At 49.6% G+C, this 57671-nt stretch carries 50 protein-coding genes, 2 tRNA genes, 1 other RNA gene and 2 pseudogenes (1 of these 55 only partly in view); 25 read left to right on the plus strand and 30 right to left on the minus strand.

Annotated elements, in window-relative coordinates; genetic code table 11:
• Positions 1–179: 179 nt before the first annotated feature.
• A complete protein-coding gene (locus tag IG82_RS0102715) occupies positions 180–992 on the minus strand; it encodes a hypothetical protein (RefSeq protein ID WP_031934097.1) in 813 nt (270 codons plus the stop codon).
• A 1-nt stretch (position 993) separates the two neighbouring features.
• On the minus strand, positions 994–3105 hold the full coding sequence (locus tag IG82_RS07240) for a hypothetical protein (RefSeq protein ID WP_216476132.1): 2112 nt from the start codon (positions 3103–3105) through the stop codon (positions 994–996).
• A 289-nt stretch (positions 3106–3394) separates the two neighbouring features.
• Here IG82_RS07240 and trpS point away from each other — a divergent pair, with 289 nt between their 5' ends.
• The gene (gene trpS / locus IG82_RS0102730; protein WP_031934099.1) at positions 3395–4405 is read left to right on the plus strand and encodes a tryptophan--tRNA ligase; all 1011 of its coding nucleotides are present in this window, start codon (positions 3395–3397) and stop codon (positions 4403–4405) included.
• A 176-nt stretch (positions 4406–4581) separates the two neighbouring features.
• Here trpS and IG82_RS0102735 read toward each other — a convergent pair whose 3' ends face one another.
• The 3 genes from IG82_RS0102735 to gatA all read right to left on the minus strand — a co-directional run bounded on the left by IG82_RS0102735 (position 4582) and on the right by gatA (position 8105).
• Positions 4582–5058 (minus strand): outer membrane lipoprotein, encoded by a 477-nt coding sequence (locus IG82_RS0102735; RefSeq protein WP_031934100.1) that lies wholly within the window; start codon positions 5056–5058, stop codon positions 4582–4584.
• 99 nt (positions 5059–5157) lie between these two features.
• On the minus strand, positions 5158–6642 hold the full coding sequence (gatB, locus tag IG82_RS0102740) for an Asp-tRNA(Asn)/Glu-tRNA(Gln) amidotransferase subunit GatB (RefSeq protein ID WP_031934101.1): 1485 nt from the start codon (positions 6640–6642) through the stop codon (positions 5158–5160).
• Positions 6639–8105 carry an Asp-tRNA(Asn)/Glu-tRNA(Gln) amidotransferase subunit GatA gene (gene gatA / locus IG82_RS0102745; RefSeq protein WP_031934102.1) on the minus strand — a complete coding sequence of 489 codons (1467 nt, stop codon included), beginning with the start codon at positions 8103–8105 and terminating at the stop codon, positions 6639–6641. The genes gatB and gatA overlap by 4 nt, the downstream gene beginning before the upstream one ends.
• Positions 8106–8318: 213 nt before the next feature.
• Between gatA and IG82_RS0102755 the strand changes: the two genes are divergently transcribed.
• Positions 8319–8870, plus strand: a complete 552-nt coding sequence (locus tag IG82_RS0102755) for a NifU family protein (RefSeq protein ID WP_031934103.1) — start codon at positions 8319–8321, stop codon at positions 8868–8870.
• A 30-nt stretch (positions 8871–8900) separates the two neighbouring features.
• The gene (locus IG82_RS06915; RefSeq protein WP_052545626.1) at positions 8901–9686 is read left to right on the plus strand and encodes a M23 family metallopeptidase; all 786 of its coding nucleotides are present in this window, start codon (positions 8901–8903) and stop codon (positions 9684–9686) included.
• A gap of 27 nt (positions 9687–9713) precedes the next feature.
• Here IG82_RS06915 and IG82_RS0102765 read toward each other — a convergent pair whose 3' ends face one another.
• On the minus strand, positions 9714–10679 hold the full coding sequence (locus IG82_RS0102765; RefSeq protein WP_156095330.1) for a flagellin family protein: 966 nt from the start codon (positions 10677–10679) through the stop codon (positions 9714–9716).
• Between the two features lie 11 nt (positions 10680–10690).
• Positions 10691–12586: a FlgK family flagellar hook-associated protein gene (locus IG82_RS0102770; RefSeq protein WP_156095331.1), complete on the minus strand. Its 1896-nt coding sequence runs from the start codon at positions 12584–12586 to the stop codon at positions 10691–10693.
• Positions 12587–12645: 59 nt separating this feature from the next.
• Between IG82_RS0102770 and murC the strand changes: the two genes are divergently transcribed.
• The 6 genes from murC to IG82_RS0102800 all read left to right on the plus strand — a co-directional run bounded on the left by murC (position 12646) and on the right by IG82_RS0102800 (position 18536).
• Positions 12646–14112 carry a UDP-N-acetylmuramate--L-alanine ligase gene (murC, locus tag IG82_RS0102775; protein ID WP_216476133.1) on the plus strand — a complete coding sequence of 489 codons (1467 nt, stop codon included), beginning with the start codon at positions 12646–12648 and terminating at the stop codon, positions 14110–14112.
• A 106-nt stretch (positions 14113–14218) separates the two neighbouring features.
• Entirely contained in the window at positions 14219–14665 is a 447-nt protein-coding gene (locus tag IG82_RS0102780; RefSeq protein ID WP_031934108.1) for a DUF1284 domain-containing protein, read from the plus strand.
• Between the two features lie 229 nt (positions 14666–14894).
• Positions 14895–14987, plus strand: a tRNA-Ser gene (locus IG82_RS0102785).
• Positions 14988–15070: 83 nt separating this feature from the next.
• Positions 15071–16312: a glycosyltransferase gene (locus IG82_RS06920; RefSeq protein WP_052545628.1), complete on the plus strand. Its 1242-nt coding sequence runs from the start codon at positions 15071–15073 to the stop codon at positions 16310–16312.
• Positions 16313–16354: 42 nt separating this feature from the next.
• Positions 16355–17359, plus strand: a complete 1005-nt coding sequence (galE, locus tag IG82_RS0102795) for a UDP-glucose 4-epimerase GalE (RefSeq protein WP_031934110.1) — start codon at positions 16355–16357, stop codon at positions 17357–17359.
• Positions 17343–18536, plus strand: a complete 1194-nt coding sequence (locus IG82_RS0102800) for a glycosyltransferase family 4 protein (protein ID WP_052545629.1) — start codon at positions 17343–17345, stop codon at positions 18534–18536. Before galE ends, IG82_RS0102800 begins: the two co-directional genes overlap by 17 nt.
• A gap of 60 nt (positions 18537–18596) precedes the next feature.
• Here IG82_RS0102800 and ssrS read toward each other — a convergent pair.
• A non-coding RNA gene (ssrS, locus tag IG82_RS07065) (6S RNA) lies at positions 18597–18755 on the minus strand.
• A gap of 312 nt (positions 18756–19067) precedes the next feature.
• On the opposite strand from ssrS, the gene uvrA reads away from it, so the two are divergent.
• Positions 19068–21902 carry an excinuclease ABC subunit UvrA gene (gene uvrA / locus IG82_RS0102810; RefSeq protein ID WP_031934113.1) on the plus strand — a complete coding sequence of 945 codons (2835 nt, stop codon included), beginning with the start codon at positions 19068–19070 and terminating at the stop codon, positions 21900–21902.
• A gap of 509 nt (positions 21903–22411) precedes the next feature.
• Positions 22412–22750, plus strand: a complete 339-nt coding sequence (locus IG82_RS0102820; protein ID WP_135958184.1) for a hypothetical protein — start codon at positions 22412–22414, stop codon at positions 22748–22750.
• 293 nt (positions 22751–23043) lie between these two features.
• On the opposite strand, the gene rho is transcribed toward IG82_RS0102820, so the two are convergent.
• From rho to ykgO, 3 genes are all read right to left on the minus strand, one after another.
• Positions 23044–24321, minus strand: coding sequence for a transcription termination factor Rho (gene rho / locus IG82_RS0102825; RefSeq protein WP_031934116.1), 1278 nt, complete (start codon positions 24319–24321; stop codon positions 23044–23046).
• A 93-nt stretch (positions 24322–24414) separates the two neighbouring features.
• On the minus strand, positions 24415–24729 hold the full coding sequence (gene rpoZ / locus IG82_RS06925; protein ID WP_052545630.1) for a DNA-directed RNA polymerase subunit omega: 315 nt from the start codon (positions 24727–24729) through the stop codon (positions 24415–24417).
• Positions 24730–24741: 12 nt separating this feature from the next.
• A complete protein-coding gene (ykgO, locus tag IG82_RS07070; RefSeq protein WP_082192018.1) occupies positions 24742–24873 on the minus strand; it encodes a type B 50S ribosomal protein L36 in 132 nt (43 codons plus the stop codon).
• Between the two features lie 158 nt (positions 24874–25031).
• On the opposite strand from ykgO, the gene hemF reads away from it, so the two are divergent.
• Positions 25032–25898 (plus strand): oxygen-dependent coproporphyrinogen oxidase, encoded by an 867-nt coding sequence (hemF, locus tag IG82_RS0102835; protein ID WP_052545631.1) that lies wholly within the window; start codon positions 25032–25034, stop codon positions 25896–25898.
• A gap of 2 nt (positions 25899–25900) precedes the next feature.
• On the opposite strand, the gene IG82_RS0102840 is transcribed toward hemF, so the two are convergent.
• The 7 genes and pseudogenes from IG82_RS0102840 to rpsT form a co-directional block, all read right to left on the minus strand.
• A complete protein-coding gene (locus tag IG82_RS0102840) occupies positions 25901–27133 on the minus strand; it encodes a CCA tRNA nucleotidyltransferase (protein ID WP_052545632.1) in 1233 nt (410 codons plus the stop codon).
• On the minus strand, positions 27130–28260 hold the full coding sequence (locus IG82_RS0102845; protein ID WP_052545633.1) for a class I SAM-dependent methyltransferase: 1131 nt from the start codon (positions 28258–28260) through the stop codon (positions 27130–27132). Before IG82_RS0102845 ends, IG82_RS0102840 begins: the two co-directional genes overlap by 4 nt.
• On the minus strand, positions 28236–29009 hold the full coding sequence (gene lgt, locus IG82_RS0102850) for a prolipoprotein diacylglyceryl transferase (protein WP_031934121.1): 774 nt from the start codon (positions 29007–29009) through the stop codon (positions 28236–28238). Before lgt ends, IG82_RS0102845 begins: the two co-directional genes overlap by 25 nt.
• 9 nt (positions 29010–29018) lie before the next feature.
• A complete protein-coding gene (gene dnaN, locus IG82_RS0102855) occupies positions 29019–30140 on the minus strand; it encodes a DNA polymerase III subunit beta (protein WP_031934122.1) in 1122 nt (373 codons plus the stop codon).
• 27 nt (positions 30141–30167) lie between these two features.
• Positions 30168–30553, minus strand: a 386-nt coding sequence (locus tag IG82_RS07315; protein WP_281172859.1) for a helix-turn-helix domain-containing protein, incomplete at its 5' end; no start/stop codon positions are given.
• Position 30554: 1 nt separating this feature from the next.
• Positions 30555–31463, minus strand: a pseudogene (gene dnaA / locus IG82_RS06620) (chromosomal replication initiator protein DnaA); the annotation flags it as partial.
• A gap of 36 nt (positions 31464–31499) precedes the next feature.
• On the minus strand, positions 31500–31754 hold the full coding sequence (rpsT, locus tag IG82_RS0102865; protein WP_031934123.1) for a 30S ribosomal protein S20: 255 nt from the start codon (positions 31752–31754) through the stop codon (positions 31500–31502).
• Positions 31755–31994: 240 nt separating this feature from the next.
• Between rpsT and IG82_RS0102875 the strand changes: the two genes are divergently transcribed.
• Together IG82_RS0102875 and IG82_RS0102885 are read left to right on the plus strand one after the other, a co-directional pair.
• The gene (locus IG82_RS0102875; RefSeq protein ID WP_052545635.1) at positions 31995–33653 is read left to right on the plus strand and encodes a PHA/PHB synthase family protein; all 1659 of its coding nucleotides are present in this window, start codon (positions 31995–31997) and stop codon (positions 33651–33653) included.
• 851 nt (positions 33654–34504) lie between these two features.
• A complete protein-coding gene (locus tag IG82_RS0102885) occupies positions 34505–34756 on the plus strand; it encodes a hypothetical protein (RefSeq protein ID WP_156095332.1) in 252 nt (83 codons plus the stop codon).
• A 436-nt stretch (positions 34757–35192) separates the two neighbouring features.
• Here IG82_RS0102885 and IG82_RS0102895 read toward each other — a convergent pair whose 3' ends face one another.
• The 3 genes from IG82_RS0102895 to IG82_RS0102910 all read right to left on the minus strand — a co-directional run bounded on the left by IG82_RS0102895 (position 35193) and on the right by IG82_RS0102910 (position 39682).
• Positions 35193–35666, minus strand: coding sequence for a DciA family protein (locus tag IG82_RS0102895; RefSeq protein ID WP_156095333.1), 474 nt, complete (start codon positions 35664–35666; stop codon positions 35193–35195).
• Positions 35667–35756: 90 nt separating this feature from the next.
• A complete protein-coding gene (locus IG82_RS0102900; protein ID WP_156095334.1) occupies positions 35757–37595 on the minus strand; it encodes a hypothetical protein in 1839 nt (612 codons plus the stop codon).
• A gap of 1154 nt (positions 37596–38749) precedes the next feature.
• Positions 38750–39682 carry a ribose-phosphate diphosphokinase gene (locus IG82_RS0102910; RefSeq protein ID WP_172642867.1) on the minus strand — a complete coding sequence of 311 codons (933 nt, stop codon included), beginning with the start codon at positions 39680–39682 and terminating at the stop codon, positions 38750–38752.
• 376 nt (positions 39683–40058) lie between these two features.
• Here IG82_RS0102910 and IG82_RS0102920 point away from each other — a divergent pair.
• Positions 40059–40132 (plus strand) — tRNA-Pro (locus tag IG82_RS0102920).
• A gap of 55 nt (positions 40133–40187) precedes the next feature.
• On the opposite strand, the gene miaA is transcribed toward IG82_RS0102920, so the two are convergent.
• Positions 40188–41207, minus strand: a complete 1020-nt coding sequence (gene miaA / locus IG82_RS0102925; protein WP_082192021.1) for a tRNA (adenosine(37)-N6)-dimethylallyltransferase MiaA — start codon at positions 41205–41207, stop codon at positions 40188–40190.
• A gap of 128 nt (positions 41208–41335) precedes the next feature.
• Between miaA and IG82_RS07390 the strand changes: the two genes are divergently transcribed.
• From IG82_RS07390 to IG82_RS0102950, 4 genes and pseudogenes are all read left to right on the plus strand, one after another.
• Positions 41336–41745: enoyl-ACP reductase FabI (locus IG82_RS07390; protein ID WP_408605313.1), on the plus strand; the 410-nt coding region annotated here is incomplete at its 3' end.
• 1 nt (position 41746) lies between these two features.
• A pseudogene (locus IG82_RS0102935) lies at positions 41747–42234 on the plus strand (SDR family oxidoreductase); the annotation flags it as partial.
• Between the two features lie 235 nt (positions 42235–42469).
• On the plus strand, positions 42470–42973 hold the full coding sequence (locus IG82_RS0102940) for a hypothetical protein (protein WP_031934133.1): 504 nt from the start codon (positions 42470–42472) through the stop codon (positions 42971–42973).
• Positions 42974–43345: 372 nt separating this feature from the next.
• On the plus strand, positions 43346–43657 hold the full coding sequence (locus IG82_RS0102950) for a hypothetical protein (protein WP_156095335.1): 312 nt from the start codon (positions 43346–43348) through the stop codon (positions 43655–43657).
• A 7-nt stretch (positions 43658–43664) separates the two neighbouring features.
• Here IG82_RS0102950 and IG82_RS0102955 read toward each other — a convergent pair whose 3' ends face one another.
• Together IG82_RS0102955 and dnaX are read right to left on the minus strand one after the other, a co-directional pair.
• Entirely contained in the window at positions 43665–43994 is a 330-nt protein-coding gene (locus IG82_RS0102955; RefSeq protein WP_031934136.1) for a YbaB/EbfC family nucleoid-associated protein, read from the minus strand.
• Between the two features lie 9 nt (positions 43995–44003).
• On the minus strand, positions 44004–45737 hold the full coding sequence (gene dnaX, locus IG82_RS0102960; RefSeq protein WP_052545639.1) for a DNA polymerase III subunit gamma/tau: 1734 nt from the start codon (positions 45735–45737) through the stop codon (positions 44004–44006).
• Between the two features lie 221 nt (positions 45738–45958).
• Between dnaX and trxB the strand changes: the two genes are divergently transcribed.
• The 6 genes from trxB to IG82_RS0103010 all read left to right on the plus strand — a co-directional run bounded on the left by trxB (position 45959) and on the right by IG82_RS0103010 (position 51718).
• Positions 45959–46900, plus strand: coding sequence for a thioredoxin-disulfide reductase (trxB, locus tag IG82_RS0102970; RefSeq protein ID WP_082192023.1), 942 nt, complete (start codon positions 45959–45961; stop codon positions 46898–46900).
• Entirely contained in the window at positions 46866–47378 is a 513-nt protein-coding gene (gene acpS / locus IG82_RS0102975) for a holo-ACP synthase (RefSeq protein WP_172642868.1), read from the plus strand. Before trxB ends, acpS begins: the two co-directional genes overlap by 35 nt.
• A complete protein-coding gene (gene lepB / locus IG82_RS0102980; RefSeq protein WP_052545641.1) occupies positions 47375–48166 on the plus strand; it encodes a signal peptidase I in 792 nt (263 codons plus the stop codon). The genes acpS and lepB overlap by 4 nt, the downstream gene beginning before the upstream one ends.
• Before the next feature lie 5 nt (positions 48167–48171).
• Positions 48172–48879, plus strand: a complete 708-nt coding sequence (gene rnc / locus IG82_RS0102985) for a ribonuclease III (RefSeq protein WP_031934142.1) — start codon at positions 48172–48174, stop codon at positions 48877–48879.
• Positions 48880–49071: 192 nt separating this feature from the next.
• Entirely contained in the window at positions 49072–49689 is a 618-nt protein-coding gene (locus IG82_RS0102990; RefSeq protein WP_031934143.1) for a 50S ribosomal protein L25/general stress protein Ctc, read from the plus strand.
• Between the two features lie 676 nt (positions 49690–50365).
• The gene (locus tag IG82_RS0103010; RefSeq protein ID WP_031934145.1) at positions 50366–51718 is read left to right on the plus strand and encodes a lipase family protein; all 1353 of its coding nucleotides are present in this window, start codon (positions 50366–50368) and stop codon (positions 51716–51718) included.
• A 46-nt stretch (positions 51719–51764) separates the two neighbouring features.
• Here the strand turns inward: IG82_RS0103010 and IG82_RS0103015 are convergent, their stop codons facing one another.
• The 6 genes from IG82_RS0103015 to IG82_RS0103040 form a co-directional block, all read right to left on the minus strand.
• A complete protein-coding gene (locus IG82_RS0103015; RefSeq protein ID WP_245591058.1) occupies positions 51765–52979 on the minus strand; it encodes an O-antigen ligase family protein in 1215 nt (404 codons plus the stop codon).
• Positions 52918–53835, minus strand: a complete 918-nt coding sequence (locus tag IG82_RS0103020; RefSeq protein ID WP_031934147.1) for a glycosyltransferase family 2 protein — start codon at positions 53833–53835, stop codon at positions 52918–52920. The genes IG82_RS0103015 and IG82_RS0103020 overlap by 62 nt, the downstream gene beginning before the upstream one ends.
• On the minus strand, positions 53828–54643 hold the full coding sequence (locus IG82_RS0103025; RefSeq protein WP_156095336.1) for a glycosyltransferase family 25 protein: 816 nt from the start codon (positions 54641–54643) through the stop codon (positions 53828–53830). Before IG82_RS0103025 ends, IG82_RS0103020 begins: the two co-directional genes overlap by 8 nt.
• Before the next feature lie 196 nt (positions 54644–54839).
• Positions 54840–55544 carry a M15 family metallopeptidase gene (locus IG82_RS0103030; protein ID WP_031934149.1) on the minus strand — a complete coding sequence of 235 codons (705 nt, stop codon included), beginning with the start codon at positions 55542–55544 and terminating at the stop codon, positions 54840–54842.
• Between the two features lie 29 nt (positions 55545–55573).
• Positions 55574–56854, minus strand: coding sequence for a serine hydroxymethyltransferase (gene glyA / locus IG82_RS0103035; protein ID WP_031934150.1), 1281 nt, complete (start codon positions 56852–56854; stop codon positions 55574–55576).
• Positions 56855–56874: 20 nt separating this feature from the next.
• Positions 56875–57671, minus strand: the 3' portion of a protein-coding gene (locus IG82_RS0103040) for a peptidylprolyl isomerase (RefSeq protein WP_031934151.1). The gene runs 235 nt beyond the window's last position; only the last 797 of its 1032 coding nucleotides appear in the window; its start codon lies off the right edge, out of view; it ends in the stop codon at positions 56875–56877.

Raw genomic sequence — 57671 nt, forward strand, 5'->3', positions numbered from 1 at the left:
CTTTGACTTGCCAGCACGTCTTCAAGGCTTACCCCCCCCCTACACACGGACACAGAAGAAAAAATACAAAATAAACCAGCCAACCAAAACATCGTAAAAAATAATAAAAAATAACAAAATTTATATCTGTAAAATATAAAAAGAAGGAAAAGTCAAGCACATCTTGTCTATTTCATTGTCTAAAAAGACATTATTCCTGAAAGCATCACCTTGTGTTGTGTGAGGGAACGTGTCTTTTGTGTGATGGTGAAATAATCAGGATACAGCGCATCAGGACGTGTGGATGTGAGAGAGGCGTAGACAGCAAAGTCATAGGCAAGACGTGCGCCCCACCGCCCCCACATTTTCTCTATCCCCAACGACGCAGCCAACCCAGGGAAGAGGCGGGTGTCAGAGACCTTAGCAATAATTCTGTCTGATTTTGTTTCCTGGCAAAAGCGCCCGAGCACAGCGCCTATTTTGGTAAACGGTGTACACCACGACAACACATAACCTGCCAGAAAACCAACCCCTACCAGCCCTTTTTGCGAAAGGGTTGATGTATAGACCGCACCGGGCAACACTTCTTTTTGCGCCTTGTGTGATGCCGTGCTCCAACCAAAGGTGCACTCCCCTCCCAGCAAAACGTCGTCTATGTACTGTCGATATCCCACAAGGCCTTCAATGACAAAACCATCGCCTGTAAAGGATTGCCCTTCCATGGCCACAAGCGGCACCAACCCTCTTTGCTTAGACGACACATCACGCGTTCCTGATAGGCGCATTCCCCCTAGACCAAGCCCCCCATAAAAGCCAGATGCACCCACAGATGTTGGATTCTTGACATGTAAGGCCCCGGGCTTTTTTTCTTTGATGTCAGTCAGCACCAGAGGTTCAAGATGTGTGGCTGGAAAGGGCTTGTTCCTGTCTTGAGGGTTTTCCTCTGCCAGACCTATGTGCACACCACATAACCATAGGGCCACCGAAAATGTTTTGTATCTCAGATTTTGCATATCATCCCTCTACGCTCACCCAGGAGGAAAGGCTTTGGTTATCTTGGTCTGACTGTTGGCTGATTGAATCTTGACTGGACCTAGACGGTTGACGAAAAGCACGACACCTCTCAGCTAAGGCAGTAAGAACAGTCCCTGACGCGCCTACATTCACACCTTCAAGCCTTCTGCGCAAATCTTCAAAGGGTGTCAAGGCTTTTGCCAATGCACGTTTTCTATCGTCGAAATCTGCACCATTATTGTGTCGCTCAAGGTGTGCCAGCTCTTGCTCAAGAAAGCTTTTGATACGCTGGCCATAGCGCGCCTTAAGATCGTTTTGCAGGACGCTATAATTGTTTTGTGCTTGCCCGAGATCTGGTTCTTGACTGAGGATTTTACTCAAGGTCAAATAATCGTCCACAATGCGATGAAGGGGGCGTGATGTGTGTGTTTCTTTCAACAGCCCTATTTTCTCACAAAGAAAACTTCCTCTTTCTACCGAGGTGCCTTGACTGGGGAAACGATCCAGCGCCAACGCTTGAGGACGATCTTGGGAAGCTGTTGCACCTTGACGACGCCTGATAGCCTCCAGCGTAGCATCCCTTGCACTGAGAACCCTTTCTGGGTTATGACCTGCCTCAACGTGTGTGAGAGTTCCATTAGTCAGGGCATGACGAAGCTCTTGACCAAAATTTTGTGCTGACGAGGCCGATCGAGCCACGGTGCCACTGGTGCCGGCATGTACCAAACCTTGTGCTCTTTGTGGCGTCGCAGCTGGTGGTGGCGGAGGAGGTGGTGGAGGTGGCGGAGGAGGCACAGGAATCGATACAACTTCAGATGGGGTTGGCGGGGGCGGAGGTGGATTGTGAGGCCGTTGCAACACAGGGGATCTTGTCTCCCCACCCTGACCTTGTGGCATATTGTTATTTTCTTGCAGCTGCCTGTGAGGCCTTGTCACTATGGATTCCTGATCAGGGACTGGTATGCCTCCGTCGTTTGATAGCAAAGAACTTGCCGTACCAATGCTGTCTACCGAACCTCTTCTGACGTTGGATACACCTGACATGACAGGTGTCGCAGAGATCACATGATTGGGTCCTGGTCTTTGTGCCACAGGCTCTTGACCCACGCGCGCTTGACCATCGGTAACATCGGCGACGATAATAGGACCGGGTGATAAGGCTCTGCCCCTGCTTTGCTGTTGAGGTGTGTGAGAGGAAGGTGTGGCCCTTTCTTCCTGATGTGTTTGTCCTCCGGAAGAAATCAACCTTCTGAAAGCCCTTCCCAAACGTGCCAAAGGAGAACGACGAGGCCGCGAGGAAGAGGAAGCCTGAGAAGTGGTCTGCGAAGCCTCTTGGGTCGTTTGCGTCTGATCTGTCCCCCCCGTGGAGGCATCTTGCACACTGCCAGACACACCTGGTGCTTGTGACGTCACGCCCCCAGATGCAGATGCTTGCCCCTGTGTCACAGCCGGCCTTGAGGAAGAAGAAAGGGCATGCACACCCTCCTCATCACGGTTTCTGTATCGAAGAAGCCTTGGTGGCCTCGTTGGTGCACCCTGATCCACGACATCACGAGAGGCCTCTTGCGACGCCACAGCCTGAGAAGGCGACGGCCTGTCGGGCACAAAAACGTCCTCATCACGCCTATAGCCTTCTCGGTGCCTCTGCTGTGCGCCAACAACATCATAAACCCCCTCACCGCCTTCTGATGAATCAACACTTGGGAAGGACAAAAGGCGCATATCAGGATGGGCTTCCTCATCTTCGTCTTCATCAGCCGTGTGCACCCATCTTTCAGGATGCAACGTCTCTTCTTCTAGAGAGAAAAGTTCACTCACACTTGAATGGCGCGACAGAGAAGGAGAAGGTGGTGGCGTCAGTTCCCTTGTGGGAAAAAAGTCTTCAAGCTCTTGCCTCGACCATTGTCCAGCCTCTTCCACCGTGTTTCTGGTGTCAGGATCCTTCATGAGTTCCCTCACATAAGACCAACTTTCAGGGTCAGCCTCTAAACACCTACTACCTTGCATTCTTAGTTGATAGGTCAAATCGTCTGACAGGTCGCGCGCCCATAACGAAACCACAAGACAACAAGAAGATAGGCATAAATATGCCAAACGACGTTTTGTGTTCACAACCATTCCATCCCGAATAAAATATCTTGTGAAACCATTCTCTTTTATTGATAAAAAATATCAATTTTTCAAAAATTAGATTTTGTTTTTCTGGATATTTTTTCTTGTTTATGTCCCATGCATCCATGATTTCCTTTTCTTACACGCAACCTGCAGGGATTTGTACGCTCTATGGACGAACGCGTGAAAACCAAGCGTCCCCCAAGGGATAAAAATATTTTTATGATGACACGGTGCCACGACGCCCTATATAAAAAAACAACGTTCACAAACATGATGATGGTTTTTCGTGTCTTTTCGCCTTCTCACAGGGATTAAACCCACGGGCACGCTTCATTTAGGCAACTATGTAGGCGCCATGAGGCCTTCGTTCTCGCTCATGCAAAACAATGAGGGGGAAGGCTTTCTTTTTATTGCTGATGGCCACGCGCTAACCTCTGTGCAAAAGGGTGACACCCTTCGTAAGCAAACCCTTGAGATTGCGGCGGCCTGGTTAGCCATGGGGCTGGATTTAGACCGTGTAGTTTTTTATCGACAGTCACAACTTCCCGCCGTTTTTGAGCTTTTCTGGATATTATCATGCCTCTGTCCCAAGGGGCTGATGAATCGCGCCCACGCCTATAAAGCCATGACACAATCTGTGACAAGCCAGAAGGCTCAAGAGATTGACCAACATGTGGGTATGGGCCTTTATAACTACCCCATTTTGATGGCGGCAGATATTTTGCTTTTTCGCGCAGACCGCGTACCTGTAGGTTCTGATCAAAAGCAACATGTGGAAATCGCCCGTGATTTGGCACAAAAAATGAACCAAACCTATGGTGACATATTGCGGGTTCCGTCCCCCTTCATTCAAGAGGACAGGCCGCCCCTGGCAGGGCTTGATGGCCGCAAAATGAGCAAAAGCTATGACAACATTATTCCCCTTTTCAGTGCGCCTGACGTTTTGCGCAAAGGGGTGTTTAAAATGAAAACCGATTCACGCAGGCCTGAAGAACCCAAGGATCCAGAAACGTGCTCGCTTTTTGCGCTGTTCCAGTCTTTTGCCTCTGCACCGGCTATCCAAGACATGAAAAAACGCTATGCCAACGGTATTGGGTGGGCCGATATGAAAGAGGCCACGTTTCAGGTCATCAACGAAACCCTCTCCCCCCTACGTGAGGCTTTTGACCATTGGATAGCCAACCCCCAAGCCATTGAACAAACACTGGCCCAAGGGGAAGCACGCGCCCAAGATGAGGCCAACGCTGTGATGAAAGATGTGCGTCACGCTGTGGGTTTTTTTAACTCAAACTCTTAAGACATAGCTGACGCTGGCGCATATAAAAAGACAGCCACAACATGCCGAGAAGGGCTCCTTTATAGCCACAGATAGTCTTCTATCCATTCATGTACAAAAAACCTTGGCACCCCTCAGAGAAAAACCCCTGCACACGTTGGCACAAGGGCTTTTCTTAGCAAATGTGTGAGCGCTGCTTAGGCCGGCACCACGCGTGAGCGTTGGCTGCCCAAAATGACGCGCACATTTTGATTGACGTAAAGTTTGGGCTCTTTGCCTTGGGCCACAGACACGGTCCGTCCATCTTTGAGGCGAATGCTATACTCAAACCCTTCTTGACGCTTGAGCTCTTTTTCAACCAAATGACCGGCCACACCGCCGGCAACGGCGCCTAACGCCCCTGCTGCCAAGGAACCATTGCCGCGACCCATAGTGCTGCCCGCAGCCACGCCGCCGACCACAGCGCCTGCTGCTGCACCAGCGCCAGGATTACCTTGGTTTTCGGGCCTATCATTAGAAATGGTAATGGGCCGCATCGAAAGAATCACCCCCTCATAGGTTTGACTCAAACGACCTGAATCTGACACCGAATAATCTTCTCCCCCAATCCGTGGCGTACAACCCGCAGCACATAAAGAAAGAGCAACACAGCACAACGCAGCAACCTTATACATAAAATATCCTTTATTACAACGATTAACCAATACAGATAAAATATACTTCAACGAATGTCAATTTATATCAAAATAAATCTTCTTAATCAATGGTTTATATTATGAAGACTTGCGACGATCCAGCTCTTTTTTGAGTAAAGCGTTTAAAAGTGCAGGGTTGGCGCGGCCTTTGGTTTTTTTCATCATCTGACCAATAAAATAACCAAACAGCTTTTCTTGACCCGCGATATAGGCCGCCACTTTGTCAGACTCTTCCGCAAGGCACGCCTGAATCACGGCCATAAGGGAAGCTTCATCTGACATTTGCGCCAGGTTTTTTTCTTCAATAATGACGCGGGGGTCTTTGTTGTCTTGCCAGGCTTCCTCAAACACACTTTTCGCCATCTTCCCCGACAAGGTGCCGTCAGCAATATATTCTAAGAGTGACACCAGACGTTGTGGCGTCATGGCATGCTGCGCAAGCGACACATCATCTCGTCGCACTGCGCCCAAAACCTCTGTTATTAACCAGTTGGCCAACAGTTTGGGCGTGGCTTTTTGCAAAAAGGCCACACTTTTCTCAAAAAAAGCAAGCACCTCAAGGTCATGAATCAACACATCCGCATCATAAAAAGGCAGTCCCAAATCACGCTGAAAACGGGCCAGCTTATCATCGGGCAATTCGGGCAACGCCTCGCGAATCTCTGACAGCCAAGCCTCTTCAAGCACCAAGGGTGGAAGATCGGGGTCTGGCGCATAGCGATATTGCTGAGCATCTTCTTTTGAACGCATGCGCAAGGTTTCTTTTTGATCAGGATCATAGAGCCGCGTTTCTTGTTCAATCACTTCCCCAGCCTCAAGCCCCTCAATTTGCCGCTCAGCTTCACAGATAATGGCCTGTTGCATAAAGCGTATGGAATTAAGGTTTTTAATCTCAACGCGCACCCCTAGCGGCTCGCCTGGCTGCGCCACTGAGACGTTCACATCCATGCGCAGGTTGCCCTCTTCCATGTTGCCGTCTGAGGTTCCTAAATAAACCAACAGGTTGCGCAGCTTACGCACATAGGCAGCCGCCTCTTCAGGTGAATGCAAGTCAGGCTCAGAAACAATTTCCATCAGCCCTGTGCCCGAGCGATTCAGATCAATACATGAGTGATGCGGATCAAGATCATGAAGGCTTTTACCCGCATCTTGCTCAATATGAAGGCGATTGATCCGGATGATCTTGTGCTCCCCTTGTTTATCAGCAATCTGCAGGGATCCTGCCTCCATAATGGGCACAAAAAATTGAGAGATTTGATACCCCTGAGGCAGGTCGGGATAAAAATAGTGTTTGCGATCAAACAGCGAGGTCATGTTGATGTGCCCCTTAAGGCCCAAACAGGTTTTGACCGCCTGCTCGACACAAAACATGTTCAGCACGGGCAGCATCCCTGGAAACCCTGCATCCACAAAAGAAACCTGGGCATTGGGCGCATGACCAAAACCTGCAGGCGCTGAGGAAAAGAGTTTCGATTGTGAAGCAATTTGCGCATGAACCTCCAGCCCGATGGTCACATAATAATCACCTTTGTGGCCTGACAGTGTAAAACGGGATGTGGTCATACACGCTCCTTCCAGCCAAAACGGGGGAATGCCACCTGTTTTTCCAAAACCCCAGCCAGCTTCAGCAGCGTTTCTTCTTCAAAAGGGCGCCCTGTAAGCTGAAGACTCATAGGCAATCCATCGCGGCTGAGCATGGCAGGCACAGAAATAGCCGGCAGCCCCGCCATGTTTTGCGGCACCGTAAAGACATCATTTAAATACATGGTGGTTGGATCATCCAATTTTTGGCCAATGGGAAACGCCCCTGTGGGCGTTGTGGGCGTTAACACCGCATCCACCTCATCAAAGGCTTTTTGAAAATCTTCAAAAATAAGGCGCCGCACCTTTTGCGCTCTCTGAAAATAGTCTTCATAGGAGTCTTGAGACATGGCGTAAGTGCCAATGAGGATGCGCCGTTTCACCTCAACGCCAAAGCCCACGTCCCGGGTTTTGGTATAAAGATCGTGCAGATCCTTTTCCTCAGCCCGCAGGCCATAACGAATGCCATCAAAACGGGCCAAATTCGATGACGCTTCCGCGCTACATATGATGGTGTAGGTCTGCAGGGCATAGCGAGCATGAGGAAGTCGAATGGGTTTGATCTCTGCGCCAGCCTCCTCAAACCATGCGCGCCCCTTTTCCCAAAGCACTTGGGCATCTTCATCCATCGTGGGCGCACAATATTCTTCGGGAATGCCCAAACGCAGCCCCCGAATCGATTGCCCCAACACATCACGATAGGCAGGCACAGGCACATCACACGATGTTGCATCTTGGGCGTCATGACCGGCTAAAAAAGCCATCAAAAACGCAGCATCTTCTACCGTTTGGGTCATAGGACCTACTTGATCCAGCGATGATGCTAGGGGCGCCACACCCCATCGTGAGCACCGCCCATAGGTGGGTTTAAGCCCCACAAGGCCGCAAAAAGAAGCCGGCTGACGAATGGATCCCGCCGTATCCGTCCCCAAAGCCGCCAAGGCCAGTTGACCCGCCACGGCCGCTGCCGATCCACCGGAAGACCCCCCAGGCACAAGGGGCACATCAGGCGCCGATAAACTGCGCCAAGGATTTTCGCACGCCCCAAAATAGCTGGTGGTTGTGGTAGAGCCCATGGCAAACTCATCTAAATTGGTTTTCCCCAAAGGATAGGCCCCTTGGTCCCACAGTTTCTGGGTCACCGTCGCCTCATAGGGCGGCACAAAAGGCGCTAAGATACGTGACGCTGCTGTCATGGGCAGGTCTCGCACGCAAATATTATCTTTCACCGCGATGGGGAGCCCTTCTAACGGGCGCGCTTCTTTGCGGGCCAGACGTGCATCGCTCTCACGGGCCGCAGACAACGCACGATCGGGATCAACAGAAATAAAGGCATTCAGATGACTGTTGTCGATGCGAGATAAAATATCCTGCGCCAACTCTGTGGCCGAAACAGTTCCCTCAAGCAACGCATCGCGTGCTTCGCATAACGTTAATGATTCCAAAAACGGCTCTCCTCTTCAAACGTGCACATCACCATTCTTCACAAGCTATTTCTTGCAAAAAAAGAGGGGCTGTGGCAAGACAAATCATTTCTTGTGTGAAAAAAGGGCCATATCTTAAGAAGGTACAAGCCTGACCTACACTCTCTGGTTTTTTTGTGTTACGGTATGTCATGATGCTTTCCTTTTTGACAAAAAAGTGTATGTTAGGGATCTATGGATATTCGCGTTGACAATACACCCAACCCTGAGACACTGAAGTTTCTGGCAGGCAGGCCCATTGCTCCTGACGAGCCCTTGGCTTTTTCCACCCCCGAAGAGGCGACCCGTGTGCCCCTTGTGCAGGCCCTTTTTGACGTGCCTGGGGTGGTGTCTGTGTTTTTAGGGGCCGATTTTATCAGCATCACTAAGGATGTCAAACAAGCTTGGTCTGGCTTGCGTCCCCAGATATTGACAGTATTGAAAGACTTTTTTGCAAAAGGTCTTGAGGTTTTGGCCAAAGCGCCTCCCACCAACCCAGAATCCTCTTCCCCTGCGCCAGACAGCCTTGAAAAGGACATCCAAGATCTTCTCAATGAACGCATTCGTCCCTTTGTGGCCCAAGATGGTGGGGATATTGTGTTCAAAAAATTTGAAGATGGCGTTGTCTACCTTGAAATGCGTGGCGCCTGTTCGGGATGCCCCAGCGCTGAGGCCACCCTTAAGCAAGGTGTGGAAAACCTGCTGCGCCATTATATTCCTGAAGTCGTGCGCGTCGAACCTGTTTAATTTTTTTCTTGTTCTAAGAGTCGTTGTTTTATGAAGAAAAAATCTCTCTCTCTGCCCACCATTATTTCTGCAAAGCTTTTTTTTCTGATGCTCTCGCTTATGGCTTTTTTTAAGCCAGGCCAGGATGTGGCCAAAATGGGGGGCTCTAAACCTCTCAAATCAGGCAAGAAAAAGGCAGGACGCAAAGGTAAGGGCCAAAACCACGATGCTGCCACACACGCAGCGTCATCCACAGCGTCATGGTCTGAAACGCCCCTTTCAACTGTCGACGCTGCCTCTGACCTTTTGGTGGAAACCTCCCTTGGCAGCAAGGCCAAAAGAAAAAAAGGCAAGGCATCCGTAAAAACAAGAACCAACGCAAAAACCAAAACATCAGCCAAACGGGAACGCACCGCACCTCCCAAGACACATCTGGCCTCTTTTTCTATCTATAAACCTGTCAAAAAAGCGCGTCTTAGCTCACACTTTGGCTATCGTCACCACCCCGTGTTGAAACAAAGAAAGCTGCATAAAGGCATGGATTTTGCCGCGCCCATCGGCACACCGGTGCATGCAGCTGCAGATGGCAAGATTGTGAAGGTCACGTATAATGGCGGTTATGGCCGCTATATCCGCATCCGTCACGCTAATGGCACCATGGAAACGGCCTATGCTCACCTCAGCCGTTATAAAAAAGGGATCCATATTGGCCAGAAGGTCCGCAAAGATGAGGTCATCGGCTATGTGGGCACCACAGGACGCTCCACTGGCCCACACCTGCACTTTGAGCTGATCAAAGACGGCAAGCACATCAATCCTAAAAACTTTCTGACCTAGTGCCCTCACACCTTCATGGCTGTGCTCTTACCGTTGAGGAGACATCATGGCAAGAAGCGATTGCTCAAACTGTTTGGAAATCAGGGTGAATTGCAAAAAGGCACTCAATTCGCTGCTGGTGTCATAAAAATATTGGGCCGAGGCCAGCGGATCTACATTAACTAAGTTATCCACCTGTGTGGCCCGGACATCTTGATCCACATGGGCTTCTTCGTTGATCCTATCAAACGTGTTTTGCAACGTAGAGGTATCCAGTATCGCTTGTTTCACAACATGCAACGTTCCATCAAAAGCACCCTGCAAATTGTGAATGCCTTCAGCGGCATTTTCAGGTGTAAGGCTTAATATGGATTCAAACACCGAAAACACAAACCGTACATCTTTAGCTTGTAAAGGAAGGGTGAGGGGTTGCGTGCTTTCCCCATCATAAAAAAGCGTCAGCGGTTGCTGGCGCTCACAAAAAGGGCCATCCACAACATAGGCGTCTACCGAACCAAGCGATAACTCCGCGCCTTCTTCCCGGCACAAATCCTCAATCAGCAAAGGATTGATGGGCCGCAAATCCGTTTGCGCACCCCCAAAAAGATAGCCGCTGCCTTCAAAATAGGTGTTCAAAAGAGTGACCGTGTTGTTCACACAGCTGCGCATCGCCTGCTGAAAGGCGGGAAAATCTTCTTCCGTGTTCCATGTGGTGGCGGCTTCTGTAAGATTTTGCGCCGATACAATCAACGTGTCTTGCAGGCTCAACAACCCCGCCTGAAAACGGCTGATAAAAGGTTTTTGCTCATCACAAAAGCTCGCCATACGATCAGCCGCGTTCTTGGCCACCACAGCGCCCAGCAGCGGCCATGTGCGCCCACCCATATCATGAAAATGCTCACATTGTTGACCGGTAACGTTTTGGGTGGCGGCTTGATTCACGTGATCTTGTAACCTGTCATACATAAAGGCATTAATGCCATGCCCAAAGGCCATGTTCGTGCTTTCGGTCATATCTATCTCCCTCATGCCATGGATGCAATGATTTGCTGCTTAAGATCGCGCGTCATACGCATCAGTGCCAACACGTTTTGCATATAGTCTGTCATGTTCACAACCTCAAGGTGATTGTTCTTCACATCCACGCCCTCTTCTTCTTGGCGCAGAGACTCCAGCTTTGACATAGTAGACTCTGTCAGCGACAACGAGCTTTTCGCATGACCCGTTTTTTGCGCCAGCGTTGTGGTAAAAAGGCGGCCCCAATCCGTGGGCGTCAGCTTTTTGTTCTGCCAATCGCCCGCAGCCTCAAACGTCCACACGGCATGTTTTTCTTGTGCCAGCTGGCTTAAGGTTATACCGTCCGCTTTTTGAACACCTGGGATCCCAATGCCTAGTGGAAACGCTTGGCTGAGCTTCGTGTGTGCAAACAGACGTGGGTTTTCTTGGATAGAAGGGTTCATACGCAGATCCAGCGCAAACCCTGGCGACACGTCAGACGTGTTGGGTTGATGACTTTCTTGAGACCAAAATAAATCATTCAGGCCCATCACTGTCATCAGGGTTTCTGTAGAGGCATCCAGCCCCACCAACGCCACACCCTGGGCTTTATGGGTGGCATCAGAAACACCCACCTTTATGTGGCCATCTTGCCACGACGCCCAAAAGCCCTCTTCATCGTTGATAAATGTCACCACATCATTCAAGGTGTGTGTGGGCTCAAGGGGAATGTCTTTCAAAGACACCACCATTCCTTCCGCATCAAGAGTGGCAATGCGGAGCTGCCCATTTTCTGTCACGGCCGGCTGAGCGGAATCAAGCACACGGCTGCTGATCATCTGGGCAGGTGCTGCATAAGCGCTGCCTTGTGTATGGATAGCATTCATGGTATCTGCCAAGGTGGCGGCGCCCCGGTCAAGCACAGCCTGCATGTCGGGCAAAATCTGATCACGCAGTTTCAACAGGGCCCCGATCTCTCCCGACGTTGTGTGCGCGGTGATATCAATCGCCAGTTTATCAAACTGCACCACCAATGTGCTGAGATCCCCCTTGTCACATGTGTTATCAGGGCTCATGGTGCCGGCCTCTTCAAACGACAAGGTGCTGGGCCGCATTTTTGTCACCAACGGCACCCCGCCTGGTCCCCACAAATAGCAAGGACCCAGCACATGGTCCACCGGAAAGCGATCGTGGGTTTGTGACACCGAAAAATAAGAAGACAACTGCTTTAAAAGCCCACTTTGCTTATCTTGCGCTGAGAAAAGCTCGGTGGTGCCTTCCTCGCTGCGCGCAATGATTTGATTGACGTCGTGATAATGAGACAACAGCTTTTGAACCTCCTCCACATCCCGCGCCACTTGGTGATCCGCCTCAGACCGCAGGTCTTGTATTTTTTGTGAGAAGGAAGAAAAAGCCTCTGCTAAGGCGCTGGCTTTCTCCACCACAGTGTTCAGGTAAGCATCTTGCTCCATGGTGAGGTTGGTGGCCTCAAGAGCCTGAAAAAAATCAGCAATACTGCCCGAAAGAAGATCGGCTTCTGCGCCCACAGATCCAGACATGCTCTCTAACACGCCATAAAAAGAAGCCAGCTGACGCCATGACTCCAGTGTTGTTTTGGTTTCACTCAGCCCCTTCAGGATGACAGGATTCGCACACCGATGAATGTCTGAGATCTGCACACTGCTTTCATAGGTGCCCACACTTTGCGTCATCATGTGCGTTTCAAGACGTGAAAAGTGAGGATCTTGGCGATTCACCTCATTTTGCGTCAGAATATTCAAGCGTTTTTGGCCTGCTTGAAAAGCACTTTCTAGGGTAAAGCCCACACCTGATGGCATAACAACGCCCTTCTTTTTCAGAAAACCTGGCTTGCCATAAGGCAAAAAAAATGCCAAATCTGAGATGTGCGTTTTATATATATTCATAGGTGCCAGCGCACAATGATGAGAGACACCCTTGTAGGATGGAAATGGTGACACCCCCCATGTCAAATTATGATTGGAAAACCCTTTTAGCCAAACCAGTGCGCACCCATATTCTCCACTTTGTGGGCATTGGCGGCGTCGGCATGAGCGCCTTAGCCCATCTTTTGTCGCATTTAGGTCACTGCGTGCAGGGAAGCGACACGTCCGCCCATAACCCCTACCTTGAGCGCCTTCAACAAAAAGGCGTGCGCCTGTTCTCCTCCCACCACAACCTCAATGTAGAACACGCCACACACCTGATCATCTCCTCCGCCATTGGTGAGGATAACCCTGAGTTAATCCATGCCCGCAAAAAAAACATCCCCATCATCAAACGGGGCGACCTCCTCGGTGCCCTCACGCAAACCAAAAAAACCATCGGCATCACAGGCAGTCACGGAAAAACCACCACCACAGCCCTTATGGCCAAAATGATGGTCACGGCGGGGCTTGACCCTTTGGTGTTAAATGGCGGCACCATGGCTGATTATGACAGCAATGTGTATTTAGGGTCGGGTGATTGGCTTGTCACCGAGCTTGATGAGTCTGATGGCACCCACAGCCTCGCTCACACCTATGTTGGCGTCATCACCAACATTGATGAAGAACATATGGAGTTTTATCAAAACAAAGAAACACTCTTCCGCTCGTTTGATGCCTTTCTCCATCATATCGATCCCGCCGGCATGCCGATGGTTTGCCTAGATGACCCCCTCACAAAAGAATATCTTCCCAAAATGGATCGACCCGTTTTTACCTATGGGTGTGACCCCTTGGCGTCTGTTTATGTGCACAACATCCAGGCCACCGCTTCAGGCATGCAGTTTGATGTGCGCTTTCCTGATCGCTCTGGCTATACGGGACTCGAGCTCTCTCTCTATGGTCATCACAATGTGCTGAATGCAGCTCCTGCCTTGGGAGTGGCCTTTCACTTAGGGCTGCCTGAAGCTGTGGTCCGTAAGGCCTTGCAAGAGTTCAAAGGCGTCAAAAGGCGTTTTAATCAAACAGGCCTTACAGGGCGTGTGCGCTTTATTGATGATTATGCGCATCATCCGGTGGAAATCAACGCCACCCTGAAAACAGCCCGCGCCTTATGTAAAGGTCGCCTTTATGCCGTTTGCCAACCCCACCGCTATACCCGGCTGAGAGGTTTATTTGATGATTTTCAAACATGCTTTGCGGCAGCCGATGAAACGATCCTTATCCCCGTGCACAGTGCGGGCGAAGCCCCCATCCGGCGCATCTCATCAGAGAGTTTGGCCAAAGCCATGAAAGACCAAGGGCAATCTGTGCGCTTTATTGAAACCTTTGCTGAGGTTGCCTCCTATTTAAAAACAAAACTACATCGCGATGACATGGTGGTCTGCATGGGCGCTGGCACCATTACGCATCTAGCCCACCAGCTGCCACAGGCCGTGCACGACGCCCAAAGCACCCCCCATGATAACCCTGCCATGAACCTTTCCATGACATCGGCAGACTTATAATCCCACCTGTATGGCCTGCACCTGGATGCGCCATAGGCTGATTTCGGCCTGCTCTTATGATAGTCTGTGCACAAACCTTAGGCACACTGTTTTGTGAAGACGCGCCATGACACACACCCCTCTTACATTCAGACCGCATCACGTGCTATGCACCTTAGGGTTTGAAGGCAAGGGATACAGCCCCGCTTTTGTGGCCAACTATGCCAGCATAAAAACAGCCCTCACGCCCACCACCCCCATCCAGATCCGCGATGGGCTGGATCACATCTGCCAAGCCTGTCCCCATCAAAGAGGCAATACGTGCACGAAAGAGTCGTTGATCCAGGCCTTAGATGCGCGTCACAGGCACGCGCTTCAGCTTCAAAACATCTGCTATCCATGGCAAACCCTTGTGAACAAAGTGGCAGCGCATATTCAACCGCATCACTTAGATCAGCTGTGTCACGGCTGCACATGGCTGGCTTTGGGGGTCTGTAAGGTCGCTGTCCAACGCTTAAAGGATCAACGTTTACAGGATCAAAAAAATCACCCCAAGCATCAACAATTCGCCTGAGATAATAAAAACAGGCCTCAAGGGGATCACACAACGCACTAACACACCATGATTACAAACGTTTCACCCCCTCTACAAAACGCATAAAACGCCCCTCCTGCTACAAGGCATCCCCACCTGTGCATGAGCTTGGTACATTTCTGCTCTTCACGACGCCCCCTTACTTACGCTAGGTTATCACCATGGGGTGTATATCTTCAGGCGCGATCTTGATGGTATGCCCCTTGATGGAGGGATGGCCGAGTGGTTGAAGGCGGCGGTCTCGAAAACCGTTATGCGGGCTTTCCCCGTATCGAGGGTTCGAATCCCTCTCCCTCCGCCATACTCGTGCCCCGCAAAAACCACTGCGCGTTTTGGACAAGGCGTGATATACTGGGCGCTAATCTTTTGTCTTACCACCCTTTTATGGCCACTGCCCAGAACACCGCCTCTCTCACCCGCAAGCCAACAGCGCCATCCACTACGCGACCCCTCAAGATCATGGTTGTCATTGGCTCGCTGGATGTGGGGGGGGCAGAAATGGACATTGTGCGCAACTTCCCAGTCCTTCAGGAAAGCCCTGATTTTGAAATTGTATTAGCGCTTTACACCCACAAAGGCACCCTTTATCCACGCGCAGCAAAGGCAGGAATCAAGATTCTTTCTTTGCACAGCACCATCCATCCCCATCACGGGGTGTGGGCAAAGTGGAAAGAACACGTCCGCAGGTTCGCCTTTATCCGCCGCGCTCTTGCGGAAGAAAAACCTGACATTGTGCACCCCTTTCTCCCGGGGGCCTATTTTTACGCCTGCATGGCCAATCTTCTAACAAGAGGGGCGCGCAGTTTGGTGATGTCGCGTTTGAGTCTTAATTTTTATGCACAAAAGCGTCCCCTGCTGGCCTTTGTGGAGCAAAGGCTTTGCCATCGCTTCGGCCCGTGCAGGGTGGTGGGCAATGCCAAAGCGGTGCTGGATGATCTGCAAAAAGAAGGGTTGCCCCCACACAAACTGACACTGATCTATAACGGCATTGAAACAGATGTGTTTACCGCCCACAAAACCCTTGCTTTTTACACGCAGGCGCCTTGTTTTTCCCTGACAGCGGTGGGCAATTTGCACCCTTATAAAGGATACCGTGACCTCTTGGCGGCAGTGGCAACACTGAAAAAGCAGGCCCCGCACCTGAACTGGCACCTCAACATTGCGGGCAAAGGGACCCCTGCAATGGTGGCAACACTCACACAAGACATCGCCACCTATGGGCTAGAAAAACACGTCACTCTTTTAGGCCATGTGGCGGATAATGTGAACCTTCTCAAAAACACTCACCTTTTTATCCACCCTTCCCATACAGAGGGCTTGCCCAATGCCATTATTGAAGCCATGAGCGCTGAGTTGCCCGTGATTGCCACACAGGTGGGGGGCATTCCTGAACTTGTGGAAGATCACGTCACAGGGCGACTGGTGCCCCCCCAAGATCCTCATGCCCTGGCACGGGCCATACAAGAAGCCCTTAAAGCGCCTGAAACCCTTCATGCGTGGGGACAAAAAGCCAAAATCAAAGCTGATACCACCTTTCACGTTCATCACAGCGTGGCAGCCTATAAAAGGCTTTACAAGAATATGGCGCGCGGCTCTTGCCAACGAGCGGCTTCTGTATCAGGGTAAAAGGGCTGTGACCATGCAAACTCATACCTTCAAGGAAACAACGTGACCACACTCTTGACTGGCGGTGCAGGCTATATCGGATCCCACTGTGCGTGGGCATTTGAGGATCACAAAAGGCCCTTCGTGGTGGTGGACGACCTTTCACGTGGACACCGACATCTGATGCCTCAAAAGGCGCCCTTTTATCAGGGCAAAGCGGAGGATACGGCGCTTTTCGGTCAGATGGTGGAAAAACATGGCATCGACACCGTCATTCACCTGGCAGGCTCCACCGTTGTGGCAGAATCATGCCAAGATCCTGGTGCTTATTTTTACAACAACACAAGCGTAAGCCTTGCTGTCATGCAAGCGTGCCTTCGTTATGGGGTGAACAACATCATCTTCTCTTCCTCAGCCTCTGTGTATGGCCACAACCCGAAACATCTTGTGTGCGAGGATGAACCCGTCAACCCTCAAAGCCCCTACGCTGACTCCAAATGGATGACCGAATGCATGCTCAATGCCTTTCACAAGGCCCACGGGATGAACATCGTGAGCCTGCGCTATTTTAATGTGGCCGGCGCCGACCCTCACGGCCGCACAGGCCAACACGTGCCAAACGCCACCCATTTGGTGCAATCCGCCCTCGATGTGGCCTTAGGATACAAAAAAGCTTTACATATCTTTGGCACGGACTACAACACACCCGATGGCACGGGGATGAGAGACTATATTCACGTTAGTGATCTGGCTGAGGCCCATGTGTGCGCTCTTGATTTTCTGCACAAACAGGCGACCCCTAGCTATCAGGTGTTCAATTGTGGGTACGGCACGGGATATTCCGTGCGTGACGTGATCAGGGCGGTAGAAGCGGTTACAGGCACAAAACTTCCTGTGCATGAAGCTCCCAGGCGATCTGGTGACCCTGAAGCTCTGATGGCAGATGCCACCCGGTTTCGCCAACAAACCACCTGGCGCCCCCGTTTTGATAACCTAGAAACCGTGATTCGCACCGCTCTTGCCTGGGAAAAGGCCAAAGGAGAACACAACCATGAACATGTCTCTTGAGGCGCCCCAAAAAATTGTTTTTCTCGGCACCCATGCCAAGGCCACCCTCCTTTTTCGAAAAGAGCTCATCACCTGGTTCATACAGCAAGGGCACGAGGTTTTTGTGTTCGCCGATGACTACACACCCACCACCAAAGGGCAGGTCAGCAAATTGGGCGCCACGCCTGTGGACAGCCCGCTCAATCGCGCCAATCTCAACCCCATCGAAGATCTGGGGGCCATGTGGCAATTGAAGGCCGAGCTCCAAAAACTGTCGCCTGATGTTGTGTTTGCCTATTTCGCCAAGCCCATCATTTTTGGCACCCTGGCCGCTGCATGGGCGCGCGTGAAAAGGCGCGTTGCGCTTTTTGAGGGCCTTGGGTATGCCTTCACGCGCCGACCCACCCCATCACCCAAAGCGTGGCTCTTAAGGTGGATTCAAAAAAGGCTTTATGCGTTTACCATACCTTGGCTGACAGGCGCCGTGTTTCTGAACCCTGACGACAAAAACGACCTGGGCTTCTTGCCGGCCAAAAAACGGCACCCACCTACCATGCTTCTCAAAGGCATTGGTGTGCCTGACACGTTTTTCCAAACAACCCCACCACCTTCGAGGCCGCTTACCTTTCTTTTTGTGGGGCGCTTATTAAGGGATAAAGGCATTGAAGAATTTGTAAAAGCCGCTCATCTGGTGCATAGGCGCTATCCAGACGTGCGCTTTCACATTATCGGTGCGCGTGATGAGCAAAACCCCAGCCACCTGTCTCAAACACGTTATGACAGGCTGCGCAGCACCCAAGCCAACATCACCTGGACGCCCCACACCAAAACGATTTTAGCGCCTCTGCGGCAAAGCCATGTGGTGGTCTTGCCATCTTATCGCGAAGGGTTCCCGCGCGTCATCCAAGAAGCCATGGCAGCCAGCCGCCCCGTGATTGCTACCCGAGTACCCGGATGTAAAGAGGCTGTGCAAGAAGGAAAAAATGGTTTTTTGGTGGCTCCGTTCTCTCCTGAAGCTCTTGCACAAAAAATGATTTACTGCCTGCGTCACCCCGCACAGCTGGCTTTGATGGGACGGCATGCCCATAAAACAGCCCTTGCAACCTATCGCCAAGGCCCCATTCATGAGGCCCTCGGCGCCTTCATTCTTGGGGAAAAGCTTGAAGCCATGACACCACGAACACAGCAAGCCGTCTAAGCCGCCCATCAGAAAACACCACACGTAAGCGCGCAAGGCTCACCTAAAGCCAGAAACACATATCGTGCCGAAGGGCCGTTGCGGACTTTGCGATCCTCCTGGGGCCTGCACTCAGCAGGTGGGCACCGTGTGAAAAAATCCTCAAACTTTTTCAGGAACAGCTCCCGCGAAGGAATCATTGGCCTCAGAGATCAAAGCCGTCGTACCCCCCAGCCCTTTCCTTCTACGACCTCTTCCCAGATAGAGCAAGGTTTTTCTTGTGAAAACGTGATTCTTAGCCCCCAAAACATGTATTTTGTGCGTGACAAATCATATCCTAACGTTGCTCATCTTATTGAGGCGCCCATAAAGCAACCCCTTACACACTCTGCATACACGCAAAGCACCCATCACCCTTTTCTTCTGACCTTTTTTGACCCTTCCCTTCTCACCCGTTTGTCTGTAAGCATTCTTTCCTTGACGGCGCTCTTGCTTTTTTCTTCAATAGAAAGATCCCTTCCATGACGAACCCTTTTTTTTGACTTTTCTCTTATGACATTGATTCGCATCCGCGGTGCGCGAGAACACAACCTGAAAAACATCTCCCTTGACCTTCCCCGTGACCAGTTGATTGTCATTACCGGGCCCAGCGGGTCAGGCAAATCTTCTCTGGCCTTTGACACCTTGTATGCGGAGGGGCAAAGACGCTATGTGGAAAGTTTGTCTTCCTATGCCCGCCAATTTCTTGATGTCATGAAAAAGCCTGATGTAGACAACATTGATGGCCTCTCTCCTGCCATTGCCATTGAGCAAAAAACCACATCCAAAAATCCCCGGTCCACGGTGGCCACGGTCACAGAAATTTATGACTATCTCCGCCTTTTGTATGCGCGTGTAGGCATACCCGTCTCGCCCGCCACCGGCAAACCCATCCAGGCGCAAACTGTTTCTGAAATGGTGGATCAAACCCTGGCTTTGCCGTTTGGGCGCCTCTATATTTTTGCCCCGCTCATCCGGGGGCGCAAAGGGGAATTCCGCAAAGAATTTGTAGATTTGCAAAAACAAGGCTTCACCCGCGTGTGGATCGACGGCACACTCTATGAGTTAGATAATCTGCCTTTATTAGATAAAAAGAAAACGCACACCATACACGTGCTGGTGGATCGCCTCAAGCATGCCCAAGATAGCGCCATCAAAACCAGACTGGCTGAAGCCTTTGAAATGGCCCTTAGGATATCCCCTGATGAACTGGTGTGGGTACAGCACCTTGACGCGCCTAAAGAGATGCTTTTTTCGGCACGTTTTGCCTGCCCTGAAAGTGGCTTTACCATTGAAAAACTTGAGCCGCGTTTGTTTTCTTTTAACAGTCCCTCAGGGGCCTGCCCCACGTGTGATGGCCTGGGGGTTTGCATGGAATTTGACCTGGACAAAATCATCCCTGACCCTACCCTCAGCCTCGAAGATGGCGCCATTGCTCCGTGGGCGGGGGGTTTTTTCTTTTATTATCTCCAAATTCTGCGGGCCCTGGCCAAGCACTATGATTTTTCGTTGCGCACAGCTTTTCAAGATTTGCCCCAGCAAGTGAAGGACGTTTTGCTTTATGGGTCGGGCAAAACAGCCATCCCCATGGATATTCGGGACGAAAAACGCACCTATCGCTCTCACAAGCCCTTTGAGGGCATCATCCCTATGATGACGCGACGACAGAAAGAAAAGGAAGACGGGGATGATGTGGGACGGTGGCACAAGTCGCAGGCATGCCCGGCCTGTCAAGGACAGCGTCTCAAGCCAGAAGCCTTGTGTGTGCAGATTCATGGCCAATCTATTGTCGCCATCACGCAACGCTCTATTCTTGATGCCCATGCGTGGTTTAACGGGCTTCTCCCCCATTTAACGCCCAAGCAACAGCACATTGCCGAACGCATTGTAAAAGAAATTTCTGACCGCCTTCAGTTTCTGGTGCATGTGGGCGTGGGCTATCTTCACCTCTCTCGCGTGGCAGGAAGCCTTTCTGGCGGAGAAGCACAACGGATTCGCCTAGCCTCACAAATTGGGGCGGGGCTTATGGGCGTGTTGTATGTGTTGGATGAACCCTCCATTGGTCTTCATCAACGCGATAATGCGCGCCTGATTGAAACCCTTCAGCATCTTAAAAATCTAGGCAACACCATTGTGGTGGTGGAGCATGATGAAGACACCATGCGCGCGTGTGATTATTTGGTGGATATGGGGCCAGCGGCAGGCAGCCACGGCGGTGACATCGTGGCCCAAGGCCCCTTAGCAAAAATTCTGGCTCACCCTTCAAGCTTGACAGGTGCTTATCTTTCGGGCAAAAAAGCCATTGCCGTGCCCACCCAAAGGCGCGCGCCAGATCGTGGCAAAATGCTGTCCCTTCAAGGGGCCACCATCAACAACCTTAACCATGTCTCTGTGGATATCCCGCTTGGGCTTTTTGTGTGTGCCACGGGGGTCTCAGGTAGTGGGAAGTCATCCCTTGTGATTGAAACACTCTATCCAGCCTTGGCCCGCGCTCTCAATCGCGCTCAACTGGAGCCTGGCCCCTACACAGCCCTTGAAGGTCTTCAGCATCTAGATAAAGTGATTGATATTGACCAATCTCCCATCGGTCGCACACCGCGCTCAAACCCCGCCACATACACAGGCCTGTTTAGCCCCATAAGGGATTGGTTTGCCAGCTTGCCTGCAGCCAAAGCGCGTGGATTCACGCCGGGACGATTTTCGTTCAATGTGCGTGGAGGCCGATGCGAAGCCTGCAGCGGCGATGGGGTCACCCGCGTGGAAATGCATTTTTTGCCAGACATTTATGTGACGTGCGATGTGTGTGAGGGCAAACGCTATAACCGAGAAACCCTTGCCATCACCTTCAAAGGAAAATCTATCGCAGACGTCTTAGCCATGACTGTCGACGACGCATTTTCTTTTTTTGAAAACATGCCGTCCATACGTCACAAGCTGCGCATGCTGCAAGACGTGGGATTAGGATATATCCACGTAGGGCAAAGGGCCACCACCCTTTCAGGAGGCGAAGCGCAACGCGTTAAGCTTGCAAAAGAGTTGGCCAAAAAATCAACGGGCAAAACCTTTTATATCCTTGATGAACCTACAACAGGGCTTCATATGGATGACATCAAAAAATTGCTCGACGTGCTCCACACCCTTGTGAATCAAGGCAACACTGTGCTTGTCATTGAACACAACATCGACGTTATCAAAACAGCTGACTGGGTGATAGACATCGGCCCTGAAGGGGGCACAGGGGGCGGCCAGCTGGTGGCATGCGGCACACCTGAAGACATTGCAAACGTTCCCCAAAGTCACACGGGCCACTTTTTAACATTTCTTTTGTCTGACAAATCAATGAGTTAGGAAGCGCTCTCGACACCCACAAAGGCTTTGTTAAGGCTGATTTTTCATACTGTTAAAAAATGATAAAAAAAGTGCCGCCCTTGTTCTATGTTATCCCTTTGTTAACTGTTGGCTTGTCCGTACCTCCTATAAGCCCACATGCCCCGGTTCACAACCCAAACACCAAAATCCCAAACCCTCATAGCCTGAACAAAGGCATGGCCCAGACTGTCCAAGACCAAAAAGATCCAAAAAACCACGTTCATGAGAAGACGCAAGAGCCTCGACAAGGAGCTCACGACCTGAGTGAGGCAGAGCGCAAAAAAAAAAGACATGAAGAAAAAGGAGAAGGGATGTAAAACGTTGGCAGCCACAGCCGTGGCCTTGGGAACCGTGGGCACCATGGTCGGCATCGCAGCAGATAGCAAGGAATTGGCTGAATAACCGCACCACCATCAAGATGCTTTTAACATGACTGTGGTTAACCTTACGCTATTGACACACCTTTATAAAAGAAAAGTAGAAACGTTATGTCCGGATATCAAGGTTTTTGTTGCTGGCTCTTGATATGCAGCTTACCTGTGCTGACCATCCAAGAGTGTCAAGGAAAGGAATCCCTCCCTCCGGCTATACCTTTCACAGACCAACAACCTCACACCACACAAGAAAAAACTGCCCCCAACAAAGACAAAGCTCACAAACAAGCACCGGATCAAAAGACAGAAACGGGAGAAAAGGGTAAGGAAAAAGAGGAAAAAAAGAAAAAAGAAAAGAAAGGAAAAATAAACCGCGCCGTCCAAGTCACCACAGTGACGGCCATGACGCTGAGCGCCGCGGCAAGCGCTAAAAAAATAGCAGAGGATGAATAGGCCTTATACAGGATGGCCGGAAGGCAGACCCTCACCTCCGTCTTACGCAGAGAAATTGAGAGGCACCCACGCTTAAGACCCTTTAGGCAGAAGAGGCTTAGGTTATCTCCCAAACACGCTACGTGGACCCAACAAAGCCACACAAAACGTCATCCCCACCCAAAGAAAGACCAACTCAACAACCTAAGGCCCCCCGCTTTCAAAGGAAGAGAAGCTGCTTCATCCCATCATGATTTCTGGTCAATCTTCCAGCCCCTGTGAAGACGCCTTACAGCCATCTTCACAATCAGACATTAGACCTTTAAAGAATTCATCGTCTCAAAAAAATCGGCGTTGTTCTTGGTGGCGCGCAACTTATCCACCATAAATTCCATGGCTTCTGTGGAATTCATTTGAGCCAACAGGCGTCGCAGCACCCACATTTTTGCCAGGGTCGGCTTCCCCACAAGAAGTTCTTCCTTACGCGTGCCTGATTTTGCAATATCAATCGCTGGAAACAGACGTTTATCTGAGAGCTTTCTATCAAGCACAATTTCAGCATTACCCGTGCCTTTAAATTCTTCAAAAATGACTTCGTCCATCTTTGACCCCGTTTCCACAAGGGTGGTGCCAATAATGGTGAGAGATCCTCCATTTTCAATATTGCGTGCGGCACCAAAAAACCGCTTAGGCCGCTGCAGGGCATTGGCGTCTACACCCCCTGTGAGCACCTTACCCGAAGAAGGGACCACCGTGTTATACGCGCGAGCCAACCGCGTGATGGAATCAAGAAGAATAATCACATCACGGCCACTCTCCACCAACCTTTTGGCCTTTTCAATGGTCATTTCAGCCACCTGCACGTGACGGGTCGCCGGCTCATCAAAGGTGGAACCAATCACTTCGCCTTTCACAGATCGCGCCATATCGGTCACCTCTTCAGGCCGCTCACCCACCATCAATACAATCAAATAAGCATCTGGATGATTGGCGGTCAGCGCATGGGCAATGTTCTGCATCATCACGGTCTTACCCGTACGTGGTGGCGCCACAATCAAGGCCCGTTGACCAAAACCCAGCGGCACCACAAGGTCAATAGAACGCAGTGTGTAATCTTTGGATTTGGGATCCTCAATCTCAAGATTAATTTTTCTCTCTGGATACAAGGGCGTTAAATTATCAAAGTGAAGCCGATGATGAATCTCTTCAGGGGGCAAGCCATTGACCGTGTTAATTTTGGTCAAGGAAAAGTAACGCTCCCCATCTTGAGGCGCATCAATCTCCCCCTCAATCACATCCCCTGTTCTGAGGGCAAAGCGCTTGACCTGTTGAGGCGACACATAGATATCATCAGACCCTGGGAAAAAATTGGCATCTGCCGAACGTAAAAAACCAAATCCATCCTGCAAAACGGACAACACGCCGCCGGCATGAATGTTCGTCCCTTGCGATGCATAGGCCTTCAGCACCGCAAACATCATGTCCTGCTTGCGCAGTGTTGATGCATTTTCAATAGACAGATCCTCCGCAAGAGCCAAGATCTCTGCAGGTGATTTCTCCTTTAATTGCTGACGCACAATAGAAGCAGCCATGCCACACACTTTCTAATATTTGAAAAAAAACTCAATGGCCTCACATGAGGCTGAACCTAAGAATCCGCTTAATTTATGTCCTTAACATACACGTCAGTCTTTTTTTTGCACTTCTTCCTGAAGAGATGCCAAAAAAGTTTCATCCACGCCAACTTCTGCAAGCTCACCCTCATCAAGGTTTTTTGAGCTTTCAGGTAAAGGCGATGATGACCTTATGTCTGCAAGAAGAGCATCACGAATGTCACCAGTGTCCACAAGATCTTGGTCCAACTCTCTCAAGGCCACAATCGTATCCCGATCTTTTCCCCGTGGTGCCATCAAAATAGCACCACTCTCAATTTCTTTTACGCGACGCGACGCCAACAACACCAAAGAAAAACGATCCGCGAAATTAGAAATCTGATTCATAACCCTCTCGACTCAAGAAAAACCTTGACGCGCCTTAAAACGCGGGTTGGTCTTATTGATGACATACACACGACCACGACGACGAACCACGCGACAATCGCGATGTCGGCTTTTCAGTGACCGAATAGAACTTGCTAACCGCATAAAAACTCTGGAAGACTCGTACACAAATGTGATCTAAGCCTAAAACACTTAAGGCCAATGTTCAAGCGATTATTGTTTTTTTTAAGGCCAGGCTTGCTGCTTTTAAAGAAAACAATCAAAATCAACCTGATAGATCGTCGTTAAAGAAAGGCCTTCTTGTGAACGTGACACACCGGGATGTAACCGCTCCATGGTTTGGCCACCTTCAACAACAAATCTGTTGTGAACTCGAAACGTTGGAAAGCCTGTATCACCCCGAAGATCCACAGATTTTTCAGACAAAAAAATGGGAAAGACCCGGCGGTGGCGGTGGCACCATGGCCATTCTTTCAGGGCATGTGTTTGAAAAAGCTGGCGTCAACGTGTCCACCGTGCACGGCACCTTTTCAGAAGCCTTTCGTGCCCATATTCCCGGCGCTGAGGAGGATCCTCGTTTTTGGGCCTCAGGCATTTCTATTGTGGTGCATCCGCGATCCCCTTACGTCCCCATTATCCATATGAATACACGTCATATCCAAACCACACGCGCCTGGTTTGGCGGCGGCATTGATATGACCCCAGCTATTGTAGACCCTGAGGATACCCGGCAGTTTCATAAAGCCCTTCGCGATGTGTGTGACGGTTTTGATAAAACCTATTACCCACGCTTCAAGACCTGGGCTGATGACTATTTTTATATCAAACATCGTCAAGAACCACGCGGCGTGGGTGGTATTTTCTATGACAACCTTGAGGGACCGTTTGACGACACTTTTGCTTTCACACAAGCGGTAGGTCGCGCGTTTATGCCCATTTACGCGCCCATTGTCAAAAAACATTGGCACACGCCGTGGGGCGACAAAGAGCGGGAGGCACAATTGATCAAAAGAGGGCGCTATGTGGAGTTTAATCTTGTGTATGACCGTGGCACCACCTTTGGTTTGAAGACAGATGGCTTTATTGAGGCCATTTTGATGTCGCTGCCGCCCACAGCTTCATGGCCGGCCCCTTCCCTTGAGACCACGCAAGAAAAAAAGAAGGCATGAGATCACCTGGGCCGTGGTGGCGTCAACCCCTCGTTTTGGAGCCATGTGAGCAGGGCATCCCGTGATGGCTCACAATCATTTTTTTTCCAAAAATCACGGGTTTTTTGAAAGACACGACCCAAAGCCGGCCCCGGTGCAACCCCCAGCTTTATCAGATCATGACCTGTCACGGGAAACACAGGGGGCGTTTGGTTCAATGCAGCAATAGCGTTTAAGATGTGAAACGCTTCATCAACACCGAGCTTGCCCACAGACATGTGCGCAGCCAATGCCAACCACACAACGGCCCATGCTTGGTCTAGAGGCATGTCACACAATAAAAGGGGCCACAAGGCAGGCCATGCTTTCTCTTGAGCCCAGGGTGGTATCACAAAACCGAGCGCTTTATACATGGTGTGTTCAGCGCGCGTAAGGAGGAAAGAGGGCCTGTTGTTTCCATACAAACTATGCATCTGCACCTCAAACGGCGCCCGTTGGCTTGCCTTTTGTTCCAAAGAAAACAGGCTTTGCCACACATCAATGCTTTTCACCTCATGACGACCCAAAAGCGGAAAAAGACCGTGGCGATAAAACAGGGGCACAATGTGAGTCAACAAAGAACCCGCAAAGATTTTTTCCATCTCTCCCTTGATGCGCTCTTGGGAAAGACGCGTAAGCCCTTGCTTGAGTGCTAAACAGGCACTCAATCCCTCTTCATCAAACTGAGAAGAGCCATAGCGGGAAGCAAAACGAAAGAATCGTAAAATACGCAAATAGTCTTCGCGAATGCGCCTTTCTGGCACACCAATAAACCGCACCACTTTATGGGCTAGATCTTCTTGCCCGCCGTAATAATCATAAAGATGGCCCTCATGATCAAGATAGAGAGCGTTGAAGGTAAAATCACGACGCGCAGCATCTTCTTCCCACTGCTGAGTAAACGCCACATCTGCATGACGGCCATCTGTGTTCACATCCCGGCGCAGGGTCGTGATTTCATAAGTGTGCTCATCCCACAGGGCGGTGATGGTCCCATGTTTGATGCCGGTTTTATAGATGCGCGCCTGGGGCCCCAACAGGAGGCACACATCCTCAGGGGTGTGGGTTGTGGCAATATCAATGTCATGAGACATATGACCCAACAGGCCATCGCGCACAAACGACCCCACAAAACGCGCCTCTCCCCCCTCCACATTCAAGGCACGCAGCACAGGTCGATGCGGCGCCATCAGGCGTTTAAGAAAGGACGCGTTCATAAGGCTGCCCCTTGGGGATCCAAAGGCGCAGAGGCCAGCAACACCTTGAACAACGAACCCATTTGCAACGGATGCGCCAAACGCGTAGCTTGCGCGGCCAAACGTCCTTTGAGATCTTGAGAGGCCTTTTTCCCCAGCATCGCCACACGCTCGCTCAGTCCCATGCGATGCAAAAAATCTCGCTGCGTCATGAAGGATGTGGAGAGGCCTGCAGCGCGGGCCTGTGCTTCAAGAACGCCAAAATGAACATGAAAGGAAAGGTCGGCAAGGCCAGGATGCTGCAAAGGGTCACTGATGTTTCCCTGATAAAGGGCTTGCCACGAATCCCCCGAAAACCCTGGTTGGCTTGTGTCAGGTGTTTCATAGCCATAATCACAGACAAACATGGCGCCCCCATAGCGCTTGATATGCGTGGCCACGGCTGCCAATAAGGACTGGCTTTGAGGTGAGATTTCCACGATCATGCCCCGTTGATAGCGGTCGTGATCTTTGATGTGAGAAAGAGAGAGGTCTTGTTCTTGCGTCACAAAACAAAAATCGTGATCACCTTTGATCGCCACACACCGCTCTCGCCAACAAGATTCCTGCCTCACGTATTGATGGGCTGGCAAGACATCAAAAAACTCATTGGCCAGGCAAAAAAGCGGCTGGGCAGGCCAGACGATGTCGCTGAGGGCAGCATGCCACGATATGTCTTTCACCTCAGATCGCACGGGGGCAAGGGTCTTCTCTTGCACGCGCTGAAGGCCTTTGTGCACCTCCACAAGACGAATGTGTGCGCCGCCCAGAAAAGCTGGACGTATCTTGGCCGCCCTGATCACATCCTGCATCAACAAGCCGCGCCCTGGACCCATTTCTAAGAGTTGAACCACAGGCGGTGACCCTTGTTTTTGCCAAGCGTCCACAAGCCACACGCCCACCATCTCACCAAAGAGGGACGATAGCTCAGGCGCCGTTAAAAAATCACCCTCACGACCCAGCACGCGGCCCACCCGATAATAACCATAACGAGGATGGTTAAGGCAAAGCTGGTGAAAATCGTGAACAGGTAAGGGGCCACGTTCTTTGATGGCACCCTTCAATACGTCTATCAAAGAAGGGGTTACGCTTTCCGCAGACACCGCCATAAAAGAAAAATGCCCCCCGCAATCATGGGCAAAGACAACAGCTGCCCCTGGGTCATCACAAACGAGCCCAGTACAAAGACATCATCCGGCACCCGGTAAAGCTCGCACACCCATCGCGCGGTGCCATACCCCACAAGAAAAAGACCCGAAAGGGCCCACGGCTTGCGCGCCCACGACCACACAGCTGTGTTAAGGAGCACAAACAAAAAGACGCCCTCCAAGAGCGCCTCATAAAGTTGGCTGGGATGACGCGGAAAAAAATCAACGGCAGGAAAAACAATGGCCCACGACACATCGGTGATGCGCCCATACACCTCTTGGTTGATCAGGTTTCCCAAGCGCCCAAAAAAAATACCCACAGGCACACACAGCACCAGGTTATCCATAAAAGAAGACAAGGGTATGCGCCGCCGGGTCGTATAGATCACGCACGCCAGCACAACGCCCACAACGCCCCCATGAAAGGACATCCCTCCCTGCCAGGTTTTGAACACGTCGATAGGATGTGCCCAAAAATAGGATATATCATAAAACAAAACATAGCCAAGCCGACCGCCCACAATCACACCGATCACCAGCCACGGCACAAAATCATCAATGTCTTGACGCAACAGACCCGGAAACCGCATACAACTGCGCCGCGCCCAACACCAGCCAAGCCAGATGCCCACCAGGTACATCATGCCATACCAATACACCGGCCACCCTAAAACGGTAAATGCAACCGGATCGATCGTGGGAAAGAGCATACGTCCCCTTTATGTGCTGGCACGCACAGGCATCAATACATACAAAACTTTATCGTCTGCTACATCTTTTAACACAACAGGTGTTTGTGCATCCTTGAAATGAAAAAAGAACACATCACCCTTAATCTGGTGCACAGCGTCCAACACATAGCGCGCATTAAAGCTGATAGAAAAGGGTGTGCCTTCATAGTCCACAGAGACCTCTTCCTCTGCAGAGCCGCTGTCTGCGCCCTTGGATGAAAGGGACATCACACCTTTTTCTACATGAAGACGTACGCCGCGTATTTTATCACCCGAAGAAATCACCGACACGCGATCCACCGCTTCCCGAAAAAGACGTGTGTCTATCTTGAGTGTGGATGGGTTTGCCTGAGGAATGGCTTTGTCATATTGTGGAAACGTGCCGTTTACAAAGCGGGCAAAAAACTTCGTGTCGTCATAAGAAAAAGCCACACGAGTTTGAGAAAACTCAGCGTTCACCACCAAATCATCACTATCCACAATTTTGCGCAGCTCAGCTACAGTTTTGCGAGATAAAATCGCGCCCTTAAGCCCATCCGCCCCTGATGGCAACGGCACCCAACTCAAAGCCAAACGATGGGCATCGGTGGCCACCGCCTTCAAATAGTTATCTTCTGCATGAAGATAAATACCATTGAGGAAGAAACGAGATTCTTCCCCCGACATCGCAAAACGGGTTTGATCGATTAACCGCTTGATCTCTTTCCCTGACAGCGAAAACGTGTGCGTGGCTTGGTGGTCATCCAGGGAAGGATAACCTTCTTCTGGCAACGTGGGCACATGGAATTCAGACATGCCGCACATCAAAGACAGCAAATTGGTGGCCTGATCAAACTTCAGCACAATGGGCGCATCTTCTGGATATTTACGCACAATGTCATAAAACAGATGAGCCGACACGGTGAGAGAGCCCGGCTCTTTCACATCAATGGCAGGTATTTTTTGCACCAGTGTGAGCTCAAGATCGGTCCCCACCATCTCTACATGGCCATCATCTGTGGTTTTGAGCAACAAGTGCGACAAAATAGGAATGGCGACCTTACGATCAACAATACCCTGCTGGTATTGAAGGGCTTTCAAAAGAGGTGCACGATCGAGATGAATATGCATTGCCAAAATCTTTGCACGAAAAACATCTCAAGGATGAAGCATACGCCGCAAAAGATCAATATCTTCGTGGATTTTTGAATCTGAAGTTAAGGTGTCTGCGACCTTGCGCACACCGTAAAGAACCGTGGTATGATCACGCCCTCCAAAGCTGTGACCAATATCTTGCAGGGATTTTGTGGTGAGATCTTTGGCTAAGAACATTGCCACCTGACGTGCCCACGCAATATTTTTAGAACGTTTGCTTGACGATAAATCAGAAAAACGCAGGTTGTAATAGGCTGCCACACGCTTTTGAATATCTTCTACCGTAATCACCCGATCACAGGCCCGCAAAAGGTCTTTGAGCACATCTTGCGCCAGCTCGATGGTCATTTTGCGCCCCACCAGCGTGGCATGCGCCATCACCCGGGTGANAGCTCCTTCAAGCTCGCGAATGTTTGAGGTGATTTTCTGGGCCAAAAATTCTAACACCTCTTGCGGTAAATGACCCATGCTTTCGGCTTTGGCTTCTAAAATGCCCAGCCGCAGTTCATAGGTGGCAGGATGAATATCAGCCACCAACCCCCACGCCATGCGCGACCGCACCCGCTCTTCAATGCCTGAGAGATCGGATGGCGACTTATCGGCAGAAAGAATCACCTGCTTTTTTTGATCAATCAGGGCGTTAAAGGTGTGAAAAAATTCTTCCTGCGTCGATTCTTTGCCTGAGATAAATTGCACATCATCAATCATCAGCACATCGACAGAACGAAACCGATCCTTAAAAGACATCGTATCTTTAGACCTGAGCGCCTTGATAAAATGGTACATAAACTTTTCAGCCGACAGGTATAAAAATGTACGCTTGGGGTGGTGTTCGCGGATATAGTTAGCCACCGCATGCATAAGGTGGGTTTTTCCCACCCCCACAGGGCCATGCAAAAACAATGGATTAAAAGTAACATCACGCGATTCCGCCACACGCCGCGCTGCAGCATAGGCAAACTCATTGGGTTTCCCCACCACAAACTGATTGAATGTTAACTGCCCATCCAGATGTGACGGGGTTTTAGGGGGACTGCCTTCATCCCGCACCCCCTCTCCAGAAGATGCATCGGGAGCCACATGAAATTCCAGCGTATGAATGGTGGGGGCAACGGCGCGAAAAGCCGACATCAACACATCACGAAAATGCGTTTCGATCCAATCCCGCGCAAAATCTGTGGGCGCTACCAAAACCGCACGCGTTTCTGTCTGCTCACGCAGGGAAAGAAGAGAAATCCAGTTATTATAGGTCTCGTCACCCAAGTCTTTTTTCAAAGAGGCGCAAACAGAATTCCACACAAACGCGCTACCCCATGTTTACAAAAGACAAGATTTTTATTTGAGCTTTAAGGCTAACCGAGAAATACGCCGCATGGCTGTTTTTTTATGCAAAAGGCCCTTCGACACATTCCGCATGATATTGGCTTGAACATCACGAAAAAAGGTCGACGCCTCTGTTTTGTCTGAGGCCTCAACAAGCCCCAAAAACTTTTTCGTTAATGTGCGCATACGTGAACGCCGCATGCCATTGATGCGCGCGCGTCGCTCACTTGTCCGATGGGCTTTAATTGCCGAAAGATGATTGGCCACAGCTTGAAAAACACTTCCTATATCTTACTCCCAGGCTATGTGAAAAAACACATCCTGTCAACGCGCTTGCTGGGTCAGCACCCAACCTTTGAAAAGCGCAAGAAGGTTATGGCAGGAATACTTTAACGAAAAAAAAAACCGCACAAAAAAAGCATTCTTAAACCCTGTAACGTAAAGTTTCCACAATGCTTGTCACATGATCACAACGTGTATAACCCTTTTTTTCTTCCCGAACACCTGATGCACGCCTGGAGCTTGTCGCTGATGCAATCCCCACGCTTGCTTCAAGAAGCGCAAGCCAAGCTGTTTCCCAACCTTTATAATGTTTATCAAAACACAGTCAAATCATCATCCTATCAGGATTGGCCTTTATTCATCGACCCTTCCAAAATGGACAGGCGCTTTGACCATCCTGCGTGGAAAAATGTGCCCTACTACCGATCTTGTCACCAGGCTTATCTGACGATGTGCGAATGGCTTTTAAGCATGGCAAAGGCCTCACCTATGCCTCAACAAACACAAAAAGAGCTTGTTTTTTACCTTAAACAAACCCTGGATGCCTATGCGCCGTCCAATTTTCCTGCCACCAACCCTGAAATTTTTATGCGTATCCTTGAGGAAGGGGATCAAGCGCTGACGGAAGGGATCGCTCGCCTTTTTCGTGATTGGCAAGACTTAGGTCCGCAAGAGTTTTTTCTTTCCCTCACCAGGCCTAAGGGGTTTAACCTGGGAGAAAACCTGGCGCTCACACCAGGACAGGTTGTCTTAAAAAATAAGCTCATGGAGCTTATCCAATATGAGCCCGTAGAAAAACGCGTCTACCAAACGCCGCTTCTGATTGTCCCCCCATGGATCAATAAATATTATGTTTTTGACCTAAGCGCTCATAAATCTTTTGTGGATTGGGCACGCAAGCAAGGGCACACGGTGTTTATTATTTCATGGGTCAATCCTGATGCTTCGATGAAAAACACCTCTTTTCTTGATTACTTGAAAGAAGGTCTATTACCGGCATTAGACGCTGCCTGTGACATCACAGGTGCCCGGGAGGTGCATGGCATTGGCTATTGCTTAGGTGGCAATCTCTTGTCCATCGGCGCGGCGCACCTTAAAAAGCAAAAAAAGAATCTGCTGGCAAGCCTTTCTCTTCTGGCCACCATTGGGGATTTTAGCCGCATGGAAGACTTGGGACTTTTTCTTGGACCTGATCATGTGAACACCATCAAAAAAAGCATCGAAGAGGAAGGGTATATGGATGGCTATGCCCTGGCCCTTATCTTCAGCTTCCTCAGGGCCAACAACCTCATTTGGTCAGCCTTGGTCAACAAATATTTTCTTGGCAAAGACCCCTTCCCACTTGATTTTCTTCACTGGAATGCAGATCCTTCCTCCCTGCCGGCACGCATGTACCTGGATTTTTTAGAACATGTTGTGCAAAGTGACCGTTTTCTCACCCCCGAAGGCATCACCCTTGAAGGCCAGACATTTTCTTTTCATGACATGGATATTCCCTGTTTTGTGATGGCTGCGCAACGGGATCACATTGCTCCATGGAAATCGTGTTTCCCCTTCTTTCAAGCTGCCAAAGGGAAAAAGACATTTATCTTAGCCACAGCCGGCCACATTGCCGGCGTGATCAATTCACCCGTCAAGAACAAATACAGCTATTTTCACCTCGAACGCTATAAAGACGGCATCACAGAAGAAGATTGGGCGCAAAAAGCCATTGAGGTGAAAGGTTCGTGGTGGCCTTTCTGGCACACATGGATTGTGGATATCCAAGGCAAGCAAACAGATGCGCCCCCGTTAGGGAACCAAAAATATCCTGCGACACAAAACGCGCCAGGCACCTATGTATTGTCTGGAAAAAACCAACAGAAGACTGCCAAAGCCACATAAGCTCCTTGGAAGGCCCCTTAGGGGCGAGCCCTTTAACCTCATGTAGCAGGCTATTCATCAAAATGCCTCTTTGTATGGAAAAGGGCGCTTGGCCTCCTTCTTCATGTCTCTTTTCGGTAATCTCACTCCCTGAAAGGCGGGGGATTCGTACGAAATGCGGGTATATCCTTCCCCTGTGGGGTAATGCATTGTTTAAGCGCGCGGAACAGCATCAAGAGACTTTCTGATAAAAACTAAATTGGGGAAGAGTGTTTTTTAACATTGACTATTGTTAAATTTTTGTGCCAAAAAGAAAATATTTAATACTGGTAAAAAAGTAAGACAATCTCATGAAAAAAATTCAAAACCTCATTACAAGTGCAGTCATCGCAATTCTGTGTGTTGCCTGCGCAGGAAGGACTCCTCAACCTATTACCCCCTATCAGGCTCAGGATAGTCAAATGAACTGTCAATCCTTACAGTTAGAAATGAATAACATTGATCAGCAAATTTAACAAAAAAGTCAAAAGCGAGTCAAACAAGACAAAATAATATACTATTGGGCATCGGGGGCCTTTTCCTCTTCCCCTTGTGGTTTTTCATGGACCTTGCTAACGCTGATGACGCCGAAGCTCAGGCTTTACAAATCCGTTACAGCCATCTAGGGAACCTTTATGATCAACATCAATGTAGTAAAGCTTCTCAGTTCACCCCTGTCAAAAAATGAAATAGTGCTTTTTATAGCAAAACCGAAACAATTTGATCATGACCTTTCCTTCTGAAAAAGTTCTTGAATGTTGCATTGCGCAGCCTGTCGGATTTTGTTGGATGGGGTTCAGATCAAGAGAGTATGGAGAGAGGTAAAGAAGGTTATGGCTGGCGTTTTAGATAGCCTCCTTCATCTCCGATCTTTTGTGGAAGTTGGCATTTTCCATCATGATTACGCTTTGTGGCGAGAATTTGGGGAGCAGGTGCTGTTTTATCCAGGCTGTAAAGATTTGGGTATTAATGCTGTCCCCCAACAAACTTACAGCGAGCAAAGCGCCTCACAACAAATCGCCTATGGCATTCGCCCGCCCTTTGATGCCCCAATCGTGTATTCAAAAACAGCCTTGGCCGTGTAACGCATAGTCATGCGTCTGTGGAGAATCATGGACAAAACCGCCATCATACAGAAAAACAAGTGGTTTTCTCTATTGCCCGTAACTTTCAACTTTCTCTTGGAAGGATTGCCGTGCGTCTGCGGATGCCTTTGCATGTTTCATGCGTTTTTTTATAGGTCACACCCAGACGCTTGACGCGTTCATGATGATAAGAATCAGGATCGTTCAGCACATGCGCTTTGAAGGACTATCGTTTAATCTTCGTTTCATACGGGCTGCGCTTGTTTTTTGGCGCCAAACGTTTTGTCCAACGCATTATACGTGCAACGCCTATGTTAAAAAACGGGCGACTTCTGTCATCGAATAACCTTTTTGATCCCGAACTTCTAGGACTTTCTTGCGAAAATCTATTGAATAGAACATAAAAAATTAATTTGAAAACGTTGTAAAATGACAATTAAATTGTTTTGGTTTTGCGATATAAAGCGCGACCAAAGGCCCGCAGCGCTGTTTCCACGCTGACGCAGGCAGGTTCATCGTTATTCTTTGTGAGCACAGTATCTACCTGTTTCTGCGCGCGCGGGCAGAGCGGCGCAACGTCTTGAGGCCCTGAGGCTTTCTGCTTGATGGGCTCAGCAATCTCTTTATACTTGACCTGGGCCACTAGATCTTTCCCGGCATAACGATTCACAGCATCTATGATGGTGTGCGTTTCATGGCTCAACACAAAGGTATGGCCGCCCCATACGCCTATCCACAACACACTTTGTCGGCGCCCGCCGCGTACATGCTGCATGTTAAGGGGGCGACACACTTTGGCAAGAGGCCCCACAATAGCGGGCCAACCCAAACAAATACCAGACCACAATGATTTTTCAGGCGTCATCAACGGGCTGGTCACAGAGAAAAGACTTGACGATAAGCGTTTCACAGTATGCTTGACAGTACAGATGTCTCTCCCATTGTGAAAGAAAGGCCTCTTTATATCAATCTTTTCTCTCTCTATCGTGATCCCTTAGCGTTATCCACTTATGGCATTTTCTGGGTTTGTGCTTTCAGATCTTCCCTTTCTCAAAGAAGAACCCACACTTCTGAGCACGCCAAACATCCAGTTTTTCAGTCGTTTAGTGGGGATGGTGGCATCTTTTTGGCCATGCTTTCTGGGAACCGTCACAGATTGACCTCCTTCCGTATGGATGACAGTGTGGGATCCTTGGGTTTGTGTGATCACATCTGCCTCCTGCTGACCTCGCATCATCAACTTGCCCAATATTTTGTGCGCCACACGATATTTGATCCGCCCAGATTCTTTTTCCTCGGCCACGATCTTATCAATGATAGCTTCCTGGTGTTTTTGAAGATCTTTACCAGAGCTTGATGGTGTTTTTTTATGAGCTCCCCCTTGAGGCGCGCGACCCTTTTTCGTTTGTTTGCCAGCTTTTTGCGCAGGGGCGGCTGATGGTTGGTTTGCGACCGCCTCTTGCCTTTCTTTCTGTTCTTTGGCGATCCTCTGGGCATAATCTTTTTTCACCTGTTCTTTCAGTTCTTGCGCTAACGACCGGTGAAGCTCTTCTATCTTGGCTTGTGAGGCTTCCTCGATGAGTCGCTGCATTTCTTTAGCTTCTAACCATGCTGCCTTGGAAGAAAGCGCGGGAGAGGGGTTGAGCCCATGTTCATCTTTTTGGGTGGCGCCTTCCTTGGCATCAGATGCACCAGGTGAGGCTGAGCCAGACTGCCCTTCATGTTTAATGGGTTTGGAGGCTTTTTTTCTGCCACTCTTCCCCTTTACCTTGGCGCTCGGCTGTGGTGTGTTGCCCTGAATCGCCCCCTGCACGTCCCTTTTTTGTGTTTCAACTTCTTCACCTGCTTCTTCCATGAGGTATTCTAGAAAGAGAAGAGTATACAGCGTCTCATGTTGCGGTACCAGCTCAACAGGCAACACAATCGTGCCGGCCACTTCATGGGGCGAAATATTTTGGCCGAATGCGCATAAATATTTATGATAGACTGCGGCACTTTTATCTAACTCATCCTTCAAAATAGACAACATGGGATGGGTTGCATGCAAAAGGCCAGTCTTTTTTTGTTTGTGATATACTAACCCTTTTCTATGTGTTGTCTCCTGCTTGCAAAAGGGGGGCAGCATACGACCATCCTCTAAAAGGTGTGAGAACTTCCCAAGATAGGGTGCACAAAAAATGTCTTTTGCATCTCTGCCTATAATAAGGGCCTTGTCTTCCACGCGACGACCATATTGAAAATACATTTCCCTTATTTGATCCGTATCTTTTCCAAACGACATAGGTAAGAAAGAACAGGAAAAAAGAGGTAAATAAGGGGCAACGTAAAACACATCTAACGCATTGTTGTCTTTAAAAAAAACAAAGCGATAGCGCACACCCGTTGAATTGGTTTTATCCTCATAAAAGACACCATAAGTCTGGCTTGAACTCATCTGTCCCCGCCATGTGAGAATATCGATCACTTTCTGGGCAAAAGCATGGTAGATCGGCTGAAATGACCTAAACTCCTTAAGCAGGTTCTCTTTTTTTGCCTTCGTTTCATAACAGTCAGGATGATTGCTTAAAGGTTCACAAAAATGGGGAAAACAAATTTTTTGAACGCAAAGCTCAATCTCTCGATGGCACACAATGAGACGAGACAGGGGCTCGAGAATTTGGTCCTCAATGTACAGATCAGACTGTCCCTTATAAAAATTTTTCTTATAGGCAAGTTGACGCTTTAGGTCTCCAATTTTTTGGCGAAAAACGGCTTTGTGTCCTCCTCCAGCATTTTCATCCAGTGGCTGCTCAAGAAAAGAAAGAGGGCTCTCAATTCCGGGCTCTAGTCTTTTAAGCATTGATAACCTGTTTAAAAAAGTCTGATAAGAGCTTATTTTATCATCAGGAATCTGATTGAGGTCTTTATAAGACGGAACGCTTTCTATAGCCTTTATAAACCCGCTGGCCTCATTCTTATCATGATCGAAAGCATGGGCTTCACAGAAACCAAGCACCCATAATAAAAAAACAAAAATCATACACACAACCTTACAAAACAAAACACCACCCTAAAAAAAAACAAAAACCAACACAGCATCACCACGTTATGTAACAGAAATCGCTTTCTTTTTCTTGTGCACTTGCTCTTTTCTTATACGCTTCTTTTGGCATACATGAATCTTTTTCTGTCCTTTTTTTTGACCCACATGCCCTGCTTTACAGGGACATGGGGGTTGCCCCTTCGTGTTTTTGGGAACAAGAGCCTTAAGCTGGGCCTTTTTTCCCCTGCCTCCACAGCCCTTGCTTATTTTTTGGCGGACCAGGACATGCCGCCCACACTTTTGCTGACAAGAAGTTGAGGATGAAGCCAACAAGACGCGCGACTTCCCTTTTTTCTGTTTAGCATGAGATCCTTGCAAAGGTTTTTCAAGAACATCAGATAGAGTGCCATATAACCAGGCAAGGTTTCTTCTCTCTCGGCATGAAGACTCAGCATCCCCTTGAAGCATCTTCGTGATGCGTTCATCGGGGCGGACATCTACGGAAAACCACTCTCTCCTCCAAAGAGAAAACCAAGGTTTCCACAAGTTTTGATAGCTCTGTTTCCATATTTCTGTTGACGGTTTGGGCACATTCCATGTGACTAAGGCATCTTTTGGACACAAACTTGTTTGCGGAACAGATAAAGCGTCATCCCAGGAAAACGGCTGCGCACAAACAGGGGTAGCCCAAAGCAAGCCATCAGCCCCCGGATCTTGATCCTTGTGATGCCAGGCCATGCAAGAAAAAGCGCGCCGTAATAAGCATGCCAGCACAAGACAAAGAAAAATCTTTTTTTTCAAACACGAATCAATAAAAACCACAACAAATACAGATAAAAACAAAATAAAAAGCATCACACATGCAATGACATTTTTATCTCAGATATTCAATATAAAAATGCACGCTTACCACCAACACAAGGGGGAGAGCGACACAGCCTATCCACGTAGGCATGTCAGCTTAGGCTGGGTTATGTGGATTCTGTATTTTCTTGTGGGCTGGCCGTGCTTTGCATGATTTCTTGGGCCACAAGGGACGCCACAGAGAGAAAGCGTAATTTCTGCCCTGATGAGTCCACAGGCAACGAATCAGATAGCGTCAACGAATCAACCGCACTTTTGGCAATGTTATCCACCGCGTGATGGGAAAGCACCCCATGCGTGCAGTAACAATGCACCTCGCGCGCGCCCAAGGCTTTGAGGGCCGTGGCGGCGTTCATGAGGGTGCCCCCTGAATCCACCATGTCGTCCACAATAACGCAGGTTTTGCCTGCAACATCACCCAAAATTTGCAATACCTCACTTTGGCCAGGACGTTTTCTATATTTATCGACAACAGCCAAAGCGACTTTCAGGCGTTTAGCCAAGTGTCGCGCCCGGTGCAAGCCACCACTATCTGGCGACACAATGACCACATGATCTTTCTCACCAAAGCGCTGACGAATATCCTCTTCAAAAAGAGGCATCGCCGATATATGACGCACAGGACGATCAAAGAACCCTTCTATCTGCTTGGCATGAAGATCACACACAATAAAACGATCACACCCTGCACTTTCAAGGATTTTCACAAGCAAGCGCGCAGAAATAGGCGTGCCAGCATACACCCGCTTATCTTGACGCATATAACCTAAATAAGGCAAACAGGCCGTAACGCGTTTGCACCCATCACGCTTGAGGGCATCAATCACAAGCAACAACTCCATCAGCCCTTCATGGGTAAACACAGACTGAATCACCACCACATCTTTATTTTCTGTGCTCTCCTTGACCTCAACAGACACCTCCCCATTACGAAAGCGACCCAAGACGCAAGGGATATCATACGTATTGAGTGTGTGAGATAACCCCTGCCACTGAGGCGCATAAGAGCCAAAAAGCAAAACAGGCACATTCTGAGACACGTGGCATGAAAGAAATGCAGGATTTATAGAGGTGGAGGCTAACATACAAATGACAAAAAACCACCCCGTTATTCGCGACATCACATCCTCTCTCCCCCAAGATGAGCTCTCTAAGTTTGTCTAAAAAAAACAAAAAATCAACCACCTCTCTCACATTTTTATGGGGGATCATGAAAACATCCTCGCATGAACAAGCGGGAACCTCGTGTCAGCATCTTGTGTTAAGCAGCAATGAAACAGGTCAGACGTGATGGCTGCCACACGTGGGTCAGAAGCGCCAGAACTGTTTTTTGGCGTCCATCCCCTTGTCCTCCGCGCACCAACCCCATAAGAGAGAGCCTTGTTTTTCTGTATAGGCCGCAGTATACAAAGGCTACGGAGTGTAGCTCAGCCTGGTAGAGCACCGTCTTCGGGAGGCGGGGGCCGGAGGTTCAAGTCCTCTCACTCCGACGTTTCTTGCATGTGCCTTTTCCCCTTGCCCCCTGGCGTCCCCAAAGATCTTTGCTCAGCGGCTCTCTACAAGCTGCTTCATAAGGGCATCGACGGTGTTATCGGATGCATCTTCTACCAAAAAATCCGGCACACACTGGTGACGCATCCATGTGCGCTGCCTTTTGGCATATTGACGCGTTCTCAAGGCCACCAGCTTTTGTGCATAAGGTTCTGATATGACCTTGTGCACGGCCAGCAAAATCTCTGCAAACCCCAGACACTGGGTGATGGGCGGCCATGACACGTTTTGTGTGCCTTTCAACAGGGCCATACACGCACGTGTAGATAACACCACTTTATCTTCACATATGCTGGTGGTTTGAGGTGTGATCGGTGCGAGATATGTTTGTGCAAAGTGGGCCACCTCTTCCACAACACCTTGATCCCACATCTGGTGAAGACGCTGATGGATGCGATCATTGACCACCTCCTTAGGTGGGTTCAACGCACACACATGAAAAGCATGAGAGGAAGGACTAGGTTGTTGGCCTTGCCAAAATAATAAAGAGTGGCCTGTCGATTGCCACACAGACAGGGCACGCACCAAACGCTGCCGATCAGAAGGGTGAATACGCCCTGCCATCACAGGGTCAGCTGCACAAAGTTTTTCTGCCAACACATCGGTTGTTAGCCCTTCTAGATCACGCACCGTTGCATGCGGTACATCCGGCATCGGTGCCAGCCCCTCAAGAAAACTTTTGATGTAAAAACCTGTACCGCCCACAAGAATGGGCAACCTGCCCTCTGCACGCACATGGCCAACGGCCTCATGGGCCCAGCGCCGCCATAAGGCAGCCGAGCACGGTGGATCAGAAGGCGCCTGTTTTTCATACAGCCTGTGGCAAACCTGTTGACGATCTTCGTGCGTGGCTTGTGCCGTCAAAACAGGCAGACCTGCATAAACCTGCAAACTGTCAGCGCAAATAATCACGCCATCCAAGCGCTGCGCCAACATCAGGGCAAGGCCTGATTTTCCGCTTGCTGTGGGCCCGATGATCACCAGCCCATCTAAGGATTTTGACATTGTTGTCATATCACATCTTGCATTTTGACGATGTTTTTTTCATCATAAAGCTTACCAAACATTTTGGATGGTTAAAGGGAAACAACATGAGCACGCATCAACAATCTGGCATCATGGCAGGCAAGAAAGGCCTGATTATGGGTGTCGCCAATAAATCTTCCATTGCCTGGGGCATTGCAGAAAAACTTCATCAAGAAGGGGCCGAGCTTGCATTCACCTATCCTAGTGACATTTTTGAAAAGCGCGTACGCCCGCTGGCCAGCACGGTAGGCAGTGATATGGTTTTTCCGTGCGATGTGGCTGATGAAACCCAGATTGCCCGTCTGTTTACATCCCTTGCCCAGAAATGGTCATCCCTTGATTTTATTGTCCATGCCATTGCGTTCTCTGACAAAAATGAGCTCAAGGGCCAGTATGTGGACACCAGCCATGCCAATTTTATGAACACCATGAATGTTTCCTGTTTTTCCTTTACGTCTATCGCGCGTCATGCCAAACCGTTGATGAAAGAAGGGGGAAGTTTGCTCACCCTCACCTATCATGGCGCNCCAGCCATGCCAATTTTATGAACACCATGAATGTTTCCTGTTTTTCCTTTACGTCTATCGCGCGTCATGCCAAACCGTTGATGAAAGAAGGGGGCAGTTTGCTCACCCTCACCTATCATGGCGCAAACAAGGTGATGCCGCATTATAACGTGATGGGTGTGGCCAAAGCTGCGCTTGAGGCGAGTGTGCGCTATCTTGCCACAGACTTAGGGCCTGACAATATTCGCGTCAACGGTCTGTCCGCCGGTCCTATCAAAACCCTGGCGGCTTCTGGTATTGGTGATTTTGGATATATCCTCACCTGGAACCAACTCAATGCCCCTCTGAAGCGTAATGTCACCTTGCAAGACATTGCAGGATCTGCGCTTTATCTGCTGAGCGATCTCTCCAGCGGCGTCACAGGGGAAATTCATCACGTCGATGCCGGCTATCACGTGGTGGGCATGAAACGCCCGGATGCCCCTGACATCCACGCCCTCACAGCCTAGACCTGTCATCCTCCCCTTGTTAAGCCCTGCCTGTTTTCTGGCCTGCCCCTTTTGTTCACACCAAAACGGGCAACTTCCCCTTATGTTCTTTGCTTCTACACGCCCGTGTCAAAAAATCATTTTTAAGAGATAATCATCAAAATTTAACTTATAAAAGAATGATAAAAATATAACAATAAGTTGAATTTATAAGAAAATTTTATTAAAAAAATGCCTATTACTTTAGAGAGGTTTTATGATGCTTTTTATCATTTTATCCATGTTTCTTTTTTCTTCTTCTTTGGGGGCCAAAGATCCTGAGATTGAATGGGTTGATCGCCCCTTGGCAAACACACCACGTGGAGAACGTCTGCTGGCCACAAAGCTTCAAAAGGAGCTTAGGCACAATCAATCCACTTTTTCTGGGCCGCTTGCACTTCCTTCTTTGACAGAGGCAGATGACCTGATGATCAAGGAAACACTGATAAGCACCCTTCGCGCCAAAGTCAGGCGTGGTGAATTTGCAGACAACAAGGGCCTTCTTCAAGTCTGGAAATGCATCCAGGTGTTTTTGGGCCAACGTGACGATAAGGTAGAAACCTTCAACAAACAGATGCAGGAAAAAGGATTTGCTCGCAGTTTAGCAATCGATCCTACTTGCACCCAAGAAAGATTTCAGAGGTTTGGCGAAGATGCCAACTTTTTTAGCGATGAAGATTTTCAAAAAACACGGGCGTTACAAGAAGAAACACTTGAGTAAGCCAATCATTTGAAAGAGGTCCTCGCAAAGGGATACAAAATCACTAACAAAGTTTATAAACATGCGGTCCCTTTTCTCACACCTATCGCCTTGCTTGTTATGAAAGATTTGCACCAAGGCTCCTTGAAGGACATGTACAATCTTTTTACTGAACACTACGGAACAAACGTGCCCCTGCTCGCGCACGCAAAGCTTATCAAAGCATTTCTTTCTCCAGGCGATAAAGTGCTTGCTGTGTGCAGCGGCAATGGGTTGTGAGAGGCTTTTTTACAACAACAAGGTCTTGATATTGTGGCCACTGACCTTAATCCCGGTTATCGTGGTTTTGGCCCATGCTACACAGACGTAGAGAAAAGAGGAGCACGTGACGCCATGAACCACTATTCTGATCGCAACGTTCTTTTTATCAGCTATCCAGAAGATGCGTTAGCCAAATCTATCATAAATGCCTTTCAGGGAAACAAGCTTATTCTTGTTTCTTTTCGTCACGATAAAGACGTCGGAAGCCATTGGCAACGATGGAACAGAGGGGAGGCAGTATCTGTCCTTTCTGTCATCGCGACAGACGCAAAGTTTATGTGCTATAATCGATGCGGTGAGAACCCTGAGGAGGCTTCCATGGAGCTTTTAGCACAAGCTTTGGCACAAACAATGGCAAAAGAGGAGAGCTGTCAAATCTCTTGAGGGGTGCTCAAAATATGCCCGGCAATTTGACCCCTGGCGGCAAAGATAGGCCGCCGGTGGCTTTTTGCATTTCTTCTTGCACAAGGGCGGTCATGTTTTTTTGGGCATGGGTGAAGGCAGCAGCGATCAGATCTTCAAGCACCTCTTTGTCATCAGGCTTGATCAAAGATGGGTCGATGGTGATGGATTGCATCACCCCCTTGCCTGATAACACCACCTTCACAAGGCCACCGCCCGATTCGCCCGTGGCTGTGAGGGTTTTCACCTTCTCCTCAGCCGCCATCATCTGAGATTGAAGGGCCTGTGCCTTGGCCATCATGTCTTGAAATTGGTTCATGATTTCTCCTTATTTCGGTCTTGCTTCTTTGACAACAGCACGGACATCGGGTCCGAAAACATCCTTCGCCTTTTTCACCAAGGGTAAGGATTCGACTTCTTTTTGATCCTGTTGTTTTTGCTGCGCGCGCGCCGCCTCCAGGGTCAACACCTCACCCTTTTTATCTGTCACCTCCACGCGCCACGGGCGCCCTGTTTTTGAAGATAAAAACGTTTGCAGCGTGTGCGAAAAAGAAGTCGGCAAATCCACCGTGGCGATGGTGAGATGAGGATCGTCAAGAGACACCACCTCCACACCTTTGACAAAGTGGGTATGCAAAAGCCCCTCACGATGCTGGTGCAGCAAATCAAGAATCTCTTGCCCTGTCTTAACCCTTTTTTCTAAAGAAACGGTGGAGGCACTGTTTGCTTTTTGAAGGACCTCATCCACATCTTTTAAAGGCGGGGTGGCCTGCAACGACAAACCTCCGCGCTCTGAAGAGGCGCGAGGCGAAACTTCGTGCTGCCTATGCCCCTGATCCGGATCACGCGATAAGGAATCCCCCCCCTTTGGAGGTGAGTTAACCTCTTCTCTTTCCTGCTGCAAAAGGGTAAACAACTTTTCAGGCGTCGGCAGCTGACTGGCATAGGCCAATCGAATCAGCAGCATTTCAAAATGTTGTTGTGGAAAAGCAGCATGAAGCAATTCTTGCCTTCCTTTGAGGAGCATTTGCCATAAACGCCCGAGCACGGAAAGCTCATAATGCTGCGCTACCTTTGCTAAAAAAGCTTGATCTTGAAAGTGGCGATAAAGGGCATCATCTAAGGAAGTCATCTGGGCTGTTTTCACAAGAGACACCCGATATACAAGGGTGGCCATTTGATCCAAAAACATCACCGGATCACTGCCCCCTTCATAGGAGCGCCTGCATGTCTGAATGGCAGCTGCGGCGTCTTTTTCCAGCACAGCGGTCAGGGTGTCTTGGATGTTCTGTGTGCTTTGCATTCCCAAAAGGGTTTGCATCGCTGCCTCCGATATATGGGGCGACCCCTCATCTTGGTGCGCCAATAACAACCCCTGCTCTAAAATGGAAAGCGCATCCCTTAAGGAACCGTCCGATACTTCCACAATCAGGTGAAGTGCCGCCTCTTCAACCTCGACCGACTCATTCTCGCACACCTCTTTGAGATAGGTGAACATGACGCGACGATCGATGCGCCGGAGATCAAAACGCAAACACCGCGACATCACCGTGAGGGGTATTTTCTCTACCTCTGTGGTGGCAAAGATAAATTTCACGTGGCTAGGTGGCGCTTCCAATGTCTTTAACAGGGCATTAAAGGCACTTTTGGAAAGCATGTGTACTTCGTCAATAATAAAGATTTTATACGCGCCTTGAAGCGGCGTATACTGGCACGTATCTAAAATGCGGCGAATATCGTCTACGCCCGTGTGGCTGGCCGCATCCATTTCCATAATATCGGTGTGATTCCCGGCATCAAGCGCCTCACATGAGCTGCACTGACCACAAGGCTCAATAGAAGCCTCTTCATGAAGGGGATTCTGGCAATTCATGGTCTTAGCCAACAACCGCGCAATGGTGGTTTTGCCAACGCCACGAATACCGGTTAACAGAAACCCGCTGGCCAACCGCTTTTTGAGGAAGGCTTTTTGAATCAGGGTGATGAAAATATCTTGCCCGACCAAATCTTGAAAACGCTTCGGACGCAGCCGGTGCGCCAAAACGCGATAGGATTCAGACATCTCAGGACCTCACCACAAACCTCACCCTATGGTAACGAAAAAAAAGCCCAAGATAAAGGCACCCTTTGGGGGGACAACCACCGGTGCGTTGTAGGGAAATGCCACGCACCTTGGCACGGTCATGGCCACCGCATGATCGATCTGGCCTTTGGGGGGATAAATTTTGTGACTTTCGCGCAGAACATGGTAGGCTTGGCTCAATGTCTTGAGATTTTATGGTTATGTCGACAGTCCATCCATTGATTATTCTTGGCTCAGGCCCCGCGGGATGCACAGCCGCCATTTATGCGGCCCGGGCTGGGTTATCTCCCCTTTTGATTCAAGGCCCCGAGCCAGGCGGCCAGCTCACCATCACCAAGGATGTAGAAAATTTTCCTGGCTTTTTGGCCATCGAAGGCCCTGACCTCATGAAACACATGCGTGAGCATGCCCAGCATGCCGGCACGCACCTTGTGACTGACACCATCACCGACGTCCAATTTTCTGAGGGACAAGGCCCCCACACCCTTTTTGCACGAGACAAACTCTACCAAGCCAGTGCCGTCATTTTGGCCACCGGCGCCAGCGCGAAATGGCTAGGGCTTGAGAGTGAAAAGGACTTTCGTGGGTTTGGTGTGTCTGCCTGCGCCACGTGTGATGGACCCCTTTTTAAAAAGAAGGTGGTGGCCGTTGTTGGCGGCGGCAACACAGCTGTTGAAGAAGCCCTTTTCCTGACCAACCATGCGAAAAAGGTAATTCTGATTCACAGACGCGATACGTTGCGCGCAGAGCACGTCTTGCAAAAACGGCTTAAGGCGCATCCAAACATTGAGATCCTGTGGAACCACGTGGTGGAAGACATCAAAGGCCAAGAGAAACCCATGAAAACCATCACACACCTTGCGCTCAAAAACACAAAGTCGTGCCATGTGTCAGATTTACCGATTCAAGGCTTGTTCATCGCCATTGGCCATACACCTAATACGGGGTTCTTGAAAGGCCATATTGCCTTAGATCCCGAAGGCTATGTCGTGGGCACAAGCCCTGGCATGCACACAGAAATTCCTGGTGTTTTTACCGCCGGAGATGTGCGGGACAAGGTCTATCGCCAGGCCATCACCGCTGCAGGCCAAGGGTGCATGGCTGCTCTTGACGCTGAGCGTTATCTACGTAGCTGCGCATGAAAACGCGCTGTGCCATCAGGGTGATGCCGATACACGCTTTCTTATCCAGAGGCAAGGCATGATTCTAGGCATTGGGACAGACCTTGTGGATATCCGTCGCATTGAACGCGTGGTACGCAAATTTCCTGAGGCCTTTTGGCGGCGCATTTCGTCTGAACAAGAAGTGGCCCAAGACACCGCGCACAACACGAAACAAAACGCTCCCCACATGCATACCCCCCCTCCTTTGCTACTGGCCAAACGGTTTGCCAGCAAAGAGGCTTGCTCTAAATCCTTAGGCGTGGGCATTGGCGCTTTTCTCTCCTTTCACGATATGACCCTTGAAAATGGCCTTAAGGGGCCGCCCAACATCCATGTGAGAGAACATGTGCTCACCACTCTGTGGCCACAGCATGAATCAAAAAAAATAAGGTTGGACTTAAGCCTTTCTGATGAGTACCCTTACGTGCAGGCTTTTGTTGTTATGTCAAAATTATGAATTCTCCTTCTACACACACCCAAGAAAAAACACCCCAAACCACCCTGGAATCTGCGAAATCGTTTGCCAAAGCGGCGGCACTGGCTTTGGCTATTCGCTTTTTGCTTTTCAGCCCTTTTGTGATTCCCTCTGGCTCTATGATTCCCACATTACTGGTGGGCGATTATCTTTTTGTGTCTTGTTTTAGCTTTGGCTATTCTAAATTTACCATTCCCTTTGGCTACATGCTTCCTGGCATGAAGGGACGTCTTTTTAACTTCTCTTCCCCTCAACGCGGCGATATCGTGGTGTTTCGCTCTCCCTACAACATTAAAGTTGATTACGTCAAACGCGTGGTGGGCGTGCCGGGTGACACCATTCAAATGCGTGAGGGGCGCCTCTATCTCAATGGCAAAGCTTTAGCTATGAAAAAGCTCAAACCCTATCATAAGCGGGCAGATCAAGATGGAAAAACGGTGCGTGGCACGTTGTATGAGGTCACCTTACCTGGTGGTAAAACCTACACCATTTTAAAACAGCTACCCTTTGGCCAAAACACCTTTGATAACACCCCGGTTTACACAGTACCTACAGGTAAGACGCAAAGGTATTACTTTGTCATGGGTGACAATTGGGACGGTTCAACCGACAGCCGTGCTACCCATGCCATTGGTCTGATTCCTGAGGACAATTTGATTGGCAAGCCAGCGCTTATCTTTTTCTCCACAGATGGCCGGGCCTCGTGGTGGGAATTTTGGAAGTGGATTCCCTCAGCGCGTTTTGGCCGTATTGCCAACACCATTTCTTAAAAGCCATGGTCCACAAACGCTCCCCAGACGTGCAGGCCTGTGAACAACACATGGGGTATGTTTTTGAAAATAAAAAACTTCTCCAAGACGCCCTGTTGCACAAGAGTGTAAGCCCACAGCCCCACGTTTCTGCCTTTGAGCGTCTGGAATTTTTAGGGGATCGTGTGCTCAACCTGGTGATCAGCGAAAAGCTGTATCGTCTTTTTCCCCACAGCCCCGAGAGCCACCTGGCCGTTCACTTAAGCCAGTTGATCAATCGAGACACGCTCTATCAGGTGGCCACAAACCTCAATCTTGCTGCCTACCTTCGGTTTGACAAGACCAATCCTTTGCAAAGAAAAGTGTTGAGCGATGGTCTTGAAGCCCTGATTGGTGCCTTCTTTCTTGATGCTGGCCTAGCCCCATGCACCGCGTTTATTCACAAGCATTGGCAACCCTTTGTTTCGGCCACAACGGCGCGGCCTCAACAAGACAGCAAATCTATGCTGCAAGACTGGACCCAAAAACATTATGGCATTCTGCCCACCTATGCGGTCACATCCAAAACGGGCCCCGCACACAGCCCATGCATTGAGGTTGAGCTAACCATTGCTGCTGAACATGAGGCGTGGCCTTCGATGCACGCTTCGGGCTCTTCTAAACGTGAGGCAGAAAAACAGGCCGCCAAGGACATGCTGGCCTATCTTGAAAAGCACGGGGTATACAAGCCATAGCAGCCAAAAACGCGCCCCATCATCTATGTCATCAAGCCCACCCTCACACAGGGTTTCCGCTAACATTGGCTTCGTCCTTACGCCGCTCCCCATTTTTGTTCAGGCAAAACGCGTTTTTTGCAGGCAGGTTTTGACTTTTGAACGCCGCTGCATTAGCCTTAGAAGATGCATTTTATAGGAGTCTAGGTTTTTATGTCCACCGCGCTCAAGGTTTGTGTCCGAGAACATGTGGGAAGCAAAGGGTCTGCCCGCGCATTGCGTCGTGAGGGGTTTGTGCCGGCCATCATTTACGGCGGTGAAGAAGCGCCGCAGGCTGTATCTGTATGCGCCAAGGCCTTGGACAAAAAAATGGATGAGCCCTCGTTTCGCAACCACGTCCACGTTCTCGACATTGATGGCAAGCATTCGCAAAAAGTGTTGGTGCGTGATATTGCCTTTCACCCTGTCAAAGACACACCGTCTCATGTAGATTTTTTTCGCCTTTCCCAAGGGGCCCACATTGTGTTGACTGTGCCCCTCGTTTTTGAAGATGAAGATCAATGCCCAGGCATCAAAAGGGGCGGCATCTTAAACATTGTGCATCAGGCGCTTGAAGTTTCTGTGCCCGCAGAGGATATTCCAGAAAAATTTGTGATCTCGCTGAAAGATCGGGCCTTGGGTGACGCCATTCACCTTGAGGATATTGATATTCCCTCTTCTGTGAAGGTGTTGCGCCTACAACCCAAAACCACCCTGGCCAACATTGTGGCTCCTGCGGCGGAAAAGGATGAATCGGAAACAGAAGAAAACGAAGGGACCACCAGCGAATAACCCGCTGCACTGCGTATCCCCTGCAGACCCCACTGCCCGGCAAAAACGTTTATTCTTTTCGGTGTGTTTTTTTACACATAGATTGAGAGGGGGGGGATGTAAGGCTCTTATCTAACCCCTTTTTTGCCTTTTGCTTCTTTGCCAGGCACGCTTGAAAAGAGGGCATGGCTGTCGTGACACACATCGCCTACGTGGAGGCTTATAAACACCCGTGTTTCAGCCCTTTGGCCTTTTGCGTCGTGCCATTCTTGCACACATCACGCAGGCGGAGAGGTTGTAAAGCCTTTGTTTGCCCGCCTGCCCTTCGCAGGCCTCCTCTCAAAAAGCCCGCATCAAAAAGACCCCCCGTCTTATTTGCTGGGTTGGTCTAAGACCCCGCAGCCTTCTTATGTCTCTCCCACAACTCTTGATATCTCTCCCACAGCCCTTGATGGAAGCTCCTTCAGTCTTTATGAGGACATCCTCGCTCTTCTGAGTTTGCCACTCCTCCTCTTCCATGAGATGGCATGACCCCCACCTCTCTTACACAAGATTGCCCATATTTTGTGCACAAAAAGCCCAATCATTCAAATGATTACACATCCTGACTCCTTATATCTTATGTGTAGATGTATAGTGTTGACATGTAGGATATTCCTGCGCACATTTATTATCACAACGTAACGTATTGTATTTTATGAGATTTTTTGCTTCTTGCCTTCTGAGCGCGGCTTTTTTTGTTGGCTTCACGCCTCTCTATGCCCGGGCTAGCGATGCCGTTGCTGCGCTTATCTCACAACAAATTGAGGTGCCTTCACATCTTCCCACCAAGCCAGGGGCCATAGACACGCCCACTATCAGGGACATGTCGCATGAAGAAGACGGCTTTGTTTTTATTGATGACAAGACGCTGGAAGCTTTGAGGCCAGAAACGTGGAATCACGAAGACGTGGCCTCAGCCGAACCACTATCCCATGCGCATTCTATCAGCGACCAAGAGGGCAATGAAAAAAATGCCCTTAATGAGGACACCCCACCCTCTTTTAAAGACATCATAGCGTTAGAAGGCGGTGATGAAGGGCAAACTCCTGATGACAACCTCCCCTCTTATGCGGAAGCTATCGCCTTAGAAGAAGATGACTTAGGGCCCCTGTCGATCATCGATCAAAAACCTGAAGAAGCCATTCATGATGCCGTTGATCTGTGCGATATGTCTTACAAAAAAGGACGTGACTGGAAACGTCTGTTAAAGGCCGAAAAAAAGAAAGGTCACAAGATCTATACGTTTGGTACCTCTTATGAACGGCGTTCCGGCTTTGTGCGGGCGCGGAAAGATGGCAGCTTTGACGTGATCTTTAGGGGCACAAAAACAGGGGCAGACATGCTCATCGATGCACACGCCACCTGGGCCATAGATGACGAAACGGGCCACCGCGTCCACAATGGCTTTTTGAATCATACCAAGGCTGTGCTGCCTGAGGTGATCCGCATTCTTTCAAAACACGCGCTTAAGAATGGCATAACGTCCACATCGCGCATGAAGGTTAACCTTGTGGGACACAGCTTAGGTGGCGCTACGGCGCAACTGGCTATTCCCTACATCAATCAACTCTTTGATTTAGGCGATGTCACCACCTTTGGGGCGCCGATGACGTATGATGCACAAAGTGCTCAACACATCAACAAAGCCTTTTCCCACAAGATTGATAATTTTTATCAAAATTATGATCCGGTGCCCTATGCAGGGGCTGTCAATCCTTTAAGAGGGGTCAGGCCCGAGCTTTTCTTGTTGCCAGAGGCCGAACCTGTTGGTCAACTTTTCCCTTTGCCAACACGGGAAGCTGTGCATAAGGTAAAAGGTTATCGCGCTTCCCTTGAAGCCTTGGATAAGGTGGATGGGTATACCTATGCCCCCCAGCCCAAAAAAGGCATTGCCCAGCACGTCTGGAAAGGCATCAAACGAGTGCCTGTATACATGGAGAACCGTGTTCACAAGGCCTTGGCCTACAGCAAAAATGCTGTCCTTAATGCACTCGGGTATCGCCACTAGTTTTTGTTAAAGAGCCTTACGGTCTTTGGGCCCTAGGGCTCTTTTGTTATCTGACTGGATGAATGCGCCTTCCTTTGTGTGTTGAAGCAGCCACCATCAAAAGCGCCAAAGCGTACCAGTTGATAACTGATGTTGCGCTGCTGAAAAAATCCATGGTTGTGGTGAGGGGCCAAAACATGACAAGAAGAGCCCCCGTGCCCAAAACGCGGCCGTGCACATCAGAAACATACACGGCCCGCACAAAAAAACCCACGAGGGCGAAAAAACTCACCAACCCCAAAGCCCCCAATTCTGCCAACCAACCCAGATAATAGTTATGGGCATGAAGCCCGGCATAGGTCACTAGGCCCTGTTCATAAAGCGCATGACTGGGGACAGAAAACATCTTATACCCCACGCCCATGACAGGATGCTCACGCACCATCAAAAAGGAGGATTTAAACAATTGACCATAGGATGTCGTGCTGAAAACAGAAAGTTCGCGTAACAACACAAAAAAGCGCCCGCTCAACAAATATTGGGTCATGGCAAAACTGTATCCCGCCAGCATGGTGAATAACCCGCCAAAAAAAATGGGCCAACGCCACGTGGGGTAATGATAGGCATACATGCCTGCCACACTGAGAAGAGACAAGGCCAGCAAAGCCGAAGGGGCACGATCCCCCGTCAAAAACACACATATCACGCATACGCCCATACATGGAAAAAGAGCCCATTTTGTACTGGAACGATGAAGAGCGCGCAGAAAAAACAACCCCACAGGAAACAGAAGCGTGTTGATAAAAAACCCCACATAGGGACGCCGAAAAAAGCTGGTCAATCGTCGCTCAAACCTGGGCCTGCCCGACACAGAAAAGTCTGTGATATATTGAAAGAGACTATCGCACGCCACACACACCAGCGATAGGGCCGAAGCTGTCATCACTGCGCGCACACACGAAGGCTGTCGCCCGATCCAAAAAACCACGGCGGCAAATAAAAGAAAAAAACGTCCGTAAGCCAGGGCGCTCATCACCAATGGCCATGAAGGCTGGAGCGCACAAAGGGCAGAAACAACCATATAAACGTTGATCACACCTAAAAAACGCACAAGCGAGTGACGGCACCATTGCCAATCACAGCGCCAAAAACTGTTGAACAAAAACAAACACCCCACAAGACTGAGAGCGATATCCGCCACAACCTTAGAGAAAGGGAAACTAAGCGGAACGAGGACGGCCAGATAGGTGGCGATCTTGAGGGGCCAGCAATCGGCGGGCACATCTTTCAAGCCAGGCCATGGCCAGAGGTTTGGGCTGAAACCACTTAACCCACGTGTAAAAGAGGAAAAAAGGCCACCACAAAACCTTGCTCCGTTTGGCTTTCCACAGCACAGAAACCATTTTTGCATAAAGGTGCCTCTCTTCTTTCTGAAACTCGTTGAGTGCATAGTAAAACGCATAAAACCCATCATGGTGTTGAAGGGCAAGGTTGTGCGACAAGGCGTTGGTGGTTGTGGGGGCATACACCACAATAGCGTCGATAAACAAAAAGCGATGGGCATAAAAACCTAGGCGCAATGCCAAGGATTGATCTTGCACAAACAAACGTTCATCCGCACCCCCTGAACGGTTAAGAAGCGCACGCGTGGCCATCACCGCCATCCCTACACAGCGATATTCAAGCACACCCGCCAAAGGATCTGTGGAAACATGCACCACGGGGTCAGCAGGCAAAGGTTCCATGGTGGGCACACCATACACCCGGCGCCACCCGCCATAGACAAAATCAGCCTTGTGATGACGGAGCTGCTGGTACATAAAGGCCGTTGATCCTTCACGCAACAAATCATCCCCATCCAGCAAAAACACGGCCTCTCCTTGTGCCATGGAAATGCCCTGATTCAGACACAAGCTGGGCCCTTTATTCTTTTTATTTTCCACCACCACCACACGGGGCCAACCGCGCGTCTGTTTTTTCAATAGGGCCACAGAATCATCGGTGGAGGCATCATCCACAAAGATATATTCACACACAAGATCAGATTGATCACGCGCTAAAAACGTGAGGGCTAAAGGCAACGCTTCAGCCTTGTTATAGACCGTCAGTACATAGCTCAACTGAACTGATTTAGACATTACCTGTCCCTGGTTTTGCATCAGAAAAACGTGACGCAAACACATAAATCATGCGTGCCAAACCCGTTTTCAGACGATAGATCCGTCCTGATAAGGCCGCCAAGCGAGGCCACACATATTCGTGCTCTTGCGGCTCCACACGCGGCTGCGCTGCCAACACAGACGGCGTTGATTGTTGATACACCAAACGCGGAAAAAGGGCTGTATAACGCAAGCCAAACTCCCACCCGCGCGCGAAATAGTCTTCCACCGTCATCACCAAAGGCAAAGCTTTGGCCACCAAGTGCTTGGCAGCACGACGATTGATGATATATGCATCGCCACAATACACACCTTGATAATACATGCGCAGCTCTCTTGTCCCGGCTGAGGTGAGTTTTCTATACAGCCACATTCTCTCACCCTTTTCACGAATATCAAGGTTACAAATGTCCCAAAGAGATTTTTTTTTCACAAGCGCATGAACCGTCTCTTCAAAAAGGCGCGGATCAAAATCAATATCATCTTCAAAAATAATGGCATGTTCGTAAGAAGAGTTAAGAAATGCGCGCCACGCTTTGATATGGCTGAGGGCACACGCCACCTCACCCCGACCAGGCAAGCGGCCCATTATTTTTTGAAACCCCACCAAATCTAGGGACGACGACATGTCTTGCGGTGTCATGAGTTTGCCATCAATGGCCGCCACACGATGGCACGGAAAAGAGAGGGCTGCCAACAGGGGCAACGCTGTGTGCAGGCGATGAGGCGAACGATCGAGATTGATGAGATACCCACCCACAGAGCCGAGTATGAACTTGGGGGACATCTCTGCCCCACGGGGTGCACGATGCCTAAAGACAAAAAAGCCACCAAACACAAAGCAAAAGGCAAAGGCCAGAAGCGCCAATAGGCCTGCCACAAGAGAGCCCCAACGCACGTATACCTCAAACAATGCATGATCATTGGGGTTAACTATAGCATTTTTGACAATAAAAGGGAGGTGTGACTTGCGTGCTTACTCTTTAATCAATGTCAAAATCAAAAAAGGTGTCAGGAAAAGGTTCATCTTTTAAGGTAAAGTGCCACCACTCTTGGGCAAAAGGCAAAAATCCTGCCTGCGCCATCATAGACGCCAACAGATCTCTATGCTTTTGGCTCACGTCATCCACCAGATTGCTGTCAGGATGAGAAGAGAGGTCAAAAAGGTCAAAATGCCCCCCCATCCCTAGCGTGCCATCATCTATGCGCACAATCTGACGTCCATCACGTAGGGTGTATGATGCTTGCTGAAACCCCCGCGGATCAAACTGAGAGGCCTTACCTTTCTCAAGCAAGGTTAAATCAACCGTGCTGCCCCGTGAATGCGCGGAGGCTTTGGCAATATAACCTTGGGTAAAAAGATCTTGCTTTGAAAAGGACGGGTAATAGAGACCTTTGGTGGCTGCATCCTCTTCTTGCTGGCCCCAAGACACAAAATCAAGCACAGCCTTACAAGGCCTGTAGGCGTCATAAACCACAAGCCTGAACCCCTCTTGATCTGCAAGTCGCGCTGCTGTGGCCAGAGCATCGGTGGCCTCTTGGGTCAGCAAAATGCGCGGTGCACTATATCCCTTTACAGGGCGGCCCAAAAAATTGGTGTGGCCCACATAGTGCAACGCAGGCACCACCAGGGGCAAAGCTTTGCCCACATCTACAAAAGATTCTGGCCATGTTTTCAAAGGGCACATAAGGGGCTAGACCCTTTTTTCTATAAAGTTCACGCCACAGGATAAGGCAAGGGATAAGCTTGTGTCATGCGACGCACATCTTGGGCAACACTGTCTTTCACGCTATCTTCCGTCCCATCAGCCACAGCTTTTAACAGGCGGGCCATCATCTGGCCTATCTGTGCAAACTCTTTTTCACCCAGCCCGCGGGTTGTGCACGCCGGTGTGCCCAAACGAATGCCTGAACACTCTGTGGGTGAACGCGTTTCGCCAGGCACGGTGTTTTTATTGCACACCAACCCCACCTCATTCAATACACGGGAGGCATGAGCCCCAGACAGACCCAGCTCTCTTAAGTCCGCAATCAACATGTGGTTATCTGTGCCCGAAAACGCCAGCTTGATGCCATGGTCTTGAAGCGATGTGGCAAGCACCTGGGCATTGTTCACCACTTTGCCTATGTATGACGCAAAATCTGGCGACAAAGCTTCCCCAAAGGCCACAGCTTTCGCCGCAATGACATGCATCAACGGCCCCCCTTGAAGGCCTGGGAAAACGGCCATATTGATTTTTTTGGCCAGGGTTTCCTCCTGGGTCAAAATCACCCCACCCCTGGGTCCGCGCAATGTTTTGTGGGTGGTGCTGGTCACCACGTGGGCATGAGGAAACGGAGAAGAGTGATGACCCGTGACCACCAAACCAGCAATATGGGCCACATCAGCCACAAGATATGCCCCCACTTCGTCAGCAATCTTCCGGAACGCCTCAAAAGGAATGGTCCGCGGATAGGCCGTCGTGCCGGCAATAATCATCTTCGGTCGATGGGCCAAGGCCTGTTCACGCACATGGTCCATATCAATGCGCTGCGTGTCAGGATCAACGGCATAGGGCACCGCCTTAAACCATTTGCCTGAAAAATTTACAGGCGCGCCATGGGTCAAATGCCCCCCTTCATTGAGGGAAAGGGCCATAAACGTGTCCCCCGGCTTAAGCAGCGCAAAAAACACCGCCAAATTCGCTGAAGACCCCGAGTGTGGCTGCACATTCGCATAATTACACCCAAAAAGGCGCTTGATCCGCTCTTCCGCCAAGCGCTCCACCCCATCCACAGGTTCACAGCCTTCGTAATAGCGTCGCCCGATATACCCTTCCGCATATTTGTTTGTCAAAAGAGAGCCTTGGGCCTCTAACACAGCTTGAGATACAATATTTTCAGACGCAATCAACTCAAGATGGTCTTCTTGACGCTGGCGCTCGTCATCCACATAGGCCTTCACTTCAGGGTCAAAAGAGGCCAGTGCCGAAGATGGTGGTAACGTTGTTTTGGTCATAGTCATAAGAACCCCCTTGGTTAACGATGTTGAATCATGGTTGCTTTTTGTAAACGCGCAAGCTCCTTTCGCGAGGCCAGCTCAAAACGATTTTGCTGTAGGCCTTTTTCAATAGTGTCGAGATCAATATGTCCCGAATTCTTACGTTTTTCCAGTAAAACAAATAAACGATAGCCAGCAGAGGTTTCTATGGGTGGCGTCATGCCGCGCACAGGCGTTTGTTCGACAACAGCCAAAATCTCTGGCGCAAACTCCCCCTCATCGCTGAAGTCTTCCTCTTGCAACCAGCCTAAATAACCGCCCTCCATGGCCGATCTTCCCTCTGAAAATTGGCGCGCCACCATGGGGAAGGGCGCTCCCTGCTGCAGCAAACGCACCACCTGCTCCATTTTAGGAAACAGCTCTGACTTTGTGCGGCCATGCGTATACATGCTGATCTCCGCCAAACGATATTCTGTTTTGCCCTTTTGCACTTTTAAGCGCTGCACTTCGAGATCAATCTCTTTTTGTGTAGGCAGCATATCACGCACATATTTTTGCTGAATATATTTTCCCCAGGCCATCTGCGCCTTGATTTGCATTTTTAATATGCGCATCGGCACCTGACTTCTTGTAAAAACAGCCTCAAATTCTTGCCGCGTCATACCATTGCCTTTAGCAAGTCGATTAATGGCCTCGTCAATCTCAGCATCACCAATCTCAATGCCTGCGTCCTTGGTCGCCTTAAGCTGCAAAATTTCATCAATCATCCCTTTGGTGATCATGGTGTAAAGCTCGGGCGTTTTTTCTGTTTTGGATGGATCACTGCCTGTAATCA

This window comes from Candidatus Hepatobacter penaei (genome assembly GCF_000742475.1).
Taxonomy (GTDB): Bacteria; Pseudomonadota; Alphaproteobacteria; order Holosporales; family Hepatobacteraceae; genus Hepatobacter; species Hepatobacter penaei.

Coding starts and splice junctions, on each gene's coding strand:
- IG82_RS0102715 (WP_031934097.1), bottom strand. CDS start 992: ATGCAAAATCTGAGATACAAAACATTTTCGGTGGCCCTATGGTTATGT.
- uvrA (WP_031934113.1), top strand. CDS start 19,068: ATGACATTGATTCGCATCCGCGGTGCGCGAGAACACAACCTGAAAAAC.
- trxB (WP_082192023.1), top strand. CDS start 45,959: ATGTCGACAGTCCATCCATTGATTATTCTTGGCTCAGGCCCCGCGGGA.
- rnc (WP_031934142.1), top strand. CDS start 48,172: ATGGTCCACAAACGCTCCCCAGACGTGCAGGCCTGTGAACAACACATG.
- IG82_RS0103020 (WP_031934147.1), bottom strand. CDS start 53,835: ATGTCTAAATCAGTTCAGTTGAGCTATGTACTGACGGTCTATAACAAG.
- IG82_RS0102800 (WP_052545629.1), top strand. CDS start 17,343: ATGAACATGTCTCTTGAGGCGCCCCAAAAAATTGTTTTTCTCGGCACC.
- IG82_RS06920 (WP_052545628.1), top strand. CDS start 15,071: ATGGCCACTGCCCAGAACACCGCCTCTCTCACCCGCAAGCCAACAGCG.
- IG82_RS0102955 (WP_031934136.1), bottom strand. CDS start 43,994: ATGAACCAATTTCAAGACATGATGGCCAAGGCACAGGCCCTTCAATCT.
- IG82_RS0102950 (WP_156095335.1), top strand. CDS start 43,346: ATGAACCACTATTCTGATCGCAACGTTCTTTTTATCAGCTATCCAGAA.
- lgt (WP_031934121.1), bottom strand. CDS start 29,009: ATGCTCTTTCCCACGATCGATCCGGTTGCATTTACCGTTTTAGGGTGG.
- IG82_RS0103030 (WP_031934149.1), bottom strand. CDS start 55,544: ATGTGCCCTTTGAAAACATGGCCAGAATCTTTTGTAGATGTGGGCAAA.
- miaA (WP_082192021.1), bottom strand. CDS start 41,207: ATGACAACAATGTCAAAATCCTTAGATGGGCTGGTGATCATCGGGCCC.
- IG82_RS0102735 (WP_031934100.1), bottom strand. CDS start 5,058: ATGTATAAGGTTGCTGCGTTGTGCTGTGTTGCTCTTTCTTTATGTGCT.
- gatB (WP_031934101.1), bottom strand. CDS start 6,642: ATGACCACATCCCGTTTTACACTGTCAGGCCACAAAGGTGATTATTAT.
- rho (WP_031934116.1), bottom strand. CDS start 24,321: ATGGCTGCTTCTATTGTGCGTCAGCAATTAAAGGAGAAATCACCTGCA.
- IG82_RS0102900 (WP_156095334.1), bottom strand. CDS start 37,595: ATGCTTAAAAGACTAGAGCCCGGAATTGAGAGCCCTCTTTCTTTTCTT.
- IG82_RS0102780 (WP_031934108.1), top strand. CDS start 14,219: ATGACACACACCCCTCTTACATTCAGACCGCATCACGTGCTATGCACC.
- dnaN (WP_031934122.1), bottom strand. CDS start 30,140: ATGCATATTCATCTCGATCGTGCACCTCTTTTGAAAGCCCTTCAATAC.
- IG82_RS0102885 (WP_156095332.1), top strand. CDS start 34,505: ATGGCTGGCGTTTTAGATAGCCTCCTTCATCTCCGATCTTTTGTGGAA.
- IG82_RS0102845 (WP_052545633.1), bottom strand. CDS start 28,260: ATGGCGGTGTCTGCGGAAAGCGTAACCCCTTCTTTGATAGACGTATTG.
- rpoZ (WP_052545630.1), bottom strand. CDS start 24,729: ATGAATCAGATTTCTAATTTCGCGGATCGTTTTTCTTTGGTGTTGTTG.
- murC (WP_216476133.1), top strand. CDS start 12,646: ATGTCAAATTATGATTGGAAAACCCTTTTAGCCAAACCAGTGCGCACC.
- lepB (WP_052545641.1), top strand. CDS start 47,375: ATGAATTCTCCTTCTACACACACCCAAGAAAAAACACCCCAAACCACC.
- IG82_RS0103025 (WP_156095336.1), bottom strand. CDS start 54,643: ATGTCCCCCAAGTTCATACTCGGCTCTGTGGGTGGGTATCTCATCAAT.
- ykgO (WP_082192018.1), bottom strand. CDS start 24,873: ATGCGGTTAGCAAGTTCTATTCGGTCACTGAAAAGCCGACATCGCGAT.
- dnaX (WP_052545639.1), bottom strand. CDS start 45,737: ATGTCTGAATCCTATCGCGTTTTGGCGCACCGGCTGCGTCCGAAGCGT.
- IG82_RS0102840 (WP_052545632.1), bottom strand. CDS start 27,133: ATGAACGCGTCCTTTCTTAAACGCCTGATGGCGCCGCATCGACCTGTG.
- IG82_RS0102875 (WP_052545635.1), top strand. CDS start 31,995: ATGCACGCCTGGAGCTTGTCGCTGATGCAATCCCCACGCTTGCTTCAA.
- IG82_RS0102820 (WP_135958184.1), top strand. CDS start 22,412: ATGTCCGGATATCAAGGTTTTTGTTGCTGGCTCTTGATATGCAGCTTA.
- IG82_RS0102770 (WP_156095331.1), bottom strand. CDS start 12,586: ATGAATATATATAAAACGCACATCTCAGATTTGGCATTTTTTTTGCCT.
- IG82_RS0103010 (WP_031934145.1), top strand. CDS start 50,366: ATGAGATTTTTTGCTTCTTGCCTTCTGAGCGCGGCTTTTTTTGTTGGC.
- IG82_RS0102755 (WP_031934103.1), top strand. CDS start 8,319: ATGGATATTCGCGTTGACAATACACCCAACCCTGAGACACTGAAGTTT.
- IG82_RS06915 (WP_052545626.1), top strand. CDS start 8,901: ATGAAGAAAAAATCTCTCTCTCTGCCCACCATTATTTCTGCAAAGCTT.
- IG82_RS0102990 (WP_031934143.1), top strand. CDS start 49,072: ATGTCCACCGCGCTCAAGGTTTGTGTCCGAGAACATGTGGGAAGCAAA.
- IG82_RS0102765 (WP_156095330.1), bottom strand. CDS start 10,679: ATGACCGAAAGCACGAACATGGCCTTTGGGCATGGCATTAATGCCTTT.
- glyA (WP_031934150.1), bottom strand. CDS start 56,854: ATGACCAAAACAACGTTACCACCATCTTCGGCACTGGCCTCTTTTGAC.
- IG82_RS0102940 (WP_031934133.1), top strand. CDS start 42,470: ATGATGCTTTTTATCATTTTATCCATGTTTCTTTTTTCTTCTTCTTTG.